This window comes from Winogradskya consettensis (assembly GCF_018332715.1).
GTDB classification, from domain to species: domain Bacteria; phylum Actinomycetota; class Actinomycetes; order Mycobacteriales; family Micromonosporaceae; genus Actinoplanes; species Actinoplanes consettensis.
In genome coordinates this window covers 173,015-230,685 of the sequence record NZ_BOQP01000007.1, presented here as the reverse complement: position 1 = coordinate 230,685, position 57,671 = coordinate 173,015, and the positions used below count along the sequence as shown (strand labels likewise).

Sequence of the window (57,671 nt, the reverse complement as noted above, 5' to 3'; positions counted from 1 at the left end):
TCAGCCGGCCGGGGGCAGCTCTGCCGCCGGTTGTGAAACCTCGGCGGCGGACGCGGCGTGACCCTCCAACGGGACGAAAGCCGCGGCCAGGGCGGCACTCGACTGCTCGGCGTGCTCGTTCGCCGCGGCGAAGACCTTGCCCGTGGTACGCAGCCCGTCGCCGTGGTAGACGAGGTCCGAGCGCACCGATCCGGCGCTGTCCGCGATCATGGTCAGGACCTGGCGGTAGTGCTGGTCGACCTGTGCGCCGATGTCGTCGTCGCCCCACGCGCCCTGATAGCGGGCCAGCATCGTCTGGGCCCGATGCTCCAACTGCTGGAACACCTCAGCGGCCGAGTGGTACGGCTGCGCCATCCCGATCAGCGCCTCGGGGTCGACGGACAGCACCCGGTCCGGCATGTCAGGCCTTCCGTTCGAGGTGTTCGCGGACGACCGTCGGCAGGCGGGGACCGTCGGCGGGCATCAGCTGGTCGGCGCCGATCCGGCCGGAGACGAGGTCCCGGGCGTTCATGCCCTCGGGCAGCACCGGGGCGATGACCGTCGCGGCCTCGTCGCGGGCCTTGTCCCGGGCTTCGCGCACCGTGGCCATCACGAGGTCGGAGAGCTCCTGGGGCGCGAGCCGGCGGTAGCCGCTGCCGGTGAACCGGATGTCGGTCACGCCCTCGGTGTGACTGGCCGTCACCGACACCTCGTGGCGGGGGGACACCGCGGTCGCCGAGATCTCCCGCATCTGCCGGTGCAGGTCGGTGAGCTTGCTGCGTTGCTGCTGGTACTCCTCGAACAGGTTCTCGAGGAGGCGGTCCTGTCCGGTGCTCATGGGGTCACCGTGCTTTCCGTAGCAGGCGTGCGGATCAGCGGGCCACGCTACGACGCCCCACTTGATTCTTTCTTACTTCTTTGCGGACTCGCGCGATCAAGACGCCGTCAAGAGCAAATGAAGTGCGTTCCCGGAGGATGGCGAACTGCTGCAACGAGTCGAGGAGGACGTTTATGGCTGCCAATTCGGTCAGCACCACAACGCCGGGCATGCACGCTGCGGCGACCAAGCTGGACGGAACCGTCGAGTCTTACATCAACCAGCTCCGCACCGTGAACCAGGAGATGGCGGCGCTGCAGACATCCTGGACGGGCGATGCTTCGACCAGGTTCAACACGGCGATGGACTCGTGGGAGGCGGGCTTCCAGCGGGTCATCAACGCGCTGATCGGGCTCTCCGAGTCGATGGGCGTCAACGTCAAGCTCTACACCCAGCAGGAAGAGGAAGCCAGCCAGATCGCCGGAGACTTCGGCGGGGGTCTGGACCTTTCCTAGCACCCGGCCCGCTCTGTCGAAAGGAACGATCCGATGTCGTACACGTTCAATTTCGCGGTTGCCCAGCAGACGCTTCACGAGATGCTGACCATCAACACGAATATCACCGGTGAACTGTCCGAGCTGGAAACCTACTGCAATGCCCAGCTGGCCGAATGGACCGGTGATGCCCAGGTGGAGTACCAGGCCGCCAAGACCGAATGGAACAGCGCCGCACAGCAGATGGCGCAGGCATTCACGAACGCGCAGACGGCGCTGACGAACATCACCGAGGGTTATATCAACGCCGAGTCGATCGCTCGCGGCGTCTGGCAGAAGTAGCATGGCCGGCATCGATGGCGCTGCGAACAGGCAGCAGGCGGAGAACGACGCCGAGGCCCGTGGCCCGAAGCCCGACTCCGACGTCGGCATCCCGGGCGCCCAGGATCCCGGCGGTCCGGACAAGATGACCCCCGTGGGTACGGGCGGGCCGTACTGGGCCAGCCCGACGCCCTGGCAGCATTCGCGGCGGCCGGAGCTGTCGTCGGCGAAAGAGGGCGACCACGTCGCGGTCAACATCGCCGACCTGCGGGCCTATGCGACCCGGATGGACGAGTTCCGTAGCTATGTCGCGGAGGTCCACAAAGGATTCAGTGCGGCGGGTGTGATCAAACCGGGAACCTTCTACAACGGCGCGGTCATCTACAACGCGGTGGAAGGTGACGGTGGGCTGACACCGTCCACCTTGAGCTTCCTCAAGGACGTCGCCGAATCGTTCACGAGCGTCCAGACCGATATGAACGCGGTGATCCTGAAGTACGAGGCGACCGAGGATGCCAACAAGGTCACCGCCGAGGACATCAGCAACGAGTTCGCCGGCAGTTTCGGGCGCATCGAAGGTTTGAGCGACGACAGCCCGTCCGCGGGCAAGTGATCTGAGTCCACCCGTACGCAAGCCGATTCCTGAGAGCGCAGTGTCATCATGGGCGACCCCGAACCGACTCCCGGCCCCAACGAGATCATCGATGCCGGCGGGCGTCACACCACCTCCCCGGGCGGTGACACGAGCGCGGCCGGGAAGGGCAACGACTACGGCAGCATGTCGTGGGAGGAGATCTACCGTCATCTCTGGGGATCGGTCAGTACGGGGAACAACGGGGACGCCGCCGCTGCCGCACGGGGTGCCGCCAACGTCGACCCGAACTCGCTCAAGGTGGCCGGCGACTGGTACGGGACCATTCAGAACACCCTGATCGGTATCCGGGACGACCTGAACGGGTGGACCGAGGCGCTCGCCGGGGAGGACGGGTCCTGGCAGGGGTCGGCGGCGATCGCGTTCCGCGACAAGATGACCGACCTGCACAACCACATCGACGCCCACGTCACGGCCAACAACGGCGGCAACTCCGGGGTGGGTAGCTCGTACCCGACCCAGCTCTACACGCTGGCGAACAATCTCGACTGGGCCCGGCGAATGGCCGCGGAGTACGTCACCTACTACGGCAACTGGGCCGTGGCGAACCGGCATGTGCCGGTCCGGGGCGGCGTGATCTACATCAACAACGACAAAGAGGTCGCGCAGGCCCTGACCGACACGTTGCGCAGCGTGATGGACCAGCTCGTGCCGACGTACGAGCTGGTGATCACCGAGCCCGAGGTGCCGAAACCGGTGACGTCCACCCCGGAGACCCCGGAGAACCCCGGGTCCCCGGACGGGCCGGGCGGCGGTACGAACGTGCCGACCCCCGATGTCAAGACACCCACTCCGGGCGGAGGCGGTACGCCGACCCCGGGCGCGAACACGCCGACCCCGGAGCTGAAGGCCCCGACCGGCGGCGTGTCGACCCCACCGAAGACCGGCTCAGCCGGCGGCGGAGGTGGCGGTGGAGGTAGCGCCGTCCCGGACGTCCCGGACGTCGAGGTCCCGGAACTCGGTGGCGGTAGCAGCGGTGGAGGTGGAGGTGGCTCGACCTCACCGGGCGGCACGGGCAGCGTGAAGCCGCCCGTCTTCGCAATACCACTGCCGGGTGCGGGAAGCGGGCTCCCGGGCTTCGGCACCGGAACGGGGACCGGAAGCGGCACGGGGACCGGGACGGGGACCGGCTCGGGTTCGACGCCCCTGCCGCCGGTGCCCACGGTGTCCGTGCCGAAGCCGCCGGGCAGCGCGACGGGCTCGGGACCCACGTCCTCCGTGCCAAAACCGTCCACCGGTGTGGGCGGGTCGTCAGGCTCGACCGTGCCCAAGCCCGTGGGTGGCGTCACCCTGCCGCCGGCTTCCGTGCCCCGTGGTGTCTCGCTCGGCGGGTCGATGCCGGCCGGCCTGAACTCCGGGTCGTCGGCCGGCTCCGGCGCGGGACTGCCGCCGGCGTCGCCGATGTCCCCTCCGGCCGGTACGAGCACCGGCCCCGAACGTTCGGATGCTTCGGGTCTGGTGAACGCGGGTGTGACGCCGTGGGAGGACGTCGAGGTCCCCGGCGGTGCGCCGGACGCACCCGGCGGTGCTGCACCGGGCAGTCAGATGCCACCGATGTCGCCGATGTCGCCGCCCGCGGGTACAAGCGCGGGCCCGGAGCGTTCGGACGCCTCGGGTCTCGTCAGCGCAGGCACGGCGCCGTGGCAGGAGGGCGAGGTCGCCGGTGGCGTACCGGACGCACCCGCCGGCGCTCAGCCCGGTCAGCAGATGCCACCGATGTCCCCGATGTCGCCGCCCGCCGGAACGAGCGCGGGCCCGGAGCGTTCGGACGCCTCGGGTCTCGTCAGCGCGGGCACGACGCCGTGGCAGGAGGGCGAGGTCACCGGTGGTGCGCCGGACGCGCCCGCCGGCGCTCAGCCCGGTCAGCAGATGCCGCCGATGTCTCCACCTGCGGCGGCGGCTGCGGGTGCCGGCCCGGCGCGCTCGGAGGCATCAGGCCTGGTGAGAGCTGGCGCCGAGCCGTGGGAGTCACCCGCCGCCCCCGAGGCCACGCCGCACGCGCCGGCCGGAGCGGAGCCCACGCCCGCAACCCCGGCCCCAACCCCGGCCCCGGCCCCAACCCCGGCCCCGGCCCCGGCCCCGGCCCCGGCCCCGGCCCCGGCCCCGGCCCCGGCCCCGAGCAGCATGGAGACCACCCCGTCGCCATCCGGTGCGGAACCTGCACCGGGCACGGCCGATCGGGATGGACGCACGACATCGGCCGACGACGAGCTGTGGCTCAACCGGGGCGTCCTGCCGGTCCCACCGATGACGCCACCAGTCGCCGCTGCCCCGGCGCCTGTTCAGGCACCCGCTCCCACGCCCCAGACTTCGCCCTCAGCCACACCGGCCGCGCAGGCAAGCCCGGCCGCGCAGCCAGGTCAGGCTTCCTCGAGCGGACAGACCGCACCTCCGCACAGCGCCGACGCCGACACCGCACACCGTGACGATCACGGGGTTCTGCCGATCGCAGCGTTCCTGTTGCCGCCGCCCGCAGCACCGGCCCCGCCCGCAGCACCGGCCCCGACCGGGATGACGTCGCCGCAGGGCGTGACGTCCCCGCGGAAGGGTGACCGCGAGACCAAGCCCGCCGAAGGAAACAGCCCGGGACCATCCGATGACGACGGGGACGGCCCGGACGACGACGACTTCGTAGCGGTCGTCGCCGACGGGGATGGCGACGACGATCCGGACTCGTGGGACGACGGCGAGCTGTACTGGGCGACGGACGACCTCGAACGGCCGGCGCAAGGGCCGGTCCCGGGCGAGCGTACTGAGCTGGCTGCCTGGCGTCCCCGGCGGATCGACCCGGCCGCGGTGATCTCCGGGGAGGTGGAGGAGACCCCGCAGGTGTACGCGGTGAGCGCCGACACGTTGAGCGACGAGGAGCTCGCGGCGTACTGGGCCGAGGAAGGCATGACAGACGAACCCGGGAACGAGCCCGACGAGGACGAGGAGCCGCCGGCGGAGCGTCGTGCGGCGGATCTGCTGACGCAGGATCGGCTTGCCTGGGCAGGCGACCGTGAAGAACCCGGGGTCATCGGATGAGCACGGTCATCGTCAAGCGCCCGCCTCGCGCCGAGGGTCCGGAAGAGCCTGCCGGCGAGGTCGAGTTGCAGGAGCCGCCGGTGATGGCCGAGCCGGCTCCGATGGACATGCGGTCGTTCCTGACCGTGGTGCCGATGGGGCTCGGCATGGGCGGCATGATCATGATGTACGGCGCGTTCAACCGGTCGTCGGTCGCCTACCTCTCCGGCGGTCTGATGGCCGCCGGCATGCTGGTCATGGGTGTGGTCCAGATCGGGCGGGCCGCCGGTGAGCGCAAGCGCAAGATGCGCTCCGAGCGCCGCGACTACCTGCGCTATCTCGCGCAACTGCGCGGCAAGGCGCGAGAAGCCGCCGGCCGGCAGCGGCAGGCGGTGCTGTGGCACAACCCCGATCCCCGAACACTGTGGACGTTCGTGGACGGCAACCGGTTGTGGGAACGCCGACCGGCCCACGACGACTTCGGACGGGTCCGGATCGGGCTCGGCAGGCACAGTTCGGCCGTACGGTACGTGCCGCCGTCGACGAAGCCGGTCGAGGATCTGGAACCGCTGTCGTCGATCTCGTTGCGGCGCTTCACCGAGGCCTACCGGACGGTTCCCGGCGTCCCCACCGCGATCAGCCTGCGGAGCTTCACGAGCGTCGAGTTCGCCGGGCTCGCGGGCCCCGCGACGGCGCTGGCCCGTGCCGTGGTCGCCCAGCTGGTCACCCTGCACGCCCCGGACGAGCTGCGAGTGGCCGTCCTGACCGGGGACACCGCCGGGGACGAGTGGGAGTGGGTCAAGTGGCTCCCGCACAACGCGCATCCGGCGCAGGGCGATGCCGCGGGGCCGCTGCGGTTGTTCGCCCGTGACCACGACGAGCTGCTGACGTTGCTCGGGACCGAGTTCACCGATCGCGGTGATCACGACCGGGCGGCCAGGCCCAGCGCCGGTGAGCCGTTCGTGGTCGTGGTGGCCGACCGGGTGGAGATCCCGGACAGCTCCCGGCTGCTCGGTGCCGGCCTGCACAACACCGTGCTGCTGGACATCACCGGGCGCCTGCCCGGCGGGCCCAAGGTGCTGCGGTTGAGCATGGCGCAGGACCACATCGAGTTCCCGGTCGGCGACCACACCGGCCGGGCCACCCGGGACGACCTGTCCGTGCGGGAGGCCGAGACCCTCGCGCGGCTGCTCGCGCCGCGGCGTACCAGCGGCAATCTGGAGATCGTCGACGACTCGCTGGAGTCGGACTTCGAGCTGACGTCGCTGCTGGGCATCCGGGACGCGTACGCGTTCGACGTGAACGCCCTCTGGCGCCCCCGGCAGACCCAGCGCGCCCGGCTCAGCGTGCCGATCGGCGTGACCGACAACGGCGAGGTCGTCGAACTCGACCTGAAGGAGTCGGCGCAGGGCGGCATGGGCCCGCACGGCCTGCTGATCGGTGCGACAGGCTCGGGCAAGAGCGAGTTGCTGCGTACGCTGGTCTGCGCCCTCGCCGTGACCCACAGCTCGGAGATCCTCAACCTCGTCCTGGTCGATTTCAAGGGCGGCGCGACGTTCATCGGCATGGAGAAGTTGCCGCACACCTCCGCGGTGATCACGAACCTCGCCGACGAGCTACCCCTGGTCGACCGGATGCAGGACGCGCTGAACGGCGAGATGACGCGCCGCCAGGAACTGCTGCGCGCGAGTGGGTACGCGTCGCTGTTCGACTACGAGAAAGCCCGCGGCGCCGGTGCCCCGCTGGCGCCGTTCCCGGTGCTGCTGCTGATCGTGGACGAGTTCTCCGAGCTGTTGTCGAGCAAGGCCGAGTTCATGGATCTTTTCGTCTCCATCGGACGGCTGGGCCGGTCCCTGGGCGTACACCTGCTGCTGGCTTCTCAGCGTCTCGACGAGGGACGCATCAACCGGGTCGAGGGCCACCTGTCGTACCGCATCGGCCTGCGCACCTTCTCCTCGATGGAGTCCCGTGCGGTGATCGGCACCGGTGCCGCCTACGAACTGCCGTCCGAACCGGGCAACGGATACCTCAAACTGGACATCAGCAACCTGGTGCGGTTCAAGAGCGCGTACGTGTCCGGCCCGTACCAGCGCCCGGCGGGCCATCGGCCGGACAGCGGCGCGACGGGCGTCGGCGTCGAGGTGGTTCCGTTCGGCGTCGCCCGGCTACCCGAGCCGGAGCCCGCCGAGCCGATCGAGGTGCCGGAGAGCGTCGACGGGCCGGCCCCCGAGCCGGCCCAGGCCCGGCTGATGGAGGTGCTCATCGACCGGCTCGCCGGTGCGGGACCGCCCGCCCGGCAGGTGTGGCTGCCGCCGCTGTCCGCGCCGTCCGGCCTGGACGAGCTGCTGCCCAGCGTCGTGCCCCATCCCCAGCTGGGCATGACCGTGGACAACGCCACGCTGCGCGGCCGGCTGCGGGTGCCGGTCGGCATCGTCGACCGCCCGTACGACCAGGTACGCGAACTGCTGCGCGCGGACCTGAGCGGCGCCGACGGGCACGTAGGGATCGCCGGGGCACCGCAGAGCGGGAAATCGACGTTGCTGCGTACCCTCGTGCTCGCCCTCGCTCTGACCCACACCCCGGAGCAGGTCCAGTTCTACGGCCTGGACTTCGGCGGGGGTGGCATCTCCGCACTGGCCGGGCTGCCGCACGTCGGATCGATCTCGTCGCGGATGGAACGCGACCGGGTGGTACGGACCGTCGAGGAGCTCCGGCAGCTCCTCGAACGCCGGGAGATGCTCTTCGCCGAGCACGGCTTCGACTCGATCGGCGCCTATCTGGGCGCCCGCGCCCGCGGGGAGATCACCGACCTGTACGGCCACGTCTTCCTGCTGATCGACGGCTGGTTCACGATGAAGTCGGACTTCGGCGAACTGGAGACCAGGGTCAACGAGCTGGCGTCGCGCGGCCTGTCGTTCGGCGTGCACGTGGTCGTCACCGCCACCCGCTGGTCGGAGATCCGCACCTGGCTGCGCGACCTGCTCGGCACCAAGTTCGAGCTGCGCCTCGGCGACACCATGGAATCCGAGGTCGGCTCGCGCAAGGCGGCGCTCGTCCCGAACCGGCCCGGCCGCGGCATGACCGGCGCCGGCCTGCACTTCCTGGCCGGCCTGCCCCGGCTCGACGGGCGGACCGGCACGGACGACCTCGGCGAGGCCACCCGGGCACTGATCGACGAGATCCGCACGTTCTGGTCCGGCCCGGCAGCCCCGCCGGTCCGGCTGCTGCCGACCCACCTGCCGGCCGCGGACCTGCCCGCCGCCCGCGACGGCTTCCAGGTCTGCCTCGGCCACGACGAGCAGCGGCTCAGCCCGGTCTGGCACGACTTCCTGACCAGCCCGCACCTGTTCGTCATGGGCGACAACGAGACCGGTAAGACCAACGTCCTGCGCCTGGTCCTCAAGGCGATCACCGACCGGTACGCCCCCGGTGAGGTGAAGGTCGTGGTCGGCGACTCCCGCCGCGACCTCGACGCGGTCATACCCGCCCGGTACCGCGCCGGATACGCGATCACCGCCGACGACATGCACAAGCTCGCCCAGCAGGCCGCCATCTCCATGAACCCGCGGCTGCCCGGGCAGGAGGTCGGCGCCGACCAGCTGCGCCGGCGCGACTGGTGGACCGGCCCCGAACTGTTCGTCGTGGTCGACGACTACGAACTGCTCGGCAAGGGCGGCATGGGCGCGGGCTCGGTGCTCGAACCGCTTCTGCCGCTGCTGGCCCAGGGCGCCCACATCGGGCTGCACCTGGTGATCGCCCGCAGCACGTCCGGCAGCATGCGGGCCATGATGGACCCGGTTCTGCGCCGGATCTGGGAACTCGGCAATCCCGGGCTGCTGCTGTCGTACCCGAAGGAAGAGGGCCGTTTCCTCGGTGAGGCCGCCCCGCGCAAGCTGCCACCCGGGCGGGCCCAGCTCGTCACCCGCCGCTCGGTGAAACTGATCCAGACCGGCCTGGTCACGGCCGGCTCGCCGCAGGGAGTCCCCGCATGACCAAGCTGACCGCCGACGTCTGCAGGGTCACCGTGGTCGCCGGCGACCGCCGGATCGACCTGGCCGTGCCGGCCACCGTCACGGTGTCGGAACTCCTGCCGACGCTGGTCGCCTCGGCCGCGGAATCCGCCCACGACGGGGGCTGGGTTCTGCAGCGCATCGGTGGCGCGCCCTTCGACCCGACCGGCACCCCCGAGTCGCTGGACTGGCTGGAGGGCGAGGAGCTGTACCTGCGCCCGGTCGAGGACTCGCTGCCGGAGCTCGACTTCGACGACCTCGCCGACGGGATCGCGACCGCGGTCAACCGGCGCGCCGACCGCTGGCAACCGGAGTACCGGCGACCGCTGTTCCTCGTGCTGACCGTGGTCGCGCTGGGAGTGTTCGGCGCCGTGCTGATCGGCGGCGGCACCATCGCGTTCACCGGCGTCGCCGGTCTCCTGGCGGGCACCGGGCTGCTGGCCGCCGGACTGTCGAGCGCCCGGCCGGGCCGCGATCGGGCGATGTCCACGGTGTTCAGCGCCGGCGGGATAGCGCTGCTCGTGCTCACCGGCACCGAAGTGGTGCACGCGCTCGGACTGTCGGCGCAGGCCGGGCTGACCGTGCCGGGACTGGCGGGACTGCTGGCCACGACCGGCCTCGTCATGGTCGTGTCCGCGCCGAAGGCAGCCCTGCGCCTGGCCCGGCTCCGCGGCGTCCAGCTCCCCAAATCCGGCGAGGAGCTGCACTACGACAACGAACCGCAGCCCGCCGGTGACCTGGAGGCCAGGACCGACGCGGCGGACGGCTACCTGACCACCGTCGTGCTCAGCGCCTGCCTGCTGATGCCGTACCTGCAGATCGAGATCATGCGGGCCGGTGGGTGGATCGGCTGGTCCCTGGTGACGGTGCTGTCCGGCGCCCTCGCCCTGCGCGCCCGCTCGTTCTTCGGTGCCGGGCAACGACTCGCGCTCGTCGCCGCCGCGACCACCGGATTCGTGCTGGTCGTCGCGCATCTCTCGGGCAACACCGGCCCGCTCGCCCGCAGCGTCCTGCTGGCCGGGCTCGCGGTGCTGCTGGGCGTCCTGGTGATGGCGGCGACCCGGCCGTGGCCACGCCGGCTGCTGCCGATCTGGGAGTTCCTCGCCGGCGCCGGCGACGTGATCACCGGTGTGGCACTGATTCCGTTACTGCTCCAGCTGCTCGGCGCGTACGCCTGGGCACGCGGTCTGTTCGGCTAGTCCGGCTAGGAGACTCCACCGTGCAGACCCAGCGGGACCACGTCCACGCCCACCAGTTCCAGATGACCCGCATGAGCAACTCACTGGTCGCCGGCGACTCGGCGGGCGTCGACAACCCCTTCCAGCGCCCGGTCGTCGGACTGCTCACCGGCGTCCTGCTCGCCGTCCTCGTCGTCGGCGGGTACGCCGTCTACGGCTGGCTGGTGCCCGGCGGCGACACGTCATGGCGCCGGCCCGGCACGATCATCGTCGAGAAGGAGAGCGGCGACCGATACGTGTTCGCCGGTGGGAAGCTGCTGCCCGTACGCAACATGACCTCTGCGCTGCTGCTGCAAGGCCCCTCGGCGACCGTCGAACTCGTCTCGCACACCGCACTGCGGGGTGTGCCACGCGGCCCGGTGATCGGACTGCCCGGCGCGCCCCAGGTCCTGCCGGCAGCCGCAGACCTGGTCGGCGGCCCCTGGATGGCCTGCCTGACCGGTAGGACGGTCCGGCTCGACCTCGACCCGGCCGCACCGGCGACCCCGCTCGCGCCGGGCGAGTTCACCCTGGTCGCCTCGGCCGGCAAGCGCTACCTGCTGTGGCGTGGCACGAAATCCGAGATCGCCGACGACGCCGTGCCGATCGCCCTGGGCGCCGCCGGAGCCACCCCCGCCACCGCGCCCGCGATCTGGCTCGACGCGGTGGCCGACGGGGAACCCATAACCATCCCGAAGGTGCCGAAGCACGGTGCGAAGGGCCCGAAGGTGGCCGGGCACCCGTACCGGATCGGTCAGGTGTTCACCCAGGCCGGCGGTGGTGCGCAGCGGTTCGTCCTGCGATCCGACGGCCTGGCACCGGTCAGCGAGACCGCCTTCACCCTCCTGCAAGCGGTCAGCTCCCCGCCGGTCGCGCTGAGCGCCGCGGACATCGTCACCGCGCCCGCCTCCACCGACCGCTCGCTGACCGGCTTCCTGTCGGCACTGGCCGGCGTCACCTTCCGCGACCCCGCCGGGGGAGCACTGTGCCTGCGGCAATCACCCGCCGGCGCCGAGCTCGTGCTCAGCGCCCGCGGATACCGGGCCGGTACGCCACCGGCGGTACTGGCCCCCGGCAGTGCGGTCCTCGCGTACGCCCTGCCCATACCCACCACCCAACAGACCCCCGAACCGTGGCTCATCACCGAGGACGGCGTCCGCTACGACGTCAGCGGCGAGAACGTCCTGTCCTCGCTGCGGCTCAGCGGCCCGCAGATCGGGATCCCCGCACCCTGGCTGACCGCGCTCCCCACCGGCCCGGCGCTCAGCCGAGCCGCCCTGACCGCCACCGAGGAGGGCTCATGATGCGTTCACCGATCGGCCGCCGCCAGCCCGCCGACGTCAGCGGGATCACCCGTAACACCGTCGGCAACGCCACTGTCCTGTCCACCGACGACCGGATGAGCGAGGAGGCCCGGACCCTCGCGTTCGCCGTACGCCCCGATGACGACAACGACGTGCTGGTGCTCGACCTGCAGGGGGAGCAGCCCCTCGGCATCTGGGAATCGGTCGCCGCCGCGGTCGGGCGTCGCGGCCGGCGCGGCATCCGGCTGGTCGTGTGCGGTCAGCACCCCGAGATGGCCCGGCTGGCAGGGCAGTGGCTGTCGGACCGGCTCGGCCGCCCGGTCCTGGCACCCTACGGCGAACTGGTCCGCGCCAAGTCCGGCCAGCTCTTCGTGCACGCCGGGCAGAGCAGCGGATGGGTACGTCACCTGCCGGGCCGCGTACCCCGCTGGGAGGCCAAACGATTCCCCCGGCCGGTCTGGGACGACGCCTCGACCGAACCGCTGCGGACCGGTGCGGCCGGGATCGCCGAACCGCTGCCCGCCGGGGTATGGCTCCGGGACTCCCACGACGCCGCCGATGTGGCGGATCACTGGCGCTGGCTGGTCGCCTCGATGCCGTGCCTGCCCGACCGGATGTCGGTCCTGCTCGGCTGTCCCGGCCGCCCACCGCTGTCGCTCGACGACATCGCCCGCTTCTGGCGCACGCTGTCCGGCGAGACCCGGTCCCGGGTCCGCTTCGTCGGGTACGGGCCGGTGCAGCAGCCGCACGGCGAAGCGCTCGGGCAGGTCCTCGCCGACCTGCTCGGGGAGCCGGTGGCCTGCTTCGCCGGGCTGCCACTCGGCGACGCCACGGCCCTCGAGCTCTACACCGTCACGCCGGGAGGAGGCCTCGGCTGGCGTACGTACGCCATGGAGCTGGGCTACCAGCCCCGCGCCGAATCTCAGGCCGCACCACCGCGGCTGATGAGCTGGTGGTCGCCGCTGGTCCTCGGCGAGCCGACCGAGCCGAGGGTCTACTGGTACGCCCCGGACGCAGTGGTCGAGGTCGTGCAGGCGGGCCTGTGGGTCCGGCCGATCGAGGTGCCGCCCGGCGCCGAGCGGATCCGCACCGCCATGGCCCGCCCCGACTTCCCGGCGTTCATCTTCGACGACAGCGCAGGTGAACGCTCCGACCGGATGCGAACGCTCGCCGGCGACGTCCTCGCCCGGATGGACCCGGCCACCCGCGGCACCGCTGTGGTGGTGGCGGCCTCGGCGGCGGTCGCCTGGCTGACGGAACGACCCGCCGACGACCGGACTACCGGCATCGACGTCGCCGCACGATGGTCGGCGGTCGTGCCGCTGCCGGGCCCCGCGGGAAGGACGGCGGCCGAGGAGCCCACCGCGGTCGTGGCGACGGAGGACCCGACGACGCTGCTGAGGATGCCCGCTGCGCAACCGATCCCCGATCACCCCGCACCGGTCGAGCCACCGGAGCCGTTCGCGCCGGCCGGCCTGCCCTCGATCGCAGCGCCGGCCGACCTGCCCGCGATAGCAGCGCTGTCCGCCCTGGCCGCACCGGCCGACGTGTCCGCGCTCGCCCCGCCGGCCGAGCCGCCTGCAATGACAGCGGCGCCCGAGGTGTCCGCGCTCGCCCCGCCGGCCGAGCCACCCGCGATGACAGCGCCGGCCGAGCTACCCGCGATGACGGCACCGGCCGAGCTACCCGCGATGACGACACCGCCCGAGCCACCTGCCGGGACGGCGCCGGTAGCTGCGCCGGGGCCGGTGGACGTCGGCGTCCGGCGGCAGGCCGCGCCCGTCCCCGCCGCGGCGGGCGTGGTGCGGGACAAGGACCTGTCGGACGAACGGGCCTGGCTGCGCCGCACCCTCAGCCGCGAGTTCGACGCGGTGTCCAGCTCCGTCGCCCGCGTGCTGTCCGAGCTGCCCGGCCTGCAGACGGCGGAGGCCGGCGAACGCGACGACATCGTGGTCGACGCCGTGGCCCTGCGGCTGTTCCTGTCCCCGCAGGGCGCCACCATCGACGCCGGGTTGCGGGCCGCAGCCAAGGGACCGCACGTGCCGCTCGCCCGGTGCGCCGCCGCCGGCCTGGCCCGGATGCCCTCGCACCGCGGCCCGGCCGTCATCCCCGCGTCACCCGTCGCCGCGCAGTGGGACCTGTTGCGTGACGCCAAGCTGTTCACCGAATGGGGTTTCCTCAGCGCTCTCGCCGAACCGTCCGCCGACCTGACCGGCGACACCGACGTGCTGGTCTGGTCGATGACCGGTCGCCGGACCCGGGCCCTGGAACCGGCGGAGGGCGCCGACCGGGTGGTGTTCGCACCGGGCACCAGCTTCGTCGTGCTCGAGGCCGAGGAGCCGCGCGACGGGGCACGCGGCCGGGTCCTGATGCGAGAGCTGTCCGCCCAGGAGATCGGCGCGGACGGCCGCGTCGGCCGCGACCGCGCGTTCCTCGACGAGGTGGCGGGCGGTGCGCTGCGCCGCCGGGCCGAGGACTGGGCGGGCCGGGAACCGTCCGGCCGGGTCGGCGCCGCTGCGGCCGGCCGCGTCGGCGCGCTGCCGGGAATGCTGTCGGATGCGGAAGGGAAACGATCGTGAGCCGGCAGATCCACACCGTGGCCCCGGGTACGCCCGGCGCGCACTCGACGATCGGCGCCGCGCTGGCCCGCGCCGGGGACGGCGACACGATCAGCGTGCACCCCGGCCGCTACACCGAGCGGCTCACCGTCAGCAAACGGGTCACGATCAGCGCCGAGGACGGCCCCGGCACCGTCGAGGTGTCCGTCACCGAGGGCAGCGTGCTCGTGGTCAACGGCGCCGGGGTGACCCTGCACGGGCTCTCCCTGGCCAGCGACGACCCCAAGCTCGCCGCCGTCGACGTGCAGCGCGGCGAGGCGGCACTGGACTCGTGCAGGATCCGCGCCGCGTCGTGGACGGCGTTGCTGTCCCGGCTGGACGGTTCCCTGGCGATGCGCGGCGGCGAGGTGATCAACCCCGCCGGTGCCGGCGTCGTGGTCACCTCGGCGCGGCCGAGCACCCTCGAACGCGTGACCATCGACGACGCCGGCACGTCGGCCGTGGTGGTCGCCGAGGCCGGCACACTGACGCTGCGGCAGCCGACGATCCGCCGGCCCGGCGGCAACGGGGTCGGCGTCAACGGCACCGGCCGGTGCCTGATCGACGGCGGCACGATCACCGGGGCGGCCAAACCGGCGATCGCGGTCGAGGGCCGCGGCGGCATCCGGATCTCCCGGCTGACCGTGCAGGACGGCCAGAGCATCGACCTGTATCTGCGCGGCACCGGCGACGTGGCGGTCAGCGACTCCACGTTCACGGGAGCCCGCATCCAGTCGGCGCACGTGGCGGAAGGCAGCACGGCGGTGTTCACCGGCTGCGTCTTCACCGGCGCCGGTCACACGGCGATCCAGGTCGGCGCCGACGCGACCCCGCGGTTCGCCGGCTGCGAGGTCTCCGGCGCGGCGGTCGGTGTCGGTGTCGACGCCGGTGCCGCCCCGACGTTCGAGGACCTGACGGTCAGCGAGGTCCGGGAGAACGCGGCGGTGGTGACCGGCGGCTCCACGGCGACGTTCGCGCGGCTCCGGGCCGACGGCGCCGGGATCACGGTGGACGGCGCGAGCCGGGTCGTGCTCTCCGAGGCCGGCCTGGCGCACCTGTCGGTCTCCGGCGGTGCCCGGGCCGCTCTGACGGCTTCCACCTGCCGGGGTGGCCTGCTCGTCGAGACGGACAGCGATCTCTCGGTACGCGACAGCGAGATCACCGGCGCTCCCGCCGACGGCATCCGGGTGACCTCGGGTGGCCGGTTGACCGCGGGGCACTGCCGCGTCCGGAACTCCGCCGGCCACGGCATCACGATCGAGGCGGGCAGCTCGGCCACGCTCACCGAGTGCGAGGTGCTCGGCAGCGGCGCGGACGGCGTACACGTCGAATCTGCCGAACCGGTGCGGCTGGTCCGCTGCACCGTGCGGGACAGCCGCGGCGTCGCGGTCTCCCGGCCGGCCGAGCACCGGGTCGAGGTGGAGGACCTGGTCGAGGACACCGGCCGGGCCCGCGTCACGGAGCAGGTGGCCGAGCAGGCGCCGCCCGCCGACGCCGGGGGCGAGGAGCAGTCCGGCACGCTCGGTGAACTCGACACCCTGGTCGGCCTCGCCGGTGTCAAGAAGGAGGTCACCGGGCTCATCAACCTGATCCGGATGGCGCAGATGCGCAGGAAGCTGGGTCTGCCGATGCCGCCGATGAGCCGGCACCTGGTGTTCGCGGGGCCTCCGGGTACCGGTAAGACCACGGTCGCGCGGCTCTACGGTTCGGTGCTGGCCGAGCTGGGTGTGCTGTCCAAGGGGCACATGGTCGAGGCGGCCCGCGCCGATCTGGTCGGGCAGTACGTCGGGTCCACCGCCATCAAGACGACCGAGCTGGTCACCCGGGCGATGGGTGGGGTGCTGTTCGTCGACGAGGCGTACACCCTGACCGCCGGGTCGGGCGGCTCCGGGCCGGACTTCGGGCAGGAGGCCATCGACGCGCTGATGAAGATGATGGAGGACCACCGCGACGAGCTGGTCGTCATCGTGGCCGGCTACTCGGAGCTGATGGAGAGCTTCCTCGAGTCGAACCCGGGCCTGGCGTCACGGTTCACCCGCACGGTCGAGTTCCCCAACTACAGCGTCGACGAACTGGTCACGATCACCACGGACCTGTGCCGCAAGCACTACTACGAACTCACCGACGACGCCGTCGAGGCGGTCACCGAGTTCTACCGCCGAGTGCCGAAGGGCCCGACGTTCGGCAACGGCCGCGTGGCCCGCAAGCTGTTCGAGTCGATGGTGAACAGCCAGGCGACCCGGCTCGCCGGCGCCCCGCCGGCACGGGACAGCGAGCTCAACCGGATCACCGCCGCGGACCTCGCCGCCGACCTGGCCGGCATGGAGATCCCCTCCGCCGGGCGGCCCGGCGCAGCGGCGGATCCCCGCTCCCGCATCGAGGAGAGCCGGGCCTGGCGCCGGCTCGGCGACCTGACCGGACTCGGTGGCCTGCGATCCGTGATCGGCGAGACCCTGTCGGTGCTGCGTTCCGGCGCTGCCCGGCCACCGGCCCGGCATGCCAACGTCGTGCTCACCGCCCCACCCGGAACGGGCCGCCGCGAGATCGCCCGGCTCTACGCACTGGCCCTGTCCGAACTGGACCTCGTACCGTCCGGTCAGCTGATCGGCGTATCGCTGCTGCACGACTGGGAGGTCCAATGGCCCGGCCAGGCACGCAGCCTCGTCGCGCGCGCCTGGCGGGATGCGGGCGGTGGTGTGCTCCTGATCCGCTGGGACGGCCCGGATCCGTCGGGTGAGGTGGCCGATGCGCTGCTCGACCGGCTACGCGAGGGCGGTGACGCGCCGGTCGTCGTTCTCCTGATGGAACCCGGCCGCTGGTCGCACCTGCTGAGCCGGCTGCCCGGCCTCGCCGAATGGTTCGCGCTCGGCTGGGAGCTGCCGCCGTACACGTCCGGTGATCTCGCCGCGATGGCGGTGCGCCGGCTCGCCGATCGCGGGCACGAGGTGCCCGACGAGGTGGGTGCGGCGATCGCCGATCTGGCCGTGGGACTCACCGATCGGACGGCGCGCGGTGCGCACACCCTGGCCGCCTCGCTGGCACGTACGGCAGCATCGCGCACCCTGACCACCGCCGACCTCAGCTTCACCCGGCAGCCCGGCCGGCCCGGCGGCCTGAACTCGGTCTTCGTCACGGCGCACAGCGCCGGGAAGGAATCCCCTGATGTACTTCAATGACCACACCGGCACCAGCAGCAGCCCCCTGCGCCGAGGCTGGCGGTTCTTCGTGAGCTCCCGCCCCGCCCAGATCACCACGGGTGGCGTCGTGGCGGTCCTGCTCACCGGCGCCATCACCGGTGCCGCTGCCAGCAACGACAAAGGCGAAGACCCTGCGTCGGGTACGCCCGCAGCAGCTGAACAGCAGCAGTTCCCCGCCGGACTCCTGCGGGGCGGCGGCGGCACCACCACCACGAACGGCGCCCCTGGCTCCAGTCCGGCCACCCCGGGCGTGACCGGCGAAGGTCTCGGCGCACCCGTGGCCGGCGAAGCGGTGAACCCGCCCCCCGCAGCCGCCCCCGCCGCCAAGCCCCAACCGGCGACGACCCCCACGGCGGCGACGTCACCGGCCACGGTGCCCCCGCAGTCCCAGACGAAAGCGGTCACGTACGACGCGATCGCCGGCCTCGGCTGCACCGGCAAGGGCACGTCCTACTCGAACCACGGCTGGTTCAAGAAGGGCGACGCCGGGTGGTGGACGCTCGCCTACGGCAGCACCCGCGAGGGCGGCTGCGACGGCCGGTTCGACGACATGCCGATGTCCGGCAAGGCCCACGAGGACACCGCAGGGCAGGCCATCCTGTACGGCTTCCAGGTCGGCGCCGCCCGCCAGAACTGCACGCTGTCGATCTACGTACCGACCAGCTCCAGCTCGCGTGACGTACCCGCCGCCCCGGTGCACCTGTCCATCCTCACCGGCACCGGTGTCGGCTCCCCGCTCTACACCAGCCCCGCCCCCGACAAGTACATCTCCCAGGGCGCCCACAACAGCTCCTGGCTCGCCCTGGGCAGCTACCCGGTCAGCAACGGCACGATCGGCGTCAAGGTCACCAACCGTGGCTACTCCGCCGGCTACCCGATGACCTACCCCCACATCGCCGGGGGAGCGGTCCGCGCCCACTGCACCCAGGCCTGAGGACGCCGGTGCTGGTCATTTCACGGTGATGTGGGCGTCGCGGAGGCTGACCTTGACGCCGGGGCCGTTGCCGCCGGAGACGCCGAAGGTGACCTTGCCTTCGGTGTGCCGGGCGCCGGTGGACTTGCCGCGGGACAGGTCGCTGGTCAGCAGCGTCTTGCCGTCCACCGAGATCTTGGCGCTGTTCTTGACCACGTCGACCCCGAGCACGTGGGGGCCGTTCTCCTCGATCTTCAGCTGTTTCAAGGTGCCGTCGTTCACGCTGACGGTGTCCGACTCCTCGAGGTATCCGTTCAGGTAGCTCACCGAGACATCGCGGGCGCAGATGCCCGCGAAGTAGCCGTTGCTGCCGTCCTCGCTGAGCCGGAAGTAGATGTTCACGCACGACCGCAGGCTCATCCGCGCCTGCACCCGGATCGTCATGTCGCCGGAGAAGCTCTGGTCGGGACCGTTCTCACACGTGATCATGAATTCGGTCCGCATGACCAGGGCGCCGCCGTCGTAGTCGCAGCCCTCCTCGGCGGTCCCGGAAGGCGACCACAGGCTCGGTGAGGTCAGCGGGTCGAAGATCTCCTTCGCGGACTGCCGGGCCTGTGCCGGGTCCGTGGAGGCAGAGGACGACGAGGACGGGCGGGAAGCGACAACAGTCAGTTTGTCCTGTCCCGCGTCTCCGAGCCGTGCCCCCGCCCAGCCGCCCGCGACCGCGAGCAGCACGACCGCGGCCCCGGCGACTGCGAAACCACGCCACGGGCGTTTGACGGTGACCGGGGTTGTCGCGGGGCTGCTCGTCCCGGAGACCAGCTCGAACAGCAACTCCTGCGCGGTCGGTCGGTGCGCGGGATCCTTGGCCAGGGCCCGCTCGACGATCCCCATCAGCGCCGGCGGTACACCGTCCAGCTGCGGCGGCTGGGTCAGGATGCGGCCCGCGATCGCCGCGGGACTGTCCGCCGCGAACGGGTTACGGCCGGTCGCTGCGTACGTGACCACCGCACCCCACGCGAAGATGTCAGCCGCCGGGGTCAGCGTGCTGCCCGCGTCCGGCGACAACCGCTCCGGCGCCATGTACGACAACGTGCCGACCGTCTCCTCCGGCCGGGTGTGGTGGCTGGTCGCCTCGACGGCCTTGGCGATACCGAAGTCGATCACCTTCGGCGCGCCGGGGGCGAGCAGCACGTTGCCCGGTTTCAGATCCCGGTGCACGACGCCCGCGCTGTGGATGGCCGTCAGCGCCGTCGCCACCCCCACCGCGATGCTGTGCAGACTGCCGCCCCGCAACGGGCCCTGCGTACGGACGAGCTCGGCCAGGCTGGGACCGTCGACGAACTCGACCACCAGGTACGGGGTCCGGTGATCGGGATCGGCGTCGAGCACCTCGGCCGTACAGAACGCCGGAACCTCCCGGGCCCGGTTGACCTCGCTGCGGAACCGCGCCTGGAAACCCTCGTCGCGGGCGTGCTGGGCCTTGATGACCTTCACGGCGACCAGACCACCGCCGGGTTCGCGGCCGAGGTAGACCGCACCCATCCCGCCCTCGCCGAGCCGGCCGATCAGCTCGTAGCGGCCGAGCATGCGGGGATCTCCGGGACGCAGAGGAGTAGCCACGCGGGCACTCTAATGCCGGTAGGGTGGCGCGGTTCATCCACCATGGAACGAGGGGGGCGAGATGAGCACGCAGGGCACCCCGCTGCGACCGGAAGATCCCCGCCATATCGGGGCCTACCAGCTGATTTCGCGGCTCGGCGCGGGCGGCATGGGCGTGGTGTACGAGGCCCGCGCCGCCGACGGCCGCCGGGTGGCACTCAAGATCGTGCACGCCGACCTCGCCGAGGACCACGAGTTCCGCTCCCGGTTCCGCTCGGAGGTCACCCGGGCCCGGCAGGTGCCGCCGTTCTGCACCGCGGAGGTGCTCGACGCCGACCCGGACGCTCCCCGGCCGTACCTGGTCGTCGAGTTCGTCGACGGACCCTCGCTGGCCGACGACGTCGCCCGGCACGGGCCGGTGAGCGCGGCGAACCTGCACGGACTGGCGATCGGCGTCGCCACCGCGCTGGCCGCGATCCATGAGGCGGGGGTCATCCACCGCGACCTCAAACCGCACAACGTGCTGCTCGCCCCGGGCAGCCCCAAGGTGATCGACTTCGGCATCGCCCAGACCCTGGACCCGACCTCCCAGCACACCCGCACCGGCCAGATGGTCGGAACCGTCAACTACATGGCGCCGGAACGGTTCGGCGCCCCCGGTAGCCCGGTCACCACGGCAGCCGACGTGTTCGCCTGGGGATGCGTTATCGCGTACGCCGGTCAGGGCACCCCACCGTTCGACGCCGACTCCCCGCTGGGGGTCTTCGGCCGGATCCTGCACGGCGAACCCACCCTCGACGGGCTGGACGGACAACTGCACACGCTCGTCAAGCAGGCCCTCGACCCGGTCCCGGAGCTCCGGCCCACCGCCCGCGAACTGGTCGACGCGCTGCTCAGCCCCGGCACGGACGGGGTGCTGCGCGACGTGTTCGAGCGCCAGCCCGAGATGCGCACCGCCGTCCAGCAGGTCCGCGCCACACCCGCCGTCCCCCGGCCCCCGCGAACCGACCCGGTGATCCGCGGCCCCCGGGGATCCAAGGCCCTGATCGCCACGATCGCGGCCCTGGCACTCGCCCTCGCCGGCGGTCTCGGCTTCGTGGCCCGCACCGGCACCGGCTGGTTCGATACACCCGCCGCGGTGACCGAACCCTCGGCCAGACCCCCGGCCCTGGTCGTGCCCAGCGGCAGCGTCAAGGTCACCGACCCGCTGACCACCGCCGCCGGATGGGAGGCCTACGAGGTCGCGAACAACCGGACCTACTGCCGCTACGCCGACGGCCGGCTGCAGGTCCGCAACTTCCAGGACGGCAACTGGCACTGCGAAGGACCGGACCTGGACCTGACCGGCAGCTTTGCCCTGCAGGTCACCGGCCGGATCGAGCAGGCCGGCAGCTGCCTCAAGGTCTGGTTCGCCGAATCCTCCACCTGGCAGTACTCGCTCGACGTCTGCGAGGACGTCTGGCGGCTGATCGTCGCGGATCAGGGCCCGGGCGACGAACGCGTCGTGCGCGAATGGGGCGACAGCGCCACCGACGCCGGCAAGGACCTGCGCCTGCAGATGGTGGTGCAGAACGGCACCGTCCGGGTGGGCCACGACGATATCCTGATCGGCGACCACCGCATCGGGGAAGGCTTCGAGGGCCTGGACGAACTCGGCCTGACCAGCGCACCCGCCGTCGAACAGGGCCCCTTCAGCGTCTCCTACTCCAACGCCGAAATCCGCTCCATCCCCTGAGGGACGCCCTTGGCGTGCTTGTCGTGGTACATGCGGCGGTCCGCCGTACGCAGCAGGTCCGCGAAGCGTGCGTCGTCGTTCACGGGGCGGTGGGCGACGCCGACGCTGACTCCCACGCGTACGGTGCCGTCGCCGATCGGGACCGGGTCGGCGACGGCTCGTACCCATCGCCGGATCACCGTGTCGACCTCGTCGGCGGGCAGCCCGGGCAGGACGATGACGAACTCGTCGCCGCCGAGACGAACGAGCAGGTCCTCGGCGCGGAGCTGGCTCTGCAGCCGGGTGGCGACGGTCTTCAGGAGCAGGTCGCCGGCGTGGTGGCCGTACGTGTCGTTGACGGTCTTGAAGCCGTCGAGGTCGAGCAGCACCAGACTGACCGGGCCCGGCGGGAGTGCGGCTTCGTGTTCGTCGAGGGCGAGCCGGTTGGCGGTCCCGGTCAGGGTGTCGGTGCGGGCCTGACGGGTCATGGCCAGCCGGGCGTTCTGGAGTTCGGCGACGTAGCGGTCGAGGCTCCGCGCCTGGGCACCGGCGGTGGCGGATGCGACGAGCAGGACGGCGATCGCCAGGACCACGCCGGCGCCGTGCGGGGAGTCGGGCGCGCCTTCGCCGAGCAACGCCCCGGTGACCACGGCGGTCGCCACCACGGTCCACGCGATCAGAACACCCGTCAGCTTGTGCCGGGTCGAGGCCGACAGCAGGGCGAGCACCGCGCTCGGCCATAGCGGGACGCCGGCGACACTGTTGATGACCAGCACCGGTGCTGCCACGGCCAGGACGTCGAAGACGGTCTGCGCCGTCGCGACCCATCGGTAGCGGCCGTCGGAGAAATGGCGCAACCGGAGAACGGTCAGGGCCATGGCCGCGACCTGCAGTACGCCGATAGCCGCCGACACCTGTGCCAGGCTGGGATGCCAGGTGGTGTTCCACCGGACGTCGTCCGGTGGGCTGAGGGCAAGGGCTCCCATCAGGGCAACCACGCTCGCCCGGGACCACTGCACAACCCGTTCCAGGTCGTGGCGGTGGTCGACCTCTGATCTTCGCCCGCTCATCGCCACGCCCTCTCGCCATCGGCGCTGATCGGCCGGGGCGGGCGGGGCCTGAAGGTTCACGGGTGTGATCTGTCGTGCTTCAGGCGGGCCGGACAGCGCCGGCCGGCCCGCCTGAAGGGTCAGCGGATGGTGTAGCGGATGACGTCGGTGCGCAGCACGTCGCCGGACACCTTCACCGCGGCGAACGTGTGCCGGCCGTTCTTGAGGCCGGTGGCGCTGAACACCTTCTGCTGGGTGGAGCGGGTGGCGCTGTGGGTGTCGACCCGCTTGACGACCTTGCCGTCGAGGTAGATGTCGACCAGGCCCTGGTCGGGGCCGGTAGCGGTGATCCAGTCGACGGCGGTGCCGGTGAACGTGTACGACACCTTGTCGCCGTTGGTGGTGGTGGCGTGGACGTCGTCGAGGTGGTCGCCGCGGAACGCGAAGTCCAGCTGCGTCGCGCCGACCGGGAGGGTGGCGAGGTACGCCGAGCGCAGGGTCACCGTCGAGCCCGACAGCGTGTAGTCGGTGCCCGGCTTGAGAACGGTGCCGCCGAGCGAGACGCTGATGAACTCGGAGCCGGCGCGCAGCAGCTTCACCGGGACGTCGGCCGGGGCCTTGCGGTCGAACGATGCCGTCGGCGGGTCGAGGAGGCTGGGCTGCAGGACGTCGATGCGGTCGAGCAGCATGTACGAGCCGGACTTCTTGACGGCCATCAGGGTGTGGCTGCCGTCGGGCAGATCGGTCACGGTGAACACGGTCTGCTGGACGAGGCGGGGCTGGTCCTGGGTGCGGCCCGTGTTCACGGTCTTCACAAGCTGGCCGTCGAGGTAGATGTCGACGTCGCCCTGCGAGGTGTCCATCTCGGTGACGTACGAGACGCCGGTGCCGGTGAACGTGTACTGGAACGAGTCGCCGTTGCGTTCGGTGTAGTGGACGTTGTCGTTGTAGTCGCCGAGGCCGCGGCCGGTGCTCTGCGACCACGTGCCGGCGTACGTGATGGCCTGGTCGGTGTCGTCGTGGGTGATCGTGCGGACCGGGCCGGTCGTCGTCGGCGGGGCGGTGGTGCCGGTGTCGGTGACGCTCAGCGCGAGCGGCTGCGTGGTGGCGGCGACCTCGTTGCCGTTGTTGCGGGTCCAGGTGCCCTGGTAGTTCACGCGCAGGGCGTCGTCGTTGACGGCGAGGGTCGCGCCGGACTGCGGGGTGACCTTGAGCAGGCGTACGCCGTGGATCGGGACGTCGGCGGCGGTGAACTTCGTGGCGAAGCGGCCGAGGTCCTTGCGGGCCCACAGGTCGCGGACGGTGGCGGCGCCGGTCAGGCCGATGTCCGAGAAGTTCGCGGTGATGTCCTTGTTGGTGCGGCCCAGGTTGAACAGCGCGACCGTGTACGTGCCGTCGGCGTTGAGGGTGTACCAGATCGGCTGCTGCGACGACGCGGACACCGGACGCGCGGGGGTGCCGGCCTGGTCGACCGCGATCACTTCGGGGTTGGTGAGCAGGCTCAGCCCGTACGCGTCGAGGTTGGTCAGATCGTTGCCGGTGTAGAGCGGCGCCGCGGAGATCGCCCACAGGGTCATGGCACTGCGGCGCTCGTCGCGGGTCATGCCGTCCATGGCGCCGTTACCGACGTTGAGGGAGTCGAGGTCGTTCCAGCCGCCGTTGCCGCCGTTGCGCCACCAGGTCGCGAGGTCCGGGAACAGCCGGGCGACGTTCTGCCACTGGGTGAGGGCCTCGTTCGCGCAGTAGCACTCGACGTCCCAGTCGATGCGCCAGCCGTTGGCCTTCGAGCGCCAGTAGTCGGCGTACTTCGGGTCCAGCGCCCAGGACAGCTCGAACCAGATCTGGTGCTTCTTCAGCGCCGACGACCAGGCAGCGACGTCGTCGCGGGCGTCGAGGGACAGGTCACTGATCCCCGAGCCCGGGGTGACGCTGTCGAACTTGACGAAGTTGACGCCCCACTGGGCGAACAGGTCGACGATCGAGTCGATGTACTTCTGCGAGCACGGGTTCGTGAAGTCGATCCTGTAGCCGATGTTCCAGTAGTCGGCCTGCTGGGTCGGCTGCTTGACGATGTCGTGGGTGGTGCAGCCGGGGGCGCCGGCGACCGGGAGGCTCGCCTCGTACACGGCGGGGGAGATGCCCGGGATCATGTAGAGGCCGAACTTCTGGCCGTTGCCGTGGATGTGGTCGATGACCTTCTGCAGGCCCTGGGGATACAGCGTGGCGCTGGGTTTCGGGCGTCCGTTGGCGTCGACGCCGTCGTTCCAGCCGGCGTCGACGTTGAGGTAGTTGTAGCCGTACTTCTGCAGCTTGGTGTGCATCGCGTCGGACTGCTTGATGAGCTGGTCGGCGGTGATCCACTTACCGTTGCCGGAGTAGACCTGCATGCTGTAACTGCTCCAGCCCATGTACGGCCGGGTCGCCCACGGGTCGGGGGTCGACGCGGACGGCACGCTGGACGTCGTGGCGGCTGCCGGTGGGGCGCCGGCTCCGGGCGAGGGGTTGGGGGCGGCCTGCGCCGGGTCGGAGATGGTGACGCTCAGAAGTAGGAGCAGGGCTGCTGCCGTACGTTTACCTATCACGGTTTTCCTCCTGATTTCGGGGACGGCGGAGCACCGGCCGGGGGGAGTGACCCGGCCGGGTGGACGTGCTGCAGGGAGGTCAGGCGATCTTTGGGGAGGTCAGGCGGCGACGAACGCCTGGATGCTGACGGTGGCGGCGCCGCGTGCCCACTGCTCGAAGGGCAACGGCCGGACGGAGAGCGGGCACTGCGCGACGGCACCGAAGGCCTGGCGCTGGAAGCCCGCCCGGATGTGTGGCTCGAACAGGTCGTACGCGGACAGCCCCTCGCCGGAGACCACGATCCGTGACGGCCCGACCAGGTTCGCGACCGCGGCGATCCCCGACCCGATCGCGTCCCCGGCCCGGGCGAAGACGGCGCCGACCGCGGTGTCGCCCGCCCGGGCCAGCGTGACCGCCTCCTCGAAGGTCAGCCCTGGACGCCCGACGGCCCGCACGATGGCGTCGGTGCCCGCGATGGCCTCGACGCAGCCGCGGCCGCCGCAGTGGCAGGCGGGACCGTTCACGTCGACGCCGACGTGGCCGATCTCCCCGGCGACGCCGTGGGCACCGGAGACGAGCCGGCCGTTGACGACCAGGCCGCAGCCGATGCCACTGCCCACGGTGACCAGCGCGAACGACTCCGCGCCGACGCCCTCACCGAACCAGTGCTCCGCGGTGGTCAGCGCCTTCACGTCGTTCTCGACGGTGACGGTCAGCGAGGTGTTCTTCTCGGCAAGATCTTGCAGTGGTACGTCGTGCCAGTGCAGGAACGGCGAATAGCGCACGAGGCCGGTGGCGCGGTCGACATCACCGGAGACGGCCAGGCCGAGCCGCCGGGTCCGGGCCCGATAGTCGCCGGGGCCGTCGAGCAGCTCGTCGACGAGGTGGCCGAGCTCGGTCAGGACGTGGTCGACGTCGGTGTGCGGCAGGGGACGGTGGGCGGAGGCCCGGACCTGCGCGCCGAGATCGCAGACCACACCGATCAGCTCGTCGGCCGTGATCTTGACACCGACGAAGAACTCCCGGTCCGCGCAGATCGCCAGGGGGCTGGCCGGGCGCCCCGCGCCGGGGCCGGAGCGCTCGGTCGCGGCGAGTTCCTGCAGGTAGCCCTGCTCGATGAGGGGCCGCGCAGCCTTGGTGACGGCGGCTTGTGACAGCCCCAGCCGCCGGGCGAGGGCGACACGGCTGAGTGGACCTTCGGTCAGGACCGTGGTCAGTACGGCGGTCATGGCCGGTGCGACGGATTCGGCCTCGGGGAACATGGCCGAAACGTAGGCCCCATTACTTTCCCGAGTCAAGTATTGACTTTCCCTGGGCGTCCGATGTGGATTCCAGGGACGTCCGCGCTGGTCGGAGTGGGACAGGGTGGGGACGAGCCTAGGGTCAAACGCTGACTTAAATCAATACTTGACGAAGGAAATTATTGAGCCTAGGTTTCGGCCATGTTTCCCGAGGTCGACAGCGGACGACCCGTCCGGCCGGCACGGCACCCCGGCATCCCGGTGCCCCGGCGCAGCCGATGGTCCCAGGCACAACGGGCCTGGCGGGCGCACTGGCAGCTGTACCTGCTGGTGATCGTGCCGCTGGCCTACTTCGTCATCTTCAAGTACATCCCGATGGCCTTCAACGTCATCGCGTTCAAGGACTACAGCCCGGTCCTGGGCCCGTGGGACAGCCCATGGGTGGGCCTGCGCAACTTCGAGCAGCTGTTCAACAACCCGGTCTTCGCCACCCTGCTGAAGAACACCTTCATCCTGGCGTTCTACCTGGTCCTGGCGAGCTTCCCGATCCCGATCCTGCTCGCGATCGGGCTCAACGAGATCAGCAACGGCTGGTTCAAACGTACGGTGCAGATGGTCACCTACGCCCCCTACTTCATCTCCACCGTCGTGGTCGTCTCGATGACGATCCTGCTGCTGTCACCGCAGGTCGGCCTCGTCAGCAAGGGACTCGGCCAGGTCGGCGTCGGCCCGATGAACCTGCTCGCCGAGCCGGACTTCTTCCGCCACATCTACGTCTGGACCGACGTCTGGCAGACAGCGGGCTACTCGGCCGTCATCTACCTGGCCGCACTGGCCGGCATCGACCCCGCGCTGCACGAGGCAGCCAAGATCGACGGCGCCGGGCGGCTGCAGCGGATCTGGAACGTCGACCTGCCCGGCATCATGCCGACCGCGGTGATCATGTTGATCCTCGGCGTCGGCAACATGATGGCGATCGGATTCGAGAAGGCCTACCTGCTGCAGAACAACCTCAACCTCGCCCAGTCCGAGATCATCCCGACGTACGTCTACAAGACCGGCCTGGTCAACGCGGACTTCAGCATGGCCACCGCCGTGGGCCTGTTCAACTCAGTGATCAACCTCTGCCTGCTGCTGGCGGTCAACTTCGCCGCCAAGCGGGTCACCGGGAACGGATTGTGGCGATGAGCACGACGAGAATCCGCGAACCGTTCCGCGACCGGCTCTCCCTGATCGTCATCAGGATCATGCTCGCCGTGGTGCTCGGCCTGGTCCTGCTACCCCTGGTCTACATCGTCGCCAGCTCGTTCAGCAGCCCCGCCGCGGTCAACGCCGGCCGGGTCAGCTTCTGGCCGGTCGAGTTCTCGCTCGACGCGTACCGCGCGGCCCTGAGCAACTCCGAGGTCCTGCGCGGCTACTACAACTCGCTGATCTACGCGGTGGCCGGCACGGCGATCAGTGTCTCCCTGACGGTTGCCATCGCGTACCCGTTGTCCCGCAAGTCGTTCTACGGCCGCAACGTGGTGATGACCCTGCTCATCTTCACCATGCTGTTCTCCGGCGGGCTGATCCCGACCTACATGGTCGTGCACGACCTCGGCATGCTCAACACCCGCTGGGCCCTGCTGATCCCCGGCGCGATCGGTGTCTGGCAGGTCATCATCGCCCGTACGTTCTTCGCCAACTCCATCCCCGACGAGCTCTACGAGGCGGCGGCGCTGGACGGCGCGAGCGACCTGCGGGTGCTGCGCTCGGTGGTGCTGCCGCTGTCGAAACCGCTGCTCGCCGTCCTCGCCCTGATGTACACGATCTACCAGTGGAACACCTACTTCGACGCCCTGGTGTATCTCAAGGACCCCGATCTGTTCCCGCTGCAGATCGTGCTGCGCAACATCCTCATTCTCAACACCCCCCGCACCGGCGCCATCGACCTCGCGGAATCGATGCGCCAGCAACAGCTCGCCAATGTTCTTCGCTACGCGCTCATCGTCATCTCGAGCCTGCCCGTTCTGATCATCTACCCGTTCGTCGCGCGCTACTTCACCAAGGGCGTGATGGTCGGCGCGGTCAAGGGCTGACGCACACCATGAATGGACCAGTCATGACAATAAGATCCCCCCGATTCAAACTGGCCGTCGTCGCGGCCGCCGCGGCACTGGTCGCGGCGGGCTGCAGCTCCAGCGACACCGACGACGCCCCCAAGGCGAAGATGGACGGCGACAAGGTCGTCATCACGGTGCTGGCCCCCGCCGACCCGGACAAGAAGCTCGACACCAACGCGATCACCACGCTGCTCAGCGACAAGTACAAAATCAAGTTCCAGTTCGACACCACCACCATGGACGGCGGGCCGGCCAAGGAGAAACGCCAGATCGCGATCACCAGCGGCGACTACCCGGACATGTTCCTGCTGATCCCGTATGTCGACGCGTTCACCAAGACCGAGGTCCAGAAACTCGGCCAGCAGGGCGTCGCCGTACCCCTCGAAGATCTGATCAAGGAGAACGCGCCGAACCTGCAGAAGGCACTGGACGCCAACCCCGTACTCAAGGCGATGTCGACCGCACCGGACGGTCACATCTACGCCCTGCCGCAGTGGTCCGACTGCTACCACTGCACGTACTGGAACAAACTCTGGCTCAACTCCGCCTGGCTCAAGAAGCTGAACCTGCCGATGCCGAAGACCACCGAGGAACTGCGGACGGTCCTGCGGGCCTTCAAGACGCAGGACCCGAACGGCAACGGCAAGGCCGACGAGATCCCGCTGACCACCGACGCGCAGGACAGCACGCTGATCGGCTACCTGATGGGCGCGTTCGCCTACGCCCCGTTCGGCGCCAGCAACGGCATCCCGTCGCTGCTGCAGCTCAACGGCGACACCGTGGAGACCCCGGTCGACAAGCCGGAATGGCGCGAGGGCCTCAAATACATCAACTCGCTCTACCAGGAGGGCCTGATCGACCAGGCCTCCTTCACCCAGAACGCCGAAGCGCTGCAGGCTACCGGCAACGACCCCGCCGCCGTCAAGATCGGCGCCTCCCCGGTGCTCTACCCCGGCATCTTCGTCCAGCTCGGCTCCAAGGACGGCCGCGACAAGCAGTACGACGCCGCACCTCCGCTGACCGGTCCCTCGGGCGCGAGCTACACGGCGTACAACAACCCGACCTCGACCGGCTACACCTTCATGCTGACCAACAAGTCCAGCAAAGAGGCCCGGATCGCCGCCCTCAAGATGCTCGACTACATCTACACCGACGAGGGCCAGCTCATCGTCAACGCCGGCCCGGAAGGCGTCGGCTGGGTCAAGCCCGCCGCCGGCGACATCGCCCTCGACACCACCGTCAAGCCGACCTGGAAGTCCCTGCCATCGGCGAACGTCCCGAAGAACTCCACCTGGGACTCCCTCGGGCAGTACAACGTCACCCTCGCCCTGCGCAACGCCCAGGCCGTCCCGAAGGACATCTACGCCGAGACCGGCCTCGAACGGCGCCTGTTCGAAGCATCCAAGCTCTACGAGCCGCACGTCGACAAGGCCAAGGTCTACCCCGAGGCACAGGTCTGGGCCGACCCGAGCACGGTCTCGGAGATGGGCACCCTGAAGACCAACCTCGACAGCTACGTCAGCCAGGGCGAACTCGCGTTCATCACCGGCACCAAGAAAATCGACACCGACTGGGACACCTGGGTCCAGGGCCTCGACGGCATCGGCATGAAGCGCTACCTCGAACTCAACCAGCAGGCCTACGACAAGTACAGGTCCGGCAAGTAACGCACGCCGCCCGGCCGGCCGATAATGGCCGGCCGGGCAATAGATTTGCTTCTCCGCGCGCCGTCGGTAATATCTCCACGCTTTTGCTTGCAACGGGGAGGAAGACCACATGCGACTGAAGTTGGCGGCCGGCGTGGTAATGGCGCTGGCCTTTTTGATTCCGGCGGCACCGGCTATGGCCCGGGCGGAAACGCCCGGGCTGAACGAGTCCTGTCAGACGGTTGAACGCAAGGTGTACAAAGATATTCGTGATTTGATGACCATCGATCTGGACACCGCCACGGATGTGCAGGTGCGGGTATTGACCGCCCAGATTCTGTCCGTGGCAAAGGCCGAATCGTTGCCCGTTCTGCCGCCGGCGATTCAGGACCGGCTGGACGGCACCCCCGAGGACCTGCGGGCATTCCTCAAGTCGGACCTGCAGAAGGCCTGGACGACGGACCTGCGGATCTCGGTGGTCCGGACCCTGACGAGCGCGGGCACCAACGTCAAGGCCGCCGCGCAGAAGGTGCTCGACAACGGCACCATCGACACCTACATGACCTACCTCAACGACGGCCTGTACGCCGCCCGCGAGCTCGACTGCGCGGCACAGCCGTCACCGTCCCAGCCCACACCCTCTGAGCCCACGCCGTCATCGAGCGTCGCGCCCAGCGCCTCAGAGCCCGCTGTCGGGTTCCCGTCGTCGTCCGCCAGCGCGGGCAGTTCCGATGGCGAAGGTGGCGGGCTGCCCGTGACCGGTGCTGCCACCGGGACCGTGGCCGGCGTCGGCGGTGCGCTTCTGGTCATCGGCGGTGCCGGTTACCTGATCGGACGCCGGCGCCGCTCCCGGTTTGTGGCGTAACTGATCGACGCGCCCGGCTCGGCGAGTCGAGCCGGGCGCATCGGCGCGACCGGAACGGGCAGGTGAGGACCGTGCGGGCGGGGGAGTCCGACGAGGACATACTGGTTCCGCCTGACGTCTGGCGGGCGCGGCTGCATCTGCGGCGTGGTGGTTGGTTCACCGAGAAGCCGGTCCCGCTGCCCGCGGCGAAGGTCACCGCGTTCCTCCGCCGGTACGCCGGCCCGGCCAGGGAGGTGCTGGCCCGCCCGGAGACCGAGCCCGAGCTGGCCGAGGCCGGCCGGATCGCGCTCGACGACACGGACCGGACGGGCGCGCTCGGGGTGGCAGTCGTCGTCGCGGCCGTCGGCGACGCGGCTCCCTGGCAGAAGATCGGCACAGCGGTGGCGTCGGCCGAGCTGTGGGCGTCCCGGCGGGGTCTCGCGATCGCGTCCGAGGCCGCGGTGTTGCTGGCCGGGCTGTATGCGCGGGGCTCGGTGCGGCGCAGGACGCCTGACCAGCACGCCTACCCGAGGCCTTATCACGGCTGGGTCGACGCGCAGACCCACTTCAGCACCGGGGTCCGCGCCCGGCTCGCGACGGGCGGCGATGACGAGCGTGCGGCGGCCGAGGCGGCGATCGCGCCGTATCGGCGAGACGGCACCCCGCTGCAGCGGCTGATGACCTCGTTCCTGGTCCCCGACCGGGAGGACTGGCTGGTGGAGGATCTGGCCTGGGTGGCGACCGCTCACCTGCCGTGGGGCGTGGGCGTGCCGTTGCTGCTGTCCTCGGTGCGCACCGTCGCGCAGCTGGAGAGCGCCGTGGCCGTGCTGGATCCGAAGAGCCTGGACCGGTCCGGGCCGACGCTGCCGTCGCTGGTCGAAGGTCTCGGCGCGGAGGCCCTGCCGACGCTGCTGCGCTGCTACGACACCGGCGACGTGGCGGACATCGTTGCGGTGCTGCCCACCGACGCCGCGTTCCAGGCGCTGATCGACCGGTGCACGCTGCCGGCATTACGGGACGCGGCCGAGCGCTACCCGCACCGCGCGGTGCGACTGCTCGCCCTGTCGGACGTCAAGGAGATGCGGGCCGAGCTGCACGCGCACGTGGTCCGGCATCCCGAGGTTGCCGAAGCGGTCCTGCCGGCGTTGTCCGGGTCGGCGGCGCAACGGGTACGGGCCGCGCTGGGGCCCCTCGCCGGGGTCCGGGACGCTCCTGCGGACCGGCTGCCCCCGTTTCTGGTCAGCCCGTCGTGGGCCGGAGCACGCCCCGCGCGCAAGCCGGTCGCGGGCCTGACGGCGGAATTCCCGGCCCAGGTGCACTGGCTGCCCGGCGAACGTGACCGGCACCTGCACCGGGGCGATGTCCACGACAGCCTCACGCAGACGGCCGACCTCGACCGGGGCGAGTGGGAACGGCTGGCGCGGGACGTCCTGGGCCGGGCCGTCGGCCTGTCGGAGCTGTTCGTGACCGGGCCCGCCCATCTGGTCCTGCCGCTGCTGGACGAGGGGAAGTCCCCCGACCTGTGGCTGCTGGACGACTGGCTGCCGCAGGTCCTGGCCCGCTTCGGCACGGACGCGCTGCCCTTGGCGGTGCGGGTCGCCCCGCAGACCCCGGCTGTCGTGGCGCCGATGCTGCTGCCGTTCACCAGCCCGGCGGTGGCCGCGCTGATGGCCGGCTGGTTCCGGACGAAGACGATACGTGCGGTGGCCCACGAATGGCTGCTGCGCCATCCGGGCGCCGCTGCCCGGGGACTGATCCCGGCCGCGCTGGGCAGCAACGCCAGCAGACGGTCCCGTGCGGAGGCCGCGCTGCTCGCCGTGGCAGCGGGCGGTAACCAGCAGACGGTGCTGGAAGCCGCCACCGGGTACGGTCCGGAAGCTGCGACCGCCGTCACGGCACTGCTGGGCGACGACCCGCTGTGGGCCGCGCCCGCGACGGTGCCCGAGGTCGGCGCGTGGGCCGACCCGGTCACTCTGCCGCGAATCGCCCTGCGTGACGGCTCCGGGGTGCTGCCGGTCGCGTCCGTGCGGCATCTGCTGACCATGCTGGCGCTTTCCAGGCTGGGTGAGCCCTCTCCGGGCGTGACGATTGCTCAGCGGGTCCTTCAGCCCCGGGACCTGGCCGAGTTCGGCTGGGCCGTGTTCGAGCGCTGGCGTGCGGACGGGATGCCGTCGAAGGACGGCTGGGCGCTGGACGTGCTGAGCCTGACCGGTGACGACGAGACGGTGCGCCGGCTCGTGCCGGTGATCCGGGCCTGGCCGGGGGAGGCCGGCCATGCCCGCGCCGTCACGGGCCTGGACGTGCTCGCGGTGCTCGGTACGGATCTGGCGCTGATGCACCTGCACGGGATCGCGCAGAAGGCGAAGTTCGTCGCGCTGCGGGAGGCGGCCGCGACGAAGATCGCCCATGTCGCTACCGCGCGGGGTCTCTCCGAGGACGATCTCGCGGACCGGCTGGTGCCAGCTCTGGGGCTGGCCGCCGACGGCACGCTCCGGCTCGACGACGGCTCACGATGGTTCACGGTGGGCTTCGACGATCAGCTGATGCCGTACGTGTCGGACGAGTCCGGACGCCGTCTGAAGGCGCTGCCGAAGGGTGCTCCGGCGGCCCGGGCCCGCTTCTCCGCGATGCGCAAGGACGTCCGCACGATCGCCGCCGGCCAGCTGACCCGTCTGGAGCTGGCGATGATCACCGGCCGCCGCTGGACCGGAGCGGGTTTCCGGGCACACCTCGCCGGCCACCCGCTGCTCCGGCAGATCGTCCGGCGCCTGATCTGGGGTGTCTACGACGACGACACCCTCGTGCACAGCTTCAGGGTGGCCGAGGACGGCACCTTCGCGGATGTGACCGACGACCTGCTGCCCGCCGCGGACGACGCCGTGATCGGCCTGCCGCACCCGGTGGAGCTGGGTGCGGCCGTCGACCGCTGGTCCCAGGTGCTCGAGGACTACCGGATCGGCCAGCCGTTCGCGCAGCTCAGCCGCGAGGTGTTCACGCCGACCGGCACAGGACGCGACCGGTCGGCGAAACCACCGCTGTGCACCCGGTGACCGCCTCGGAACTGATGCGCGACCTGCGCACGCTGACCGGCTGACGTTCATCGTTGTTCGTGCCAGACCGAGTCGCCCGCGTCCCAGGTGACGTCGGTGATGGTGTCCTGGTAGCGGATGCGGGCCCGAGTGGCCCTGGCGGCGTGGATGCGGGCCTCGTGCAGGTGGCCGTCGCGCCAGGTCAGGTCGACGGTGAAGCCGCCGCGGGCGCGCAGGCCGCGGACCGAGCCGTCGCGCCACGTGGATGGCAGCGCGGGTAGCAGCTCGAGCTCCTCGCCGTCGGACTGGAGGAGCATTTCGGCGATCGCGCCGGTGCCGGCGGCGTTGCCGTCGAAGGAGTAGATGTTCTGGGCGGCGCCGGCGATGCCGCCGGCGGAGTAGCTGAGCAGGTTCGTCTCGCTGGCGTCGCCGATCAGCCGGGACACGTGGGTCAGGGCCTTGTCGCCGTCGAGCAGGCGGGCGTAGAAGGCAGCGAAGTTGGCCTCGCCCCACTCGGTCTGCTCCCAGCCGGCCGCCTGCTGGCGGCGCTCGATGATGACCGCGGCGGCGCGGGCCAGCTCCGGGGTGCCGCGCGGGGTGATCTGGCGTTCGGGGAACACCGCGCACAGGTGGGCGGTGTGGCGGTGGGCGGGGTCCGACTCGTCGAAGTCGTCGAGCCATTCCTGCAGCTGGCCGTGGCGGCCGATCCGGAACGGTGACAGCCGAAGCCGGGCCGCTTCAGCCCGCGTACGCAGGTCGGGGTCGATGTTGAGGATGGTGGCCGCCTGGGCACAGATCCGCAGGATCGCCTCGGCGAAGACGCGGTCGGCGGTGGTGCCCATCGCCACCGAGCAGGGTGTGCCGTCCGGGGCGAGGTACCAGTTCTCCGGGGACTCCGACGGGCCCGCCACCAGCCAGCCGTGGACCGGGTGGGGTGTCAGGTACGACAGCATGAACAGCGCCGCGTCCCGCAGGACCGGGTACGCCTGCTCCCTCAGGTACGCCTCGTCGAGGTGGTACTCGTAGTGCTCCCACAGCTGCAGGGCGATCCACGCGCCGCCCGTGACGTTCATGCCCCAGCCGATGCCGGCGCCCGGCGCGGAGTAGCCCCACGCGTTCGTGACCGTGTGCGCGACCCAGCCGTCCGCGCCGTACATGTCCCGTGCTGTGCTGCGGCCCGCCTGGGCGAGGTTCTGCACGAACCGGACCAGCGGGGCGTGGCATTCGGCGAGGTTGCCCGACTCGGTGGCCCAGTAGTTCTGCTGGGTGTTGATGTCGAGGTGGAAGTCGTTGGACCAGCCCATGCTGCTGGCGAACCCGTCGTTCCAGACACCTTGTAACGCCAGCGGCAGCGGTGAGTCCTCGCGGGAACCCGCGATGGTCAGGTAGCGGCCGTATTGGAAGTACAGGGCGATCAGGTCGTCGTCGCGCTCACCCCGGGCGAAACGCTCCCGGCGTACGTCGGTGGGGAGCTCGACGGGATCGCCCAGGTCGATCGACACCCGCCGCATCAGGCGCTGGTGGTCGGCGATGTGCGCGGCGCGCAACGTGTCGTATTCAATAACCCCGATCGAGGCCCGTGCCGACGGATCCGCACCTGCCCAGTCGGTGCCGACTGCTATGAGTACGACGACCACGTCCGCGCCGTTGATAGTGACCGTGCCGGCGTCGTCGTGCGCCAGCGTCCCGCCGTCGAGCTCGAACCGGACCCGGATCTCGACGGCGGTGCCCTGTTTTCCGTCGCTGTGCAGACTTTCGACGGCGCGGCCGCGGAACACCAGGCCGTCCGTCGTGCTGGTGGTCCCGCCGTCCAGCACGGTGTCGTCGAGGGCGGCCGTGAAGCTGACGGACGCGGGGTGGTCCGCGGTGAGGCGCATGGCGATCACACCGTGGGGATGGGAGGCGAAGCTTTCGCGTACCCGCCGGATCTGACCTTGATCGAATTCCACGCGGACCAGGCCGGTGTCGAGATCGAGGGTGCGACGGTAGTTGCCGGCCGGCTCGCCGGTCTCGTCCTGGGCGAAGCCGAGGCGCAGCCGGGGGAGCGGCATGTTGGTCCCGAACGATTCCGGGTAGCCGGGCAGATGCTCCGCCGCCAGCCGCTGGGCCTGCCCGTACTCTCCGTCGAAGAGCAGCTTGCGGATCGCCGGTAGCTCACGCAGCGCAGTCGGGCTCACATCACTGTCCGAAGGCGCGCCGGACCAGGCGGTCGACTCGGACAGGCGGATGATCTCGGTGCCGACCCCGCCGTGGACCATGCCGCCGAGCCGGCCGTTACCGATCGGCAGCGCCTCGAACCAGCGTTCCGCCGGCCGGTCGTAGAACAGAACGCTGGAAGCCATCGGTGTCCTTTTAGGAGAGAAGGTCGCGGAGCCAGGGGAGCTGGACCGGGGCCTGGAACGAGCCGCCGCCCTCGTGCCGGTTGTACGGCCAGACCTGGATCTGCTTCGGCCCGCCGTAACGGTTGAACGCGGCGTACACCGTGGACGGCGGGCACACGTCGTCCATCAGGCCGACGGAGTACAGCGCCGGCGCGGTCGCCCGGGCGGCGAAATGCACACCGTCGAAATAGCTCAGCGTGTGGAAGACCTGCTCGGTCCGATCACGGTTGGTCGCACAGAACACCGACAGCTCGTGGTACGGGTACGAGTCCGTGATCTCCGTGGCGTGCCGGAAATGGGTCAGGAACGGCACGTCGATCAGCGCCCCGCGGACCTGCTGGTGCACCCCGGCGACCGCCTGCGCGATGCCGCCGCCCTGGCTGGCACCGGCCACCACGATCCGCGCGGGATCCACGCCCGGCAGTGTCACCGCGAGGTCCACCGCCCGCACCGCGTCGGTGAACAGCCGGCGGTAGTAGTACAGCTCGGGGTCGAGCACGCCCCGGGTCATCAGGCCGGAGTGGTGCGGCGTGGTGTCGCCGGGCAGGTCCGGGGTGTCGCCGTCGCCCTGACCACGGGAATCCACGACGAGCACGGCGTACCCGGCGGCCGGCCACAGCAGCCACTCGTGCGGGCGGCCGCGGCCACCGCCGTACCCGATGAAATTGACCACGCACGGCAGAGGCCCGCTCGCGCCCGCGGGTTTGATCAGCCAGGCGGCCACGCGCTGGCCGTCGTAGCCGCTGAACCGGACGTCGAACACCTCCACGCCGGGCAGCAGCGCGTCGTACGGGGTCAGCTCCGCCGCCAGGTCGTGCTCGCGGGCGGCGGTCAGCGTGTGGAGCCAGAACGCGTCGAAGTCGGCGGGCTCGGCGAGCTCCGGGCGGTAGTCGCGCAGCTTGTCAGGGGACAGGTCGAACATGGCCATGGGGTCAGCTCCCGATACGGACGAGGTGGACGAGGACGCTGGCGTGGTCACCGTCGGGCAGGGCGAGAGGCAGCCCGGATCGCATCAGTACGGCTCCGGAGTGCACCGCGCCGGTGTCCTGATCACGGTACGAGGCGCCGGGGTCGAGCGCCGTCAGCCGCAACGCGCCGGGGCTGTGGCCGAACGGGCGGGTGGGGCACCAGGCGAGGACGACGAACTGGTCCTCGTACGCGTACCCCACCGCGGTCAAAGCCCCGTCCCCCTTCAGCCGGTACGCCGTACCGTGCTGAACCGCGGGTCTGATCCTCTTGTACGTCGCGATCAGCCCGGTGGCCTCCTTCAGCTCGTCCTCGCTCCACCGGGCCAGGTCACCGCCGATGCCCAGCGCACCCGCCATGGCCACGTGGAACCGGAACCGCAACGGGGTCCGCCGGGCCGTGGCGACGTTCGGGCTGTCGGTCACCCACGCACCCATGACCTGCGCCGGGAAGAGCTGGCTGAACCCGTGCTGGATCCCGATCCGGTCGACCGCGTCGGTGTTGTCCGACGTCCACACCTGATCGGTACGGGCGATGATGCCCAGGTCGGCGCGGCCACCACCACCGGAGCACGCCTCGATGCGCAGGTCCGGATGGCCGGCGCGGAGCCGGTCCATGATCTGGTACACCGCCCGGGTCTGCTCGATCCACACCCGGTCCGGGTCGCCGTGCCCGGGCCACCCCGCCTCGGTGAGCGGCCGGTTGGCGTCCCACTTGAGGAAGTCGATGTCGTGCTCGGTGACCAGCCGGTCGAGCCAGGCGTGGGCCCAAGCGGCGGTGTCCGGCCGGGCGAGGTTGAGCACGAGCTGGTTGCGCATCTGCGTACGGTCGCGATGCGCCATGTGCAGCACCCACTCCGGATGCGCCCGGTAGAGGTCGCTGTCGGGATTGACCATCTCAGGCTCGACCCACAGCCCGAATCGCATCCCGAGCCGGTGCACCTCCGCCGCCAGGGGCCGCAGCCCGCCGGGGAAACGGTCCGGGTTGGGGGTCCAGTCGCCGAGCCCCGCGTGATCGCTGACCCGCTCGCCGAACCAGCCGTCGTCCACGACGAACAGCTCGACACCGAGCCGGGCGGCCCGCGCGGCCAGCGCCGTCTGGCCGGGCTCGTCGACGTCGAACCCGGTCGCCTCCCACGAGTTGTAGAGCACCGGCCGCGACTCGCCGGGGTGCGGGATCACGTGCCGCCGGGCGTAGTCGTGCCAGACACGGCTGGCCGCGCCGAACCCGCCGGTGGTGAAGAGCCCGGCGAACACCGGCGTCTCGAAGGTCTCACCCGGTGCGAGGGACCACGTGAGCCCCTCGTGACCGAGACCGCCGGTCCACGTCGTCCGTCCGGCCGGGTCCCGCTGCAGGGTGATCCGCCAGCTGCCGCTCCAGGCCAGTGCGGTGCTCCAGACCTCGCCGTGCTCCTCGCCGGCCGTACCGTCATCCAGGGCCAGCCAGGGATTGGCGTGATGGCTGGTCATGCCGCGCCGGCTGGTGAACACGGTCTCGGCGGTGGGCACCTGCGCGCGGCGCAGCCGGAACTCGCTGTTCCACGCGCCGACCAGATGGCTCACCCGGTGCTCGCCGCCGGACGGCAGGGTCCACGCCGCGCTGTCCGCCCGCTGCACCGTGATCGGGTCGCTGAGGTTGCGGTTCTCGACGGTGGTCCATCGCTCGATCACGTCGCTGTCGTCGTGCACCCGGTAGTGCAGGGTGACGCGCAGCGGGTAATGCCGGTCGTCCAGATGGATGCTCAGGTGCCCGTCCTCGGCGTCGTGGCCGGCGCAGCGCCACTCGACGCCGCGGGTGCCGTCGATGAACCGCACCTGGAGACCGGCGACCCCGAAGCGCGCACCGCCCTCGACGGGCAACTCCTCCGGTCCGCCCGCGGTGTCGAAGCTGCTGCCGTCCGGCGAGGTACGCGCGGCGAGCTCCTTCGCCTGGGCCAGGGTCAGCGTCGTACCCCAGTGGACGTGCCTCGGATCGTCGTTGTCGTCCAGACGGACGGCGTACGAGGTCGAAGGGGTGTTCAGCAGCCAGAGTCGCTGGTCAGGATCGTATTGCACGTCGGGCATCGGGGTCCTTGGTCGTCATCGCGAACACAGCCGGTGAGTGCGGCGAGCGTAGGGCGGCATTCCGCTCGAAATCAATACTTGACGAAGGAAATTATTGAGCATAGATTTCGGGCATGTTTCCCGACGGCGAGGCCCTGGCTCCCGCTGCGACAGCCGTGTTCACGGCCGTCCTGACCGAGGGGCCGATCAGCCGCGTCGCCCTCGCCCGCCGGCTCAACCTGTCCTCCGCCGCCGTCACCAAAGCGGCACGCCCGCTCATCGCCATGGGCTACCTCGAGGAACAGGCCGCGACCGAGCGCACCGGGCCGGGTGCCGGGCGTCCCGCCAGCCCCCTGGCCATCCGCGCCGACCGCGAGTTCTTCGTCGGCGTGAAGATCACCGGCGACGAGCTCATCGGCGTGGTCACCGACCTGCGCGCCGAGGTCCGCACCTCCGCCCACCGCCGCCTCACCGCCACCGGCATCGACGACGTCCTCACCCAGCTGGGTGAGCTCGTCAATGAGCTGCTCGGCAGCTTCCGCCCGCGGACCCGGCACCTCGGGCTCGCCGTCTCCGGCGACGTCGACCATGCCACCGGATTCGTGCGCTACTCGCCGTTCCTGCGGTGGCACGACGTGGCTCTGCGCGAGCTGGCGGAGAAAGCCACCGGGCTCACCGTCACCGTCGAGAACGACGTCAAGGCGCTCACCACCGCCGAGCAATGGTTCGGCGAGGGGGTGGGCGCCGACTCGTTCGCGCTCGTGACCGTGGGGGCCGGCATCGGCTGCGGGCTGATCGTCGGCGGGCGGCTGGTTTCGGGGGCGCACGGCGTGGCGGGGGAGATCGGCCACATCAGCGTCGACACGAACGGTCCTGCCTGTCACTGCGGGAGCCGCGGGTGCGTCGAGGCCATCGCGGGCGCCGATGCGATCGTGCGGGCTGTCGGTCGTCCGGGGGTCACGTTCTCGCAGGCGGTGGCGCTTGCCCGGTCGGGAGACGCTGCCGTCGGCGCCGTCTTCGCCCGCGCCGGGGATGCGATCGGGTCGGGGATCGCCGCGGTCGCGAACCTGGTCGGGCCGTCACGGATCGTGGTCTCCGGCGAGGGACTGTCCGCCTACGACCTGTTCGAGCCACACATCCGGGCCGGCTTCCAACGCCAGGCCTTCGGCGCCGCCGCCGACTGCTCCCTCTCCATCCGCCCCCTCCCCTTCGAAGAATGGGCCCGCGGCGCCGCCGCCGTCAGCATCAAAGCCCTCGTCGCCTCCTGACATGCCTCAACAGCCGTGCCGCCGTTACCGTTAGAGGGTGCAGTCGCGCGAGCTGTAGGCGTGGATCGCGCTTCCGGAGGTGTCTGTGACTGTCGAGATGGTCGTGTCGTCCGCGGCTAAGCGGCACAGTCGCTTGGGGAGGCTGCTGGCGAACTCGTTGGATGTGGCTGCAGGACCTGGATGGAACGCTGACACCGGCTCCGATGTCCGGCTTCAGGACGTGCCGCTGAACAATCGACGGCCTGATGTGACGGTCTACCGGGCGGATACCATCGATGTCACTCCGACCCGGCCCGAGCACGTTCTACTGGTGGTCGAGGTAGTCTCGCCCGGCTCGGAGACTACCGACCGGGTGGTGAAGGCCGATCAGTACGCCAGGGCCGGCATTCAGTTCTACTGGCGTGTCGAGCAGGCTGCCACGGGGGTGCCGCTCGTTTACACGTACGTTCTGGATCCGGCGACCGGCCGCTACCGGGACAGCGAAACGTTCACTGGCGTCGTGAAGATGGCCGCGCCCTTTCCTGTCGAGATTGATCTCGGCCGGATCTGATCGGCGGGGCGGGATCAGGGGCGCGGCAGCATGCCGATGAGGGATGTGATGATCGCGAGGCGTAGGGCTGTGCGCAGGTCGATCTGGTGGACGGCGAGGGCCGGTTCGGCTTCGTATGCGGCGAGCAGGCTCGGTGGTGGCGAGGTGTAGGCGGACAGGGCGCCCGCCATGATCAGGGCGTTCAGGCAGAACTCCTCGGCGTGGTCGGTGATCTCGGGCAGGTGCTTGCGGGCGAGGGCTGCCATGACGGCGAGGTTGTCCAGTGAGGCTCGTTTGTGGCGGCGGATCACCTCGACCGAGACGTTGTGCTCGAGCACGCCGCCCTGGGCGTTGATGAGGTCGCAGAGCACCGTGCGGGTGGAGAGTGAGCCGCTGAGTACGTCGGCCGTCTGCTCCGCTCGTTGCATCGCGGACCCGCTCGGGCTGACGCCGTGGGCCAGCTCCTGCTCCAGGTCGGCCAGCCAGGTTGTCGTCCGGTCGTCCAGCAGGTCGAGCAGCACCGCCTCGCGGGACTCGAAATAGCGCAACACCGCCGTCTTGGCCAGGCCGACCCGGCGGCTCAGCTCGTTGAGGGACACCTCGGCCACCGGCATCTCGTCGAGCATTGCCGAGGTGGTCTCCAGGATCGCCCGGCGCCGGACCTCGCGCTGTTCCTCGCTGCGGGCCCGCTGGAACGTCATGATCTCCACTCTAGCTTAGGTACCGGCGGTCACTTGACTTGTTACCGGCGGTACATTACCGTCGGGAGCATAAGTTACCAGCGGTACTTTAGGGAGCTGTCATGAAGTGGACCGAGCAGCAGATTCCGCGCCAGGACGGCCGGGTGGCCGTGATCACCGGCGCGAACACCGGCCTCGGCTTCGAGACCGCCCGGCGGCTCGCGGAGCGCGGGGCGTCGGTGGTGCTGGCCGTGCGCGACACCGCGAAGGGAAAGCAGGCCGCCGCCCGGATCGACGGCGACGTCTCCGTGCAGGAGCTGGACCTGACCTCACTGGAATCGGTGCGCGCCGCCGCGGCCGGCCTGCGTGCCACCCACCCGCGGATCGACCTGCTGATCAACAACGCCGGCGTGATGTACACGCCGAAGCAGACCACCCGCGACGGCTTCGAGATGCAGTTCGGCACCAACCACCTCGGCCACTTCGCGCTCACCGGGTTGCTGCTCGACCTGCTGCTACCCGTGCCCGACTCCCGGGTGGTCACGGTCAGCAGCACCGGCCACCGCATCCGCGCCGCCATCCACTTCGACGACCTGCAGTGGGAGCACTCCTACGGCCGGGCCGCGGCCTACGGCCAGTCGAAACTCGCCAACCTGATGTTCACGTACGAGCTGCAGCGCCGGCTCGCCCCGCACGGCACCACCATCGCGGTCGCCGCACACCCCGGCATCTCCAACACCGAACTGACCCGCAACACCCCGGCGCTGGTCCGCGGGCCGGTCACCCTGCTCGCCCCGATGATCAGCCAGCCCGCGGCGGCGGGGGCGCTGCCCACCCTGCGGGCCGCCACCGACCCGTCCGTCCTCGGCGGGCAGTACTACGGCCCCGACGGCCTCGCCGAGGGACGCGGGCACCCGAAACTGGTCACGTCCAGCGCCGACTCCTACGACGTGACCGTGCAGCAACGGCTCTGGGCGGTCTCGGAGGACCTGACCGGCGTACGGTTCCCGATCGGCCAGGCCACCGCCGCAGCGTGACCAGCCCCCTCAGCCGAACGGTAGAGGTTGCGCCGGGGCGAAATCAGTCCACGGGCCGAAGCGGGTGCCATCCATGATCAAGAATGCTGCGCGCAGGTTCTATTCATGGGGGAACGATGAAACCTGCGATCACCCGGCGAGGCGTCTTCCGTGGCGCTCTGCTCGCCGCGGCCGGGGCGGCCACCGCCTTGGCCGGCGCCGGGCCGGTGAAGCACTGGTGTGGCTGGGACCGGCCCCCGCTCGGGGGAGGCTATGCGTCAGCCGCCGACAACCTGGGCGTGGTGACGCACGGCGGCGTGCAGATCCACTACTTCCAGCCGACCGCCGAGAAGGTCGTGGCACTCACCTTCGACGACGGGCCGCTGCCGGATTTCACGCCGCGGTTCCTGGACGCCCTCGACGTGGCCCGGATCCCGGCCACGTTCTTCATGGTCGGCAGCCGTCTCGAGGAGCACGCCGACCTGGTCCGGGGCCGGCTCGACCGGCACGAGGTGGGCAACCATTCCTGGTCGCACACCGACCTCGCCACACTGGACCTGGCCGCGGCGAGCCGGGAACTGCAACGCACCCACGACGCGATCCGGCGCCATGTGGGACGCGAGCCCACGCTGCTCCGGCCGCCGTTCGGGCACCTGGGTGGATCGACCGTACTGGCCGCCGACGCGATGGGCTACGACATCGCACTGTGGTCCCACCAGATGCACGAACGCAACTACCTCAGCGACCCGGCCGGGCAGGCCCGCGACCTCGTGACCACGGTGCGGCCCGGCTCGATCGTCCTCGCGCACGACGCGGGCGACCGGCGCCGGCTGGTCGCCCTCGACGCCCTGCCCGCGATGATCGCCGGACTGCAAGAGCGGGGCTACCGGTTCGTCACCGTCTCGGAGCTGCTCGCCACGGCCCCCACCAAGCCGGGGCAGGCGTAGGCGCGTGCGGTCAGGACGAGGCGCCGACGGCCGGGCCGGTCAGGTTGCTTCCTTCAGGCACTCGAGGACCGCTGTGGAGGCTTCCTCGGACTGCTCACCCGGCGGCGCCGGCCTGGATTTCTCGAGAGCGTCGATCTGTTCGGCCGAGGCGTAGGTCAGATACCAGTCGGCCAGGCAGTCGGTGGCCGCGTCGGGGACGTCCGCGGTCCGTGGATCGCGTTTGATGGCGGCGATCACGCCGGCCCTGGTGGGGCCGTCGTCGGCGGTGAGGTGGACCGTGAACAGGGCGGCGCCGGCCGTCAGCAGGACGGCGACGGCGACCGCGACAAGGGTGCGTCGAGCCGGGCGCATGCGGCCCACCGTAGCCGCTCTCCGGTCGCGCCGTGAGCCCGGTCCACTGACGATTTTCTATGTAAAGTTTGTTTTCCGAGGTCGCGCCGGGGTTCGAGGGTCATAGATCTGCCTCGATCGAAAAACGGGGCAGACAGGACTGGGCGACGTCCGTTACGGTCCCCCCAACTAGCGCTCGGCGGCATCTCCGGCTGCCCCGGGTTCCATAGACGTTGATCTTTTACGGGGGGATCAATGCTTGTCCCGCGGGGCTTCACGCTGCGCAAACGCCTGTCCATCGCCATCGTGGCACTGCTCGCTACCACCTTTGTGGCGCCAGCCACGGCCGCCGTGGCGGAGACCAGGACCGATCTGGCTGCCGCACCGGCCGCGGCACCGGCCGCGGCCGGTCCGCGGGACTTTTTCTACGACGCGGCGGGCCAGCTCGTCGCCACCGGCAACGGCACCGATGTCGCGGTCCACCACTACGACGATGCGGGCAACCTGCTCGGCACCGAGCGCGTCCCGGCGTCACGCACCACGGTCTTCGCGCTCGTCCCGGCGCGCGGGCCGGTCGGTGCCAAGGTCGAGATCCAGGGGACCGGGTTCTCCGCCACTGCCGCGTCCAACGTGGTCACCTTCGACGGCGTGGCCGCCACGGTATCGGCCGCCACCGTCAACCGGCTCACTGTCGTGGTGCCGTCCGGGGCCACCGACGGGGTCGTGCAGGTCAAGGTCGGCACCACCACGGCGACCTCGCCGAAGCCGTTCCAGCTCGGCCGTGGTGCCCCGGCCCCGGTGATCAGCGCCGTCTCGGCCGCCAGTGGCAACCGCAACGAGGTCGTCACCGTCACGGGCACCGGGTTCGACCCCGCACCGGCGCGCAACGTGGTGATGTTCCATCGCACGGTCGCGCGGGTGGAGTCGGCGACCGAGACCAGTCTGCGGGTACGCATCCCGGCGGCCGCGGGCTCGGGACGCGTCACCGTGCGTACGCCGGGCGGCACCGCGACCTCGCCGTCCGACTTCCTGATCGCACCGCGCGGGTTCGTGATGAACGACCTGGTCTACGCCGGCACGATCGGTGCCGCCCGGGCCGGGGTGACCGCGACGATCCCGGCCGGTAAGTCGGCGCTCGTGCTGCTCGAGGGCAAGGCCGGCGAGCGGGTCAACCTGACCACCGACAACAACACGCTCCCGGTGCGCTCCGCGCTCTGGTCGTTCACGCCGTTCGGTGGCAACTACGCTCGCGGCACGCTGGGCGACCCGATCGACGTCTGGGCCGGCGGCACGTTCACCCAGGACCTCCCCGCGTTCCCGGCGACCGGCCTCTACGCCATGATCGTCAAGCCGAACGACGGCGCGGCGGGGTCGGTGCGGCTGACCGCCTCGAGCACCCTCGGCGGGGTCACGCTGACCAAGAACGGTGCGGGTGTGCCGTTCCAGATCACGGTGGCGCAGCAGACCAAGGAGTTTCCGTTCACCGCGGCGGCGAGCGAGTGGCTCAGCCTCGGGCTCACCGAGCTCAGCGAGATCCACAACCATTTCGTCGTCAAGATAACCGCGCCGGACGGTACGTCGGTGAGCTGGAATGCGGCGCTCGACCAGTACATCCCGACGATGGTCTACAAGACGAAGACCGCCGGAACGTACAAGCTGGCCGTCACCTTCGGGCCCAGCGAACTCGGCTTCGCCAAGGTCTGGCTGTCCTCGGTGATCAACGGGGCCACCCTGGGCGTCAACGGTGCCGAGGCGAGCATGCGCATCGAGCGGCCCGGGCAGTCCGTCCGGCTGCCGTTCGCGGGCACCACCGGGCAGAACCTCCAGCTCGGCTACTCGGAGAACCTGCTTCAGCAGAACGACCGCCCGGCGTACCCCGGCGCACTGCTGGTCGAGCCCGACGAGGTCCAGCGCGAACTGCTCAGCAACGGCTACGCCGAGGCTCGTAACCTGCCGACGCTGCGCAAGACCGGCACCCACTACCTGTTGATCACCGGCTGGCAGTCGGTCGGCACGGTGAAGGCGTGGCTGTCCACCGCACTCGAGGGTGGGCTGCTCGCGGTGAACAGCCGTAAGACCATCACCGTCGACCGGGCCGGCCGCGACGCGTACTTCGACTTCGACGGCGTAGCCGGTCGCCCGATCACCATGGGCTCGATCGACAACTCGATCCCCGGCTCGGTGACGCTGCGGCTCTACCGCCCCAACGGCAACCAGGTCAGCCTCGGTTCGGGACGCTACTTCGACGTGGCGTCCCTGCCCGACACCGGCCGCTACCGCCTGCAGGTCGACCCGGAGGGCGCCGGCACCGGCAAGATCAACATCTATGCCGCCGAGCCCGTCGACCTGGGCCCGGTCGCCTTCGACAAGGCACTCCCGGCGAACATCACCCTGCCCGGTCAGAAGGTCGTCCTCAAGTTCACCGGCGCGGTCGGCCAGCGGCTGAGCCTCGGCACCACGTCGACGATGCCCAACCTCACCGCGCGGGTCTACAAGCCCGATGGCACGCTGTTCGCCAGCTACATCATGGACACGCTGTGGGGGTACGACATCCCCGCGCTCACCGTGGCCGGTGAGCACCGCATCGAGCTGACCACGCCCAACCGCGACACCGGCAACCTCACGCTCTACCTCAACACCGAGTACGACGCGGGCGAGTTCCCGATCGACGGCGCGACGAAGACGATCGCGTTCACCCGTCCGGCGCAGAACGCCCGGCTGACGTTCGCCGGCGTCGCCAACGCGCGGCTCGACGTGATGATGGACCGGCTGGCACTCACCAGCGGCACCGCCTTCTACTACACACTGATCGGGCCCGACGGCCGGGTGCTCGCCAACCACTGGTACCCGACCCGCATCCGCGACATCCTGCCGACGCTGACCACGACCGGTACGCACACGCTGGTACTCGACCCGCCGCAGGGAGCCACCGGCGAGGTCGATGTGCGGATCCTGAACCGCACCACGCCGACCGTCGCCGGGAAGGCGTCGAAGCAGGCCGACGAGCTCGATGAGCCGGCCGGTCCGCGCACACCGGTCTGCGACACCGACCCCGAGATGAAGTACGCCCCCACGTCGCGGGCACCGGACACCGACCCCCAGCCCGTCCCCGAGGTCGTGCCGCAGGCGAACGCCTGTCAGCAGGGCACCGGATGGATGCCTGACGCCCGCAACCTCAGCGGCGCCGGCTGGACCACCGACGAGGGACCTGGTGCGGTCCGCGACCGTGCCCTGCAGTTCCCGGTCGGCGTGACCGGCGTCGTCGGCAAGGTGTTCGACACGGCCGGTAAGCCGTTGGCGAAGGTTGCGGTCTCCACAGGTGCCAGTCGGGGCGTCACCGATGCGCAGGGCCGGTTCGCCCTGTCCGGCGTGCCGGCCGGGCACCGGTCACTGCGGATCGACGGCGGCACGGCGGGCAGGTACGGCGCCTTCGACATCGGTGTAGACGTGAACCGCGGCCAGGTGATGGTGCTGCCCTACACGGTGTTCCTGCCGGAGCTCGACCCGGCAGGCACGGTCACGGTCCGCAGCCCCACCACGAAGGAAACGGTCCTCACCACCAAGGCGATCCCCGGTCTCGAGGTACGCATCCCGAAGGGCACGGTGATCCGCGACGCGAACGGCAAGGTCGTCACCGAGCTGAACCTCACGCCGATCCCGATCGACCGGCCGCCGTTCCCGCTGCCCCCGACGAAGGTGCCGGTCTACTTCACCGTGCAGCCCGGCGGTGCGGTGCTCTTCCCGCAGGGCGCCACGATCATCTACCCGAACTACACCAGGGAAGCCCCCGGCACCCGGACGCAGTTCTGGAACTACGACCCGGACGGCAGGGGCTGGCACCTGTACGGCATGGGCAAGGTCTCGGCCGACGGGAAGCAGATCGTCCCGGACGCCGACGTGCGGTTCTACCGTCTCACCGGCGCGATGACCGCCGTACCCGGCATGAACCCGCCGCTGAAGGCGCCGGTCGCCAACGGCAGCCGCATCGCCGACCCCGTCGACCCGGCCACCGGCCTGCTCGTCGACGAGTCCGTGGACCTGACCGTCCCGGACGTCATGCCGATCCAGATCAAACGGACCTATCAGCAGGGCGACACCGACACCCGGGCGTTCGGCATCGGCATGAACTTCGACTACGGGATCTTCCCCTGGTCGCCGGGCGTGATCGGCAGCTTCGACTTCCAGCAGTTCGACCTGATCCAGCCGGACGGCTCGAAGATCCACTACCGCCGCACCTCGCCCGGCAAGGACTACGCCGGTGCGATCTTCGCGGCCGACCCGACACCCACCGCGTACGACGGCTCGACCGTGGCATGGAACGGTGACGGCTGGGACGTGAAGATGCGCGACGGCACCGTGATGGTGCTCGGCGACGAAGCGCCGGTCCAGCAGATCCGCGACAAGTTCGGCAACACCACCACCATCACCCGTGCCACCGCGGCCCCGGGCACCGACGGCAAGGTCCGGCTCAACGGCGCGATCACCCAGATCACCTCGCCGAACGGCCGCTGGGTCAAGCTGAGCTACGACGCCGGCAACCCGCCGCGGATCAGCGCGGTCGAGGACAACAGCGGGCGCAAGGTCGCCTACACCTACGACACCACCGGCCACCTCAGGACGGTGACCGACACGGCGGGCGGCCTCACCGAGTACGCCTGGGACACCGCCGGCCGGCTCAAGAGCATCACCGATCCGCGGCGTACGACCTATCTCGTCAACGAGTACGACGACGCCGGACGGGTGAAGTCGCAGAAGGCGGCCGACGGCGGTATCACCACGTTCGCGTACGTGACGGCCAACGACGTCATCACCGAGACCAAGATGACCGACGCTCGCGGCCACGTCCGGCAACTCACCTTCAACGCCAAGGGCTCCGTCCTCACCGACACCAAGGCTTTCGGCACCGACAAGGCACAGACCACCCGGACCGAGTACGACGACTCCGGCGTACGGGCGAAGGCGCGCATCGACGCACTCGACCGCCGGACCGCGTACACGTACGACGCCCTCGGCCAGATCAAACAGGCGACCTACCTGGACGGCACCACCCAGGCGCGCTCCGAGATCTGGGACCGCACCGGCCCGCACGGCGAGCTCACGAAATACACCGACGTCTACGGCAAGGCCACGATCTACGAGCTCGACACCCGGGGCGCGATCAAGAGCATCACCGACCCCGCGAACCGCAAGACGGTCCAGGTCGTCGACGCGAACGGCCTGGTCACCTCGGTAACCGACCCGGCGACCAAGACCACCGTCACCGAGTACGCAGGTGCCGACCCGGTGAAGGTCACCGACCCGGCCGGCCGGATCACCCGCAGCGGGTACGACCCGATCGGGCGCGCGGTCTACGACGCCGACGGCCGCGGCGCCGTCACCGACACCGTCTGGGACCCCAGCGGGCAGGTCGGATCCGTGACCGACCCGCTCGGGCGGACCACCGCGTTCACCTACAACGCGAACGGCTTCGTGCACGAGGTCATCGACCCGCGCGGCGGCAGGACGGTCAACGACTACACCGTCATGGACCTCGTCGAGAAGATCACCGACCCGGCCGGCAAGGCCGAGACCTTCGAGTACGACGAGAACGGCAACCTGAAGAAGGAGACGAGCCGCAGCGGGATCGTCACCGAGAACGACTACGACGAGCTGGACCGGCGGTACGCGACCAGGGTCGGCACCGAGAGCACGATCTCCTACACGTACGACCTCGGGGACCGGCTGCGGCGCACCGAGGACTCGGTGGCGGGCGTGTCGACGCTGGACTACGACAGCTTCGACCGGGTCGTCTCGGACGTGTCACCGCAGGGCACGGTCGCGTACGCGTTCGGCACCACCACCCGCGACCGGACGATGACCCTGGCAGGGCGTACCCCGACCAGACACGTCTACGACGCGGCCGGCGTGCTCACCGAGATCCAGCAGGGCGGCACCGCCGTCAGCACGATCACGCCCGACGCGGCCGGACGGCCCCAGCGCTCCGGCGCCCCGGGCACCGGGGTGGGCCAGACCTACGGCTACACCGACGCCGGTCAGGTCGCCACCATCACCTACAAGACGGGCAGCACGACGCTCGGCGACCTCACCTACACCTACGACCTGAGCGGCCTGCCCATCCGCACCACGGGCACCTATTCACGCACCGACCTGCCCGCCGCGTTCGGCCCCGCCACCTACGACGCGGCCAACCGGATCGAGACGGTGGCCGGGCAGGACGTCGACTGGGACGACGACGGCAACCTCACCTCGGACGGCACCAACACCTACACGTGGAACTCCCGCGGCGAGCTGACCGGGATATCCCGCAGCGGATACTCCGCGACGTTCGGCTACTCCGCCGACGGCCGGCGCACCCAGCGCACGGCCGGCGGCGTCACCACCGGCTATCTCTACGACGGCGCCAACCCGGTACAGGAGAAGGCGGGCGGCGCGGTCACCGCCACGATGACCAACGCCGGCGTCGACAACTGGCAGTTGCGCGAATCCGGCGGGGTCACCCGGCGCTACCTGACCGACGCCGTCGGCAGCACCCTGGGCCTGGTCGACACGGCCGGCGCCGGCGCCGCCTACACCTACGGCCCGTTCGGCAACGTCACCGCGACCGGCGACGACACGAACCCCAACCCCTACAAGTTCACCGGACGCGAGGACGACGGGAGCGGGCTGCTCTACTACCGGGCCCGCTACTACAGCCCCGTACTCCAGCGGTTCATCAGCGAGGACCCGCTGGGCGTCAACTCGGGGGATGCGAACCCGTACGCGTACGTGTTCAACCAGCCGACTGCGTTGCGTGACCCAGAGGGCACCAAACCGACCTCGTCCAACCCGGCGTCGGGCTGCGGCGGTCCGAACAGCTTCACGCCGGACACCGAGATCGCCATGGACGGCGGGTCGCACAAGCGGATCGCCGACGTGAAGATCGGCGACCTCGTACGCGCCGGCAACACCGAGACGGGCACCGTCGAAAGCCGCCCGGTCGCCGGGCTGATCACCGGTGAGGGCGACAAGAAGCTGGTCGACATTACCGTCGACGGCGGCGGTAGCGTCACCGCCACCGACGGCCACCCGTTCTGGGTCGCTGAGCCCGGGCCCGCCGAGCCGGTCGGTGAGTGGAAAACTGCGAGCGATCTGAAGACCGGCGACCTGCTGCGGACGGGATCGGGCTCCTGGGTCCAGATCACGGCCGTCGGACATCGCAACGCCGTCCAGCGGGTGCACAACCTCACGGTCGACGGGCTGCACACGTATTTCGTGCGGGCCGGTGGTCAGGACCTGCTGGTCCACAACAGCAGCGTCCCGTACGTCACCCCGGTGTGCGACCTCTTCCAGCCGGGGCCGTACGCGGTAGAATCCATCCCCGCCCGGAACCAGTCGCGCAACTTCAACGCCTCCGAACGCGCGCAGGTCCAACGGATCGGTGACTATTTCGGGTGCCACAGCTGCGGCACGTCGTCCGCGGGCGGCCAGTGGGACACCTGGATCCTGGACCACCAGCCGGTCTCCAAGTTCATCCTGCGCGGCACGCCGCAGCGGCTCTACCCGCACTGTGCCGCCTGCTCCAGCCGCCAGGGCGGACTGGTCGGCCACCTGCCCGCGAACACCGGGGTTCCGCTGGTCATGCGTCCGTCCGGCCTGATCGTTCCGTTGAGGTGAGACATGAGAGATTTGATGGCTTCGATGCAGATCCTGGCATCGAACGGGCTGCTCATCGTGGAGGACGCCGACACCGCGTTCGAGGGCATGCTCGACGTCGGTGAAGCGCCGGTGACCGCCACCGGGGATGTGCTGCTCGTCAAGGTTCAGAGCGACGCCGACGGTTTGGTCGCCGCATCGGTCATCGGATCCGACGGGGAGACCACGCTGCCGGTGACCGTGTTCGAGGGCGAGATCAACCTCAGCTACGGGCGGCTGCGGGTCCGCGACGTCGGCGCCGAGAACGCCATCGTGGTGGGGCTCGACGACGGCCCGTGCCACGTGCGGGTCGTCGTGGACGACGCGGCGTACCCGAAGACCGTCGAAATCCTGGTGCCGCCGCTGTAGGGCGGCACGACATCACGGGGGAGGAACAGCGATGAAGGTGTTCGGCCGATGGGTGGTCCCGCTGGCGGCGGTGGCCGTCGCGGCACCGATGGCGTTCGGCGGCCCGGCGGCCGCCGCGCCACCGCAAGGCCCGGTGGCGGTGCCGCCGGGAGCAGAGGTGGTCCAAGGCAGCTACATCGTGTCCCTCAAGACGACGACGTCGCTGTCATCGTCGGGACTGGCCGCCCAGTACGGCGGCACGGTGCGGCACACGTACCGGAAGGCCTTGAACGGTTTCTCGGTCACCGCCACCGCGGCCGAGGCCCGCCGCCTCGCCGCCGACCCCCGCGTCGCGCGTGTCGAGGCGGACACCCTGGTATGGCCCGTGGGCACCCGCCCGTACCCGCTCTGGAACCTCGACCGGGTCGACCAGCGCACAGCGGTGCTCGACGACGAGTACACCTATCCCACGACGGCGGGCGCCGGCGTGACGGCGTACATCCTCGACTCGGGCATCCGGACCACCCACCGGGAGTTCGGCGGCCGAGCCACCGTCGGTTTCGACGCCTACAACGACGGCTGGAACGGCCAGGACTGCAACACCGACGGCCACGGTACGCACGTGGCCGGCACTGTCGGCGGCGCCACCTACGGCATCGCCCCCGCCGTCAGCCTCGTGTCGGTGCGTGTACTGAGCTGCGAGGGGCCGGGCCCGATGAGCAACATCCTGGCCGGCATCGACTGGGTCACGCAGAACGCGAGGAAACCTGCCGTGGCGAACATGAGCCTCGGCAGCACCATCTCGCCGGTATTGAACGACGCCGTAACCGCGTCGATCGCCTCCGGTATCACCTATGTGGTGGCAGGCGGCAACAACGACCGCGACGCGTGCAACTACAGCCCGGCATCCGCCCCGGCCGCCATCACGGTCGGGGCCAGCAACGGCCTCGACGAGCGGGCCCGCAACTGGGGTGGCACCGACCCCGGATCCAACTACGGCACGTGCGTCGACGTGTTCGCGCCCGGCGAGAACATTCGCTCGGCCAGCAATGTGACCGACAGCGCCAGCCGGGTGCTGCGCGGCACCTCGATGGCATCTCCACACGTGGCGGGGGTCGCCGCGCTGGTGCTCGGCGAGAACCCGGCCGCGACACCCGCCCAGGTGACCCAGACCGTGGTCGGGTCGGCGACGGTCGGGGCGCTCAAGCTCGCGAGCACCGACACCTCGCCCAACCGGCTGCTCTATACGGGGCCGGACCTGTACCCGGCACCTGCCGAGCCGTTCGCCTCCCACTGATGACAGCTTCGGTGGGCCGGAGGTCGCTGCTGCTGGCGGCGACCTCCGGCGGCGTGGGTCTGGCGACCGGCTGCGGCCACTCGGCGTCCGGTGGTGGCCCGGTGACCGGAGGCTCTCCGGCGGTGGAACCCCGTGCGGGTACTGCGACGCACCAGCCCGGCATCGTGTCACCGCCGCTGGCGTACACATTGCTGACCGCCTATGACGTCACCGTCACCGGCAGGGACGGCCTGACGGCGGTCCTGCGCGCCGTCACGGCCCCGCAGCGCGGTCACACGGTCACCGTCAGCTGGGGACTCTCCCTGTTCGGCACACGGTTCGGACTGCCACACCCACCACTGCTCACCTCGATGCCGGCGTTCACCGCGGACGTCCTCGACCAGGCCTGGTCTCACGGCGACCTGCTGGTCCAGATCCAGTCGGAGAACCCGATCACCACGCCCGCGGGGGTTGCGGGCCTCACCGTCCGATGGCGGATCGCCGGCCGGCACGCGGCCACCGCCCGTAACCATTTCGGGTTCCGGGAGGGGGCGGGCAACCCCGACCCCGCCGACCGGGAACTCATGGACGACCTGATCTGGGAGCCCGGCGGCGGCACCTACCAGGTTGTCCGTCTGATCGGTATGGCCATGCCGAGCTGGGAGTCCGAGCCGGTCGCCGCGCAGGAACGGATCATCGGCCGGCACCGGGACAACGGCGCGCCCCTCGGCGGGGAGCGGGAGCAGGACACACCCGACTACACCGCCGACCCCGATGGCGTGACGATCGCCCTGGACGCCCACATCCGCCGCGCCAACCCGCGTACCGCCGACTCGCAGGCGAATCGCATCCTGCGGCGAGGCTGGTCCTACACCGGCGGCGGCCCGCCCGGCACTGGCGACGCCGGTCAGATCTTCGTCTGCTACCAGCGGGACCCGGAGAAGGGGTTCGCCGCAACCCAGCACCGTCTGGCCGGCGAAGCCATGGAGAAATACCTGCTGCCGTTCGGTGGAGGCTACTTCTTCACCCCACCCGCGGGTGACCCTTTCCCGCCCGTCACCTGACCGTCCGCTGCGCGGTGCCCGTGCAGCGGACGGGCACTGCGCAGCGCCACAGTCACCTGCCGGCGGGTGCGGTGATGCTGATCGGTGCGTTGAAGTCGTAGAACTCGACGGTGGTGAGCGGGTCCTGGTTCTGCACCGTGCCGCTGATCCGGCGTACGAGGTTGTCGGCCACCCAGATGTCGACCTGCACCGGAGCGCTGTAGGAATCGACACCCTCGAGCTCGAACCAGGCCAGCTCGGTCGCGGGCAGTTCCGTCACCGGGGAGGCGGGATCCGCGGCGCTCGTCCTGGCCGGCAGGGTCAGCCGGTAGTGGGTGGTCTTCACTCCGCGTACGTCCTCGGTGCCGACCACGGCGACGTTGCGGTCCTGCGACGCGGCCCGGGTCAGGTCACCCGCGGCCCGGGCGAACGGGGCGAGCTTCTGGTCATCGGGAATGGTCTCCTTCCTGGTCGTGCCGTCCGCTGAGGTGACATAGCGGTCGCTGCCGATGACGACGGTCGTCTCCGTCACGCCCTCGCCCTTGCTGACGATGCGCGAGTTCGCTCCTCTGACCTCACCCTCGGCGCTGAAGGCAGCACCGCCCTGCGGCGGCTGGCTGAACCGCAATGACGAAACCTGCTCGGTACGCTCGGCGGCGGCCAGCAGCACCGATCCGGCATCGACCGGTCCCGTGCCGGGCGCCGATCGCTGGCCGGGACCACCCGCGAGCGACACGGCGGCGACCACTGCCGCAGCGACGCTCGCGGTGGCGATACCTGCCACCACGGTCCACCTTGTGCGCCGGCGCGGCGGCGCCGGGTCGGCGAGACGATTCAGGGTGCTGGTCTGCGACATGGATCTCTCCAGGATGGCATTGAAGCGCGTTGATCCCGGCGCCGGCGGCGCGCTGCGGACAACGGGATTCAGCCGACGGAGGCGCTCAATTTCTTCTTCGCCGTTCATCAGCGTGTACTCCCTTTTCCGTGGGACCCACCCGGTACATTTCCGCGGCCCTGCCGATCTCGCCGATCGAGTTCCCGCCGCAACCGATCCCGGGCCTTGTACAACCGTGACGACACGGTCGGCGCACTCACCTGCAGGACCGCGGCGATGTCGGCGACCTCCAGGCCGTCCCACGCCTGCATCAGCAGCAGCTCACGGTCACTGCTGGACACGGCTGCCAGGGCGGACCACAACTCCCGGTCCGCGTCGGCGACGGCCTCGTACCCCACTTCCGGAGGATCGACGGACACAATTCTCAAATGCAATTGGCGTCGCCGCTCGGCGCCGCGCCGGAAATTCGCGAGCACGTGGTAGCCCGTCCGGAAGAGCCACATCCGCTCGGCTCCGGCGGGAAGATCGTCCCGGCGCCGCCACGCCACGGCAAAGGTGTCAGCGGTGACGTCATCCGCATCCTCATCGGTGGCGACCCGCCGGCGTACGAACGCCCACACGTCCCCGAAATTCGCGGCGAAAAACGCCCGAAAAGCTTCCTCATCCATGCGACCTCCGGACGACGACACCATCTCTACCGACATGTCCGGGACCGGCCCCATCTCGCCGGAAGGAAGGTACCCGGAGGTAGCGGACGTTTCGCGCAAGTTTGTGGCGTGTCGCCGACAGTTGGTGGATCTGGATCTCTTTACGGCATAAGCATCGACCAGCATCCATCTCATTCATTCGGGGGAGTGAATTCATGTCGATGTCTTTCGCCGGGCGGACATCTGTCCGGCTGGCCGCGGTGGTCGCCGCGATGACCGCAGCACAATTCCTGGTGGCGCCGCCTGCCGGTGCCGAACCGCCGCCCGTGACACCGCGGGTCGTCAAGCAGACTCCCGAGGCCCCGCCCGGGCCCGGACCCGTCGATCGCTCGCTGCCCGCCTCGTCGCGGGCCGAGCACGGGCTGCCCGCCGGGCAGCGCCCACCCGTCGTACCGCCCGGCGCCAGGACCGCCGGGAAGCCGCGGCAACTCACCAAGGCCCAGGTGCAGCAGCTCCGGAGTCCGAAGGTCGCCGCCGAGCCGGCCGCGGCCCAGAACCTGTTGCTGCGCCCCGGTTTCGCGATGGCCGACACGTCCGTCGTGCTCTACTTCGACGTCGCCGCGCCCGGCACCGGGGACTGGCAGACGTGGAAGGCCACTGTCTACGACCCGGAGACCGGTGCCGCGCAGGAGTCGGTGCCGATCGCCGCGGGCGACCTCACCCGGTGCGGCACCCCGCGGACGTTCTGCCGGACCTTCGGCACCCTCGACGGCTGGGTGCTGACCGGTGACCACGACTACTTCGCCACCATCAGCGTGACCCTCGAGGACGGCACCGAGCTGGTGTCGGCCGCGTCGACCACGGGTAAGGCGCGCACCACGGCCGAACCGCCGGCGCTGCCGGCTGCACAGGCCGCCGGGTGCGCCTGCGGGAACGTGTTCGCGCCGACCACGGTCGGGCAGGCCGTTCGCGGCGGGGGCGTCAACACCGGCACCGGCGCGTTCACGTTCAGCTCCACGGACCTGCGGATGGCCGGGTTCGCGGTGCCGTTCCAGGCGACGCGGCGCTACGCCTCGACCAATACGAGCGCCGGGTCGCTCGGGCTCGGCTGGGCCTGGTCGTACGACGTCCGCGTGATCCCACCGGCCGGTGACCAGAGCGCGGTGACCGTACGCGCCGACGACGGAGCCCAGGTCACCTATCAGCGCAACGACGACGGCTCGTTCCGCCGCCCACCCGGCGTGCGCACCAACCTCAGCGCCGACGGCACCGGCTGGAAGCTGGTGACCCCGGACCAGGCGACGTACGCGTTCGACGCGTCGGGCCGGCTCACCTCCGTCCGCAACTCCCGCGGTCTCGGCGCGAGCCTGGCCTACACCGCGACCGCCTGGAAGAT

At 70.5% G+C, this 57,671-nt stretch carries 38 protein-coding genes (1 of these 38 cut by a window edge); 25 read left to right on the top strand and 13 right to left on the bottom strand.

All coding sequences use genetic code 11. The features are described 5' to 3' along the window. Both Aco04nite_RS08555 and Aco04nite_RS08550 read right to left on the bottom strand, forming a co-directional pair. Complete coding sequence (locus Aco04nite_RS08555; RefSeq protein ID WP_212996644.1) at positions 1–399, bottom strand: hypothetical protein; 399 nt, start codon at positions 397–399, stop codon at positions 1–3. Between the two features lies 1 nt (position 400). Continuing rightward, positions 401–817, bottom strand: coding sequence for a YbaB/EbfC family nucleoid-associated protein (locus Aco04nite_RS08550; RefSeq protein ID WP_212996643.1), 417 nt, complete (start codon positions 815–817; stop codon positions 401–403). Between the two features lie 173 nt (positions 818–990). On the opposite strand from Aco04nite_RS08550, the gene Aco04nite_RS08545 reads away from it, so the two are divergent. From Aco04nite_RS08545 to Aco04nite_RS08505, 10 genes are read left to right on the top strand one after another with little or no spacing between them, the layout of a single operon-like run. Continuing rightward, positions 991–1,311 carry a WXG100 family type VII secretion target gene (locus Aco04nite_RS08545; protein WP_212996642.1) on the top strand — a complete coding sequence of 107 codons (321 nt, stop codon included), beginning with the start codon at positions 991–993 and terminating at the stop codon, positions 1,309–1,311. 33 nt (positions 1,312–1,344) lie between these two features. After that, positions 1,345–1,632, top strand: a complete 288-nt coding sequence (locus Aco04nite_RS08540; protein ID WP_212996641.1) for a WXG100 family type VII secretion target — start codon at positions 1,345–1,347, stop codon at positions 1,630–1,632. A 1-nt stretch (position 1,633) separates the two neighbouring features. Then, positions 1,634–2,224, top strand: coding sequence for a hypothetical protein (locus Aco04nite_RS08535; RefSeq protein ID WP_212996640.1), 591 nt, complete (start codon positions 1,634–1,636; stop codon positions 2,222–2,224). 48 nt (positions 2,225–2,272) lie between these two features. Then, a complete protein-coding gene (locus tag Aco04nite_RS08530) occupies positions 2,273–5,290 on the top strand; it encodes a hypothetical protein (protein WP_212996639.1) in 3,018 nt (1,005 codons plus the stop codon). Then, positions 5,287–9,261, top strand: a complete 3,975-nt coding sequence (gene eccCa, locus Aco04nite_RS08525) for a type VII secretion protein EccCa (protein WP_212996638.1) — start codon at positions 5,287–5,289, stop codon at positions 9,259–9,261. The genes Aco04nite_RS08530 and eccCa overlap by 4 nt, the downstream gene beginning before the upstream one ends. Next, positions 9,258–10,478, top strand: coding sequence for an EsaB/YukD family protein (locus Aco04nite_RS08520; RefSeq protein ID WP_212996637.1), 1,221 nt, complete (start codon positions 9,258–9,260; stop codon positions 10,476–10,478). Before eccCa ends, Aco04nite_RS08520 begins: the two co-directional genes overlap by 4 nt. A 20-nt stretch (positions 10,479–10,498) precedes the next feature. Then, positions 10,499–11,800 (top strand): type VII secretion protein EccB, encoded by a 1,302-nt coding sequence (gene eccB, locus Aco04nite_RS08515; protein ID WP_212996636.1) that lies wholly within the window; start codon positions 10,499–10,501, stop codon positions 11,798–11,800. Next, positions 11,797–14,379 carry a hypothetical protein gene (locus Aco04nite_RS48665; RefSeq protein WP_244875827.1) on the top strand — a complete coding sequence of 861 codons (2,583 nt, stop codon included), beginning with the start codon at positions 11,797–11,799 and terminating at the stop codon, positions 14,377–14,379. The genes eccB and Aco04nite_RS48665 overlap by 4 nt, the downstream gene beginning before the upstream one ends. Beyond that, positions 14,376–17,573, top strand: coding sequence for a right-handed parallel beta-helix repeat-containing protein (locus Aco04nite_RS08510; RefSeq protein WP_244875823.1), 3,198 nt, complete (start codon positions 14,376–14,378; stop codon positions 17,571–17,573). Before Aco04nite_RS48665 ends, Aco04nite_RS08510 begins: the two co-directional genes overlap by 4 nt. Beyond that, on the top strand, positions 17,560–18,528 hold the full coding sequence (locus tag Aco04nite_RS08505; RefSeq protein WP_212996634.1) for a hypothetical protein: 969 nt from the start codon (positions 17,560–17,562) through the stop codon (positions 18,526–18,528). Before Aco04nite_RS08510 ends, Aco04nite_RS08505 begins: the two co-directional genes overlap by 14 nt. 15 nt (positions 18,529–18,543) lie before the next feature. Here Aco04nite_RS08505 and Aco04nite_RS08500 read toward each other — a convergent pair whose 3' ends face one another. Further along, a complete protein-coding gene (locus Aco04nite_RS08500) occupies positions 18,544–20,130 on the bottom strand; it encodes a serine/threonine protein kinase (RefSeq protein WP_212996633.1) in 1,587 nt (528 codons plus the stop codon). Positions 20,131–20,191: 61 nt separating this feature from the next. Here Aco04nite_RS08500 and Aco04nite_RS08495 point away from each other — a divergent pair, with 61 nt between their 5' ends. After that, positions 20,192–21,844 carry a serine/threonine protein kinase gene (locus Aco04nite_RS08495; RefSeq protein ID WP_212996632.1) on the top strand — a complete coding sequence of 551 codons (1,653 nt, stop codon included), beginning with the start codon at positions 20,192–20,194 and terminating at the stop codon, positions 21,842–21,844. Here Aco04nite_RS08495 and Aco04nite_RS08490 read toward each other — a convergent pair. The 3 genes from Aco04nite_RS08490 to Aco04nite_RS08480 all read right to left on the bottom strand — a co-directional run bounded on the left by Aco04nite_RS08490 (position 21,811) and on the right by Aco04nite_RS08480 (position 26,696). After that, positions 21,811–22,893 (bottom strand): GGDEF domain-containing protein, encoded by a 1,083-nt coding sequence (locus tag Aco04nite_RS08490; protein WP_212996631.1) that lies wholly within the window; start codon positions 22,891–22,893, stop codon positions 21,811–21,813. The two genes, Aco04nite_RS08495 and Aco04nite_RS08490, sit on opposite strands and share 34 nt — an antisense overlap. A gap of 119 nt (positions 22,894–23,012) precedes the next feature. Further along, a complete protein-coding gene (locus tag Aco04nite_RS08485) occupies positions 23,013–25,454 on the bottom strand; it encodes a X2-like carbohydrate binding domain-containing protein (protein ID WP_244875822.1) in 2,442 nt (813 codons plus the stop codon). A 99-nt stretch (positions 25,455–25,553) separates the two neighbouring features. After that, a complete protein-coding gene (locus Aco04nite_RS08480) occupies positions 25,554–26,696 on the bottom strand; it encodes an ROK family transcriptional regulator (protein ID WP_212996630.1) in 1,143 nt (380 codons plus the stop codon). Between the two features lie 180 nt (positions 26,697–26,876). Here Aco04nite_RS08480 and Aco04nite_RS08475 point away from each other — a divergent pair, with 180 nt between their 5' ends. The 5 genes from Aco04nite_RS08475 to Aco04nite_RS08455 all read left to right on the top strand — a co-directional run bounded on the left by Aco04nite_RS08475 (position 26,877) and on the right by Aco04nite_RS08455 (position 34,317). Continuing rightward, a complete protein-coding gene (locus Aco04nite_RS08475) occupies positions 26,877–27,863 on the top strand; it encodes an ABC transporter permease (RefSeq protein ID WP_212996629.1) in 987 nt (328 codons plus the stop codon). Continuing rightward, entirely contained in the window at positions 27,860–28,753 is an 894-nt protein-coding gene (locus tag Aco04nite_RS08470) for a carbohydrate ABC transporter permease (protein ID WP_212996628.1), read from the top strand. Before Aco04nite_RS08475 ends, Aco04nite_RS08470 begins: the two co-directional genes overlap by 4 nt. 23 nt (positions 28,754–28,776) lie before the next feature. After that, on the top strand, positions 28,777–30,444 hold the full coding sequence (locus Aco04nite_RS08465) for a type 2 periplasmic-binding domain-containing protein (protein WP_244875821.1): 1,668 nt from the start codon (positions 28,777–28,779) through the stop codon (positions 30,442–30,444). Between the two features lie 109 nt (positions 30,445–30,553). Then, a complete protein-coding gene (locus Aco04nite_RS08460; protein WP_212996627.1) occupies positions 30,554–31,288 on the top strand; it encodes an ALF repeat-containing protein in 735 nt (244 codons plus the stop codon). 62 nt (positions 31,289–31,350) lie between these two features. Beyond that, complete coding sequence (locus tag Aco04nite_RS08455) at positions 31,351–34,317, top strand: DUF4132 domain-containing protein (protein WP_212996626.1); 2,967 nt, start codon at positions 31,351–31,353, stop codon at positions 34,315–34,317. Between the two features lie 47 nt (positions 34,318–34,364). Here the strand turns inward: Aco04nite_RS08455 and Aco04nite_RS08450 are convergent, their stop codons facing one another. Genes Aco04nite_RS08450 through Aco04nite_RS08440 form a run of 3 tightly spaced genes read right to left on the bottom strand, consistent with a single transcriptional unit; the run spans position 34,365 to position 39,706 of the window. After that, positions 34,365–36,638 (bottom strand): glycoside hydrolase family 95 protein, encoded by a 2,274-nt coding sequence (locus tag Aco04nite_RS08450; protein WP_212996625.1) that lies wholly within the window; start codon positions 36,636–36,638, stop codon positions 34,365–34,367. Between the two features lie 10 nt (positions 36,639–36,648). Then, complete coding sequence (locus Aco04nite_RS08445) at positions 36,649–37,605, bottom strand: acetylxylan esterase (RefSeq protein WP_212996624.1); 957 nt, start codon at positions 37,603–37,605, stop codon at positions 36,649–36,651. A 4-nt stretch (positions 37,606–37,609) separates the two neighbouring features. After that, complete coding sequence (locus Aco04nite_RS08440; RefSeq protein WP_212996623.1) at positions 37,610–39,706, bottom strand: alpha-galactosidase; 2,097 nt, start codon at positions 39,704–39,706, stop codon at positions 37,610–37,612. A gap of 113 nt (positions 39,707–39,819) precedes the next feature. On the opposite strand from Aco04nite_RS08440, the gene Aco04nite_RS08435 reads away from it, so the two are divergent. Together Aco04nite_RS08435 and Aco04nite_RS08430 are read left to right on the top strand one after the other, a co-directional pair. Continuing rightward, the gene (locus Aco04nite_RS08435; protein ID WP_212996622.1) at positions 39,820–40,953 is read left to right on the top strand and encodes an ROK family transcriptional regulator; all 1,134 of its coding nucleotides are present in this window, start codon (positions 39,820–39,822) and stop codon (positions 40,951–40,953) included. Between the two features lie 85 nt (positions 40,954–41,038). After that, positions 41,039–41,503, top strand: a complete 465-nt coding sequence (locus Aco04nite_RS08430; RefSeq protein WP_244875820.1) for a Uma2 family endonuclease — start codon at positions 41,039–41,041, stop codon at positions 41,501–41,503. A gap of 14 nt (positions 41,504–41,517) precedes the next feature. Here Aco04nite_RS08430 and Aco04nite_RS08425 read toward each other — a convergent pair whose 3' ends face one another. Beyond that, positions 41,518–42,183 carry a TetR/AcrR family transcriptional regulator gene (locus tag Aco04nite_RS08425; RefSeq protein ID WP_212996621.1) on the bottom strand — a complete coding sequence of 222 codons (666 nt, stop codon included), beginning with the start codon at positions 42,181–42,183 and terminating at the stop codon, positions 41,518–41,520. Between the two features lie 101 nt (positions 42,184–42,284). Here Aco04nite_RS08425 and Aco04nite_RS08420 point away from each other — a divergent pair, with 101 nt between their 5' ends. Both Aco04nite_RS08420 and Aco04nite_RS08415 read left to right on the top strand, forming a co-directional pair. Continuing rightward, positions 42,285–43,199 (top strand): SDR family NAD(P)-dependent oxidoreductase, encoded by a 915-nt coding sequence (locus tag Aco04nite_RS08420; RefSeq protein WP_212996620.1) that lies wholly within the window; start codon positions 42,285–42,287, stop codon positions 43,197–43,199. Between the two features lie 116 nt (positions 43,200–43,315). Then, positions 43,316–44,125: a polysaccharide deacetylase family protein gene (locus Aco04nite_RS08415; protein WP_212996619.1), complete on the top strand. Its 810-nt coding sequence runs from the start codon at positions 43,316–43,318 to the stop codon at positions 44,123–44,125. A 39-nt stretch (positions 44,126–44,164) separates the two neighbouring features. Here Aco04nite_RS08415 and Aco04nite_RS08410 read toward each other — a convergent pair whose 3' ends face one another. After that, positions 44,165–44,476 (bottom strand): hypothetical protein, encoded by a 312-nt coding sequence (locus tag Aco04nite_RS08410; RefSeq protein WP_212996618.1) that lies wholly within the window; start codon positions 44,474–44,476, stop codon positions 44,165–44,167. 234 nt (positions 44,477–44,710) lie between these two features. Between Aco04nite_RS08410 and Aco04nite_RS08405 the strand changes: the two genes are divergently transcribed. From Aco04nite_RS08405 to Aco04nite_RS08390, 4 genes are read left to right on the top strand one after another with little or no spacing between them, the layout of a single operon-like run. Beyond that, positions 44,711–52,108: an RHS repeat-associated core domain-containing protein gene (locus tag Aco04nite_RS08405; RefSeq protein ID WP_212996617.1), complete on the top strand. Its 7,398-nt coding sequence runs from the start codon at positions 44,711–44,713 to the stop codon at positions 52,106–52,108. Positions 52,109–52,111: 3 nt separating this feature from the next. Next, entirely contained in the window at positions 52,112–52,495 is a 384-nt protein-coding gene (locus Aco04nite_RS08400; protein ID WP_212996616.1) for a hypothetical protein, read from the top strand. 31 nt (positions 52,496–52,526) lie between these two features. Beyond that, positions 52,527–53,771 carry a S8 family peptidase gene (locus tag Aco04nite_RS08395; protein ID WP_212996615.1) on the top strand — a complete coding sequence of 415 codons (1,245 nt, stop codon included), beginning with the start codon at positions 52,527–52,529 and terminating at the stop codon, positions 53,769–53,771. Then, positions 53,771–54,814, top strand: coding sequence for a Dyp-type peroxidase (locus Aco04nite_RS08390; protein WP_212996614.1), 1,044 nt, complete (start codon positions 53,771–53,773; stop codon positions 54,812–54,814). The genes Aco04nite_RS08395 and Aco04nite_RS08390 overlap by 1 nt, the downstream gene beginning before the upstream one ends. 52 nt (positions 54,815–54,866) lie before the next feature. On the opposite strand, the gene Aco04nite_RS08385 is transcribed toward Aco04nite_RS08390, so the two are convergent. After that, a complete protein-coding gene (locus Aco04nite_RS08385; protein ID WP_212996613.1) occupies positions 54,867–55,577 on the bottom strand; it encodes a LolA-like protein in 711 nt (236 codons plus the stop codon). A 179-nt stretch (positions 55,578–55,756) separates the two neighbouring features. Next, positions 55,757–56,296 (bottom strand): RNA polymerase sigma factor, encoded by a 540-nt coding sequence (locus Aco04nite_RS08380; RefSeq protein ID WP_212996612.1) that lies wholly within the window; start codon positions 56,294–56,296, stop codon positions 55,757–55,759. 194 nt (positions 56,297–56,490) lie between these two features. Here Aco04nite_RS08380 and Aco04nite_RS08375 point away from each other — a divergent pair, with 194 nt between their 5' ends. Further along, on the top strand, positions 56,491–57,671 hold the beginning of the coding sequence (locus tag Aco04nite_RS08375) for a DUF6531 domain-containing protein (protein WP_212996611.1). The gene runs 4,264 nt beyond the window's last position; the window shows 1,181 of its 5,445 coding nt (coding positions 1–1,181); its start codon is at positions 56,491–56,493; its stop codon lies off the right edge, out of view.

Excerpts from the sequence above, each read along its gene's own strand:
- Aco04nite_RS08405 (WP_212996617.1), top strand. The coding sequence starts at position 44,711 with ATGCTTGTCCCGCGGGGCTTCACGCTGCGCAAACGCCTGTCCATCGCC.
- Aco04nite_RS08550 (WP_212996643.1), bottom strand. The coding sequence starts at position 817 with ATGAGCACCGGACAGGACCGCCTCCTCGAGAACCTGTTCGAGGAGTAC.
- Aco04nite_RS08490 (WP_212996631.1), bottom strand. The coding sequence starts at position 22,893 with ATGAGCGGGCGAAGATCAGAGGTCGACCACCGCCACGACCTGGAACGG.
- Aco04nite_RS08395 (WP_212996615.1), top strand. The coding sequence starts at position 52,527 with ATGAAGGTGTTCGGCCGATGGGTGGTCCCGCTGGCGGCGGTGGCCGTC.
- Aco04nite_RS08450 (WP_212996625.1), bottom strand. The coding sequence starts at position 36,638 with ATGGCTTCCAGCGTTCTGTTCTACGACCGGCCGGCGGAACGCTGGTTC.
- Aco04nite_RS08425 (WP_212996621.1), bottom strand. The coding sequence starts at position 42,183 with ATGACGTTCCAGCGGGCCCGCAGCGAGGAACAGCGCGAGGTCCGGCGC.
- Aco04nite_RS08410 (WP_212996618.1), bottom strand. The coding sequence starts at position 44,476 with ATGCGCCCGGCTCGACGCACCCTTGTCGCGGTCGCCGTCGCCGTCCTG.
- Aco04nite_RS08520 (WP_212996637.1), top strand. The coding sequence starts at position 9,258 with ATGACCAAGCTGACCGCCGACGTCTGCAGGGTCACCGTGGTCGCCGGC.
- eccCa (WP_212996638.1), top strand. The coding sequence starts at position 5,287 with ATGAGCACGGTCATCGTCAAGCGCCCGCCTCGCGCCGAGGGTCCGGAA.
- Aco04nite_RS08495 (WP_212996632.1), top strand. The coding sequence starts at position 20,192 with ATGAGCACGCAGGGCACCCCGCTGCGACCGGAAGATCCCCGCCATATC.
- Aco04nite_RS08400 (WP_212996616.1), top strand. The coding sequence starts at position 52,112 with ATGAGAGATTTGATGGCTTCGATGCAGATCCTGGCATCGAACGGGCTG.
- Aco04nite_RS08390 (WP_212996614.1), top strand. The coding sequence starts at position 53,771 with ATGACAGCTTCGGTGGGCCGGAGGTCGCTGCTGCTGGCGGCGACCTCC.
- Aco04nite_RS08445 (WP_212996624.1), bottom strand. The coding sequence starts at position 37,605 with ATGGCCATGTTCGACCTGTCCCCTGACAAGCTGCGCGACTACCGCCCG.
- Aco04nite_RS08420 (WP_212996620.1), top strand. The coding sequence starts at position 42,285 with ATGAAGTGGACCGAGCAGCAGATTCCGCGCCAGGACGGCCGGGTGGCC.
- Aco04nite_RS08530 (WP_212996639.1), top strand. The coding sequence starts at position 2,273 with ATGGGCGACCCCGAACCGACTCCCGGCCCCAACGAGATCATCGATGCC.
- Aco04nite_RS08555 (WP_212996644.1), bottom strand. The coding sequence starts at position 399 with ATGCCGGACCGGGTGCTGTCCGTCGACCCCGAGGCGCTGATCGGGATG.
- Aco04nite_RS08505 (WP_212996634.1), top strand. The coding sequence starts at position 17,560 with ATGTACTTCAATGACCACACCGGCACCAGCAGCAGCCCCCTGCGCCGA.
- Aco04nite_RS08535 (WP_212996640.1), top strand. The coding sequence starts at position 1,634 with ATGGCCGGCATCGATGGCGCTGCGAACAGGCAGCAGGCGGAGAACGAC.
- Aco04nite_RS08380 (WP_212996612.1), bottom strand. The coding sequence starts at position 56,296 with ATGGATGAGGAAGCTTTTCGGGCGTTTTTCGCCGCGAATTTCGGGGAC.
- Aco04nite_RS08415 (WP_212996619.1), top strand. The coding sequence starts at position 43,316 with ATGAAACCTGCGATCACCCGGCGAGGCGTCTTCCGTGGCGCTCTGCTC.
- Aco04nite_RS08435 (WP_212996622.1), top strand. The coding sequence starts at position 39,820 with ATGTTTCCCGACGGCGAGGCCCTGGCTCCCGCTGCGACAGCCGTGTTC.
- Aco04nite_RS08465 (WP_244875821.1), top strand. The coding sequence starts at position 28,777 with ATGACAATAAGATCCCCCCGATTCAAACTGGCCGTCGTCGCGGCCGCC.
- Aco04nite_RS08440 (WP_212996623.1), bottom strand. The coding sequence starts at position 39,706 with ATGCCCGACGTGCAATACGATCCTGACCAGCGACTCTGGCTGCTGAAC.
- Aco04nite_RS08480 (WP_212996630.1), bottom strand. The coding sequence starts at position 26,696 with ATGTTCCCCGAGGCCGAATCCGTCGCACCGGCCATGACCGCCGTACTG.
- Aco04nite_RS08470 (WP_212996628.1), top strand. The coding sequence starts at position 27,860 with ATGAGCACGACGAGAATCCGCGAACCGTTCCGCGACCGGCTCTCCCTG.
- Aco04nite_RS48665 (WP_244875827.1), top strand. The coding sequence starts at position 11,797 with ATGATGCGTTCACCGATCGGCCGCCGCCAGCCCGCCGACGTCAGCGGG.
- Aco04nite_RS08460 (WP_212996627.1), top strand. The coding sequence starts at position 30,554 with ATGCGACTGAAGTTGGCGGCCGGCGTGGTAATGGCGCTGGCCTTTTTG.
- Aco04nite_RS08475 (WP_212996629.1), top strand. The coding sequence starts at position 26,877 with ATGTTTCCCGAGGTCGACAGCGGACGACCCGTCCGGCCGGCACGGCAC.
- Aco04nite_RS08540 (WP_212996641.1), top strand. The coding sequence starts at position 1,345 with ATGTCGTACACGTTCAATTTCGCGGTTGCCCAGCAGACGCTTCACGAG.
- Aco04nite_RS08545 (WP_212996642.1), top strand. The coding sequence starts at position 991 with ATGGCTGCCAATTCGGTCAGCACCACAACGCCGGGCATGCACGCTGCG.